At 63.4% G+C, this 57,671-nt stretch carries 49 protein-coding genes (1 of these 49 running past the window's edge); 27 read left to right on the top strand and 22 right to left on the bottom strand.

Annotated elements, in window-relative coordinates:
* Both HMI58_RS11930 and HMI58_RS11925 read left to right on the top strand, forming a co-directional pair.
* Positions 1 to 1,264: the 3' portion of a dynamin family protein gene (locus tag HMI58_RS11930; RefSeq protein WP_205208135.1), read on the top strand. The gene continues 512 nt to the left of window position 1, outside the view; only the last 1,264 of its 1,776 coding nucleotides appear in the window; the start codon falls outside the window, past its left edge; the stop codon is at positions 1,262 to 1,264.
* On the top strand, positions 1,261 to 2,904 hold the full coding sequence (locus tag HMI58_RS11925) for a GTPase (protein WP_171620032.1): 1,644 nt from the start codon (positions 1,261 to 1,263) through the stop codon (positions 2,902 to 2,904). The genes HMI58_RS11930 and HMI58_RS11925 overlap by 4 nt, the downstream gene beginning before the upstream one ends.
* 5 nt (positions 2,905 to 2,909) lie before the next feature.
* On the opposite strand, the gene HMI58_RS11920 is transcribed toward HMI58_RS11925, so the two are convergent.
* Both HMI58_RS11920 and HMI58_RS11915 read right to left on the bottom strand, forming a co-directional pair.
* A complete protein-coding gene (locus tag HMI58_RS11920; RefSeq protein ID WP_171620030.1) occupies positions 2,910 to 3,461 on the bottom strand; it encodes a DUF1697 domain-containing protein in 552 nt (183 codons plus the stop codon).
* Between the two features lie 25 nt (positions 3,462 to 3,486).
* Positions 3,487 to 4,206 carry an IclR family transcriptional regulator gene (locus tag HMI58_RS11915; protein ID WP_171586077.1) on the bottom strand — a complete coding sequence of 240 codons (720 nt, stop codon included), beginning with the start codon at positions 4,204 to 4,206 and terminating at the stop codon, positions 3,487 to 3,489.
* A 77-nt stretch (positions 4,207 to 4,283) separates the two neighbouring features.
* Between HMI58_RS11915 and leuC the strand changes: the two genes are divergently transcribed.
* The 6 genes from leuC (at position 4,284) to HMI58_RS11885 (ending at position 10,912) form a co-directional block, all read left to right on the top strand.
* Complete coding sequence (gene leuC / locus HMI58_RS11910; protein ID WP_171620060.1) at positions 4,284 to 5,765, top strand: 3-isopropylmalate dehydratase large subunit; 1,482 nt, start codon at positions 4,284 to 4,286, stop codon at positions 5,763 to 5,765.
* A 9-nt stretch (positions 5,766 to 5,774) separates the two neighbouring features.
* A complete protein-coding gene (gene leuD / locus HMI58_RS11905; RefSeq protein ID WP_171620028.1) occupies positions 5,775 to 6,374 on the top strand; it encodes a 3-isopropylmalate dehydratase small subunit in 600 nt (199 codons plus the stop codon).
* Between the two features lie 220 nt (positions 6,375 to 6,594).
* The gene (gene murA / locus HMI58_RS11900; RefSeq protein WP_171586075.1) at positions 6,595 to 7,947 is read left to right on the top strand and encodes a UDP-N-acetylglucosamine 1-carboxyvinyltransferase; all 1,353 of its coding nucleotides are present in this window, start codon (positions 6,595 to 6,597) and stop codon (positions 7,945 to 7,947) included.
* 18 nt (positions 7,948 to 7,965) lie between these two features.
* The gene (locus HMI58_RS11895; RefSeq protein WP_171586074.1) at positions 7,966 to 8,724 is read left to right on the top strand and encodes a lysophospholipid acyltransferase family protein; all 759 of its coding nucleotides are present in this window, start codon (positions 7,966 to 7,968) and stop codon (positions 8,722 to 8,724) included.
* Complete coding sequence (locus HMI58_RS11890) at positions 8,721 to 9,752, top strand: NAD(P)H-dependent glycerol-3-phosphate dehydrogenase (RefSeq protein WP_171620025.1); 1,032 nt, start codon at positions 8,721 to 8,723, stop codon at positions 9,750 to 9,752. The genes HMI58_RS11895 and HMI58_RS11890 overlap by 4 nt, the downstream gene beginning before the upstream one ends.
* A gap of 35 nt (positions 9,753 to 9,787) precedes the next feature.
* Positions 9,788 to 10,912 (top strand): D-alanine--D-alanine ligase family protein, encoded by a 1,125-nt coding sequence (locus HMI58_RS11885; RefSeq protein ID WP_171620023.1) that lies wholly within the window; start codon positions 9,788 to 9,790, stop codon positions 10,910 to 10,912.
* Between the two features lie 168 nt (positions 10,913 to 11,080).
* Here the strand turns inward: HMI58_RS11885 and HMI58_RS11880 are convergent, their stop codons facing one another.
* The 5 genes from HMI58_RS11880 to HMI58_RS11860 form a co-directional block, all read right to left on the bottom strand.
* The gene (locus HMI58_RS11880; protein ID WP_171620022.1) at positions 11,081 to 12,097 is read right to left on the bottom strand and encodes a putative sulfate exporter family transporter; all 1,017 of its coding nucleotides are present in this window, start codon (positions 12,095 to 12,097) and stop codon (positions 11,081 to 11,083) included.
* A 98-nt stretch (positions 12,098 to 12,195) separates the two neighbouring features.
* Positions 12,196 to 13,128 (bottom strand): ABC transporter substrate-binding protein, encoded by a 933-nt coding sequence (locus HMI58_RS11875; protein ID WP_171620020.1) that lies wholly within the window; start codon positions 13,126 to 13,128, stop codon positions 12,196 to 12,198.
* Between the two features lie 31 nt (positions 13,129 to 13,159).
* Positions 13,160 to 13,885 (bottom strand): ABC transporter permease, encoded by a 726-nt coding sequence (locus HMI58_RS11870; protein ID WP_171586069.1) that lies wholly within the window; start codon positions 13,883 to 13,885, stop codon positions 13,160 to 13,162.
* A complete protein-coding gene (locus tag HMI58_RS11865) occupies positions 13,885 to 14,532 on the bottom strand; it encodes an ABC transporter permease (RefSeq protein WP_171586068.1) in 648 nt (215 codons plus the stop codon). Before HMI58_RS11865 ends, HMI58_RS11870 begins: the two co-directional genes overlap by 1 nt.
* The gene (locus HMI58_RS11860) at positions 14,529 to 15,590 is read right to left on the bottom strand and encodes an ABC transporter ATP-binding protein (RefSeq protein ID WP_171586067.1); all 1,062 of its coding nucleotides are present in this window, start codon (positions 15,588 to 15,590) and stop codon (positions 14,529 to 14,531) included. Before HMI58_RS11860 ends, HMI58_RS11865 begins: the two co-directional genes overlap by 4 nt.
* 142 nt (positions 15,591 to 15,732) lie before the next feature.
* On the opposite strand from HMI58_RS11860, the gene HMI58_RS11855 reads away from it, so the two are divergent.
* The gene (locus HMI58_RS11855) at positions 15,733 to 17,199 is read left to right on the top strand and encodes an aromatic amino acid lyase (protein ID WP_171586066.1); all 1,467 of its coding nucleotides are present in this window, start codon (positions 15,733 to 15,735) and stop codon (positions 17,197 to 17,199) included.
* A gap of 12 nt (positions 17,200 to 17,211) precedes the next feature.
* On the opposite strand, the gene HMI58_RS11850 is transcribed toward HMI58_RS11855, so the two are convergent.
* Both HMI58_RS11850 and HMI58_RS11845 read right to left on the bottom strand, forming a co-directional pair.
* Positions 17,212 to 17,802: a cysteine dioxygenase family protein gene (locus tag HMI58_RS11850; protein WP_171586065.1), complete on the bottom strand. Its 591-nt coding sequence runs from the start codon at positions 17,800 to 17,802 to the stop codon at positions 17,212 to 17,214.
* Complete coding sequence (locus HMI58_RS11845) at positions 17,799 to 18,692, bottom strand: amidohydrolase (protein WP_171586064.1); 894 nt, start codon at positions 18,690 to 18,692, stop codon at positions 17,799 to 17,801. The genes HMI58_RS11850 and HMI58_RS11845 overlap by 4 nt, the downstream gene beginning before the upstream one ends.
* A gap of 293 nt (positions 18,693 to 18,985) precedes the next feature.
* On the opposite strand from HMI58_RS11845, the gene HMI58_RS11840 reads away from it, so the two are divergent.
* Positions 18,986 to 20,005: a LacI family DNA-binding transcriptional regulator gene (locus tag HMI58_RS11840; protein ID WP_171620018.1), complete on the top strand. Its 1,020-nt coding sequence runs from the start codon at positions 18,986 to 18,988 to the stop codon at positions 20,003 to 20,005.
* On the opposite strand, the gene HMI58_RS11835 is transcribed toward HMI58_RS11840, so the two are convergent.
* Both HMI58_RS11835 and HMI58_RS11830 read right to left on the bottom strand, forming a co-directional pair.
* A complete protein-coding gene (locus tag HMI58_RS11835; protein WP_171620016.1) occupies positions 19,950 to 21,557 on the bottom strand; it encodes an aromatic amino acid lyase in 1,608 nt (535 codons plus the stop codon). The two genes, HMI58_RS11840 and HMI58_RS11835, sit on opposite strands and share 56 nt — an antisense overlap.
* Positions 21,558 to 21,563: 6 nt before the next feature.
* Entirely contained in the window at positions 21,564 to 22,589 is a 1,026-nt protein-coding gene (locus tag HMI58_RS11830; RefSeq protein ID WP_171620014.1) for an ornithine cyclodeaminase family protein, read from the bottom strand.
* A gap of 111 nt (positions 22,590 to 22,700) precedes the next feature.
* Between HMI58_RS11830 and HMI58_RS11825 the strand changes: the two genes are divergently transcribed.
* Genes HMI58_RS11825 through HMI58_RS11815 form a run of 3 tightly spaced genes read left to right on the top strand, consistent with a single transcriptional unit; the run spans position 22,701 to position 24,710 of the window.
* Positions 22,701 to 23,552 (top strand): MurR/RpiR family transcriptional regulator, encoded by an 852-nt coding sequence (locus HMI58_RS11825; protein WP_171586060.1) that lies wholly within the window; start codon positions 22,701 to 22,703, stop codon positions 23,550 to 23,552.
* The gene (locus HMI58_RS11820; protein ID WP_171620012.1) at positions 23,549 to 24,178 is read left to right on the top strand and encodes a HutD family protein; all 630 of its coding nucleotides are present in this window, start codon (positions 23,549 to 23,551) and stop codon (positions 24,176 to 24,178) included. The genes HMI58_RS11825 and HMI58_RS11820 overlap by 4 nt, the downstream gene beginning before the upstream one ends.
* Positions 24,179 to 24,212: 34 nt before the next feature.
* Positions 24,213 to 24,710, top strand: a complete 498-nt coding sequence (locus tag HMI58_RS11815) for a GyrI-like domain-containing protein (RefSeq protein WP_171586058.1) — start codon at positions 24,213 to 24,215, stop codon at positions 24,708 to 24,710.
* A gap of 37 nt (positions 24,711 to 24,747) precedes the next feature.
* On the opposite strand, the gene HMI58_RS11810 is transcribed toward HMI58_RS11815, so the two are convergent.
* Positions 24,748 to 25,137 carry a hypothetical protein gene (locus tag HMI58_RS11810; protein ID WP_171620010.1) on the bottom strand — a complete coding sequence of 130 codons (390 nt, stop codon included), beginning with the start codon at positions 25,135 to 25,137 and terminating at the stop codon, positions 24,748 to 24,750.
* Between the two features lie 298 nt (positions 25,138 to 25,435).
* On the opposite strand from HMI58_RS11810, the gene ribA reads away from it, so the two are divergent.
* Entirely contained in the window at positions 25,436 to 26,824 is a 1,389-nt protein-coding gene (gene ribA / locus HMI58_RS11805) for a GTP cyclohydrolase II (protein WP_171620008.1), read from the top strand.
* Here the strand turns inward: ribA and HMI58_RS11800 are convergent.
* The 5 genes from HMI58_RS11800 to HMI58_RS11780 form a co-directional block, all read right to left on the bottom strand.
* Positions 26,726 to 27,673 (bottom strand): lysylphosphatidylglycerol synthase transmembrane domain-containing protein, encoded by a 948-nt coding sequence (locus HMI58_RS11800; protein WP_171620006.1) that lies wholly within the window; start codon positions 27,671 to 27,673, stop codon positions 26,726 to 26,728. The genes ribA and HMI58_RS11800 overlap by 99 nt on opposite strands.
* Positions 27,670 to 28,557: an SAM-dependent methyltransferase gene (locus HMI58_RS11795; protein ID WP_171620004.1), complete on the bottom strand. Its 888-nt coding sequence runs from the start codon at positions 28,555 to 28,557 to the stop codon at positions 27,670 to 27,672. The genes HMI58_RS11800 and HMI58_RS11795 overlap by 4 nt, the downstream gene beginning before the upstream one ends.
* Positions 28,554 to 29,612, bottom strand: coding sequence for a glycosyltransferase family 4 protein (locus HMI58_RS11790; protein ID WP_171620002.1), 1,059 nt, complete (start codon positions 29,610 to 29,612; stop codon positions 28,554 to 28,556). Before HMI58_RS11790 ends, HMI58_RS11795 begins: the two co-directional genes overlap by 4 nt.
* A 4-nt stretch (positions 29,613 to 29,616) precedes the next feature.
* Positions 29,617 to 30,015, bottom strand: coding sequence for a 6-carboxytetrahydropterin synthase (locus HMI58_RS11785; protein ID WP_171620000.1), 399 nt, complete (start codon positions 30,013 to 30,015; stop codon positions 29,617 to 29,619).
* Between the two features lie 66 nt (positions 30,016 to 30,081).
* The gene (locus HMI58_RS11780; protein ID WP_171619998.1) at positions 30,082 to 31,074 is read right to left on the bottom strand and encodes a zinc-binding alcohol dehydrogenase; all 993 of its coding nucleotides are present in this window, start codon (positions 31,072 to 31,074) and stop codon (positions 30,082 to 30,084) included.
* 83 nt (positions 31,075 to 31,157) lie between these two features.
* Between HMI58_RS11780 and HMI58_RS11775 the strand changes: the two genes are divergently transcribed.
* Positions 31,158 to 31,592, top strand: a complete 435-nt coding sequence (locus HMI58_RS11775) for an SRPBCC family protein (RefSeq protein ID WP_171619996.1) — start codon at positions 31,158 to 31,160, stop codon at positions 31,590 to 31,592.
* A 17-nt stretch (positions 31,593 to 31,609) separates the two neighbouring features.
* A complete protein-coding gene (locus HMI58_RS11770; protein ID WP_171619994.1) occupies positions 31,610 to 32,329 on the top strand; it encodes a CDP-alcohol phosphatidyltransferase family protein in 720 nt (239 codons plus the stop codon).
* A 37-nt stretch (positions 32,330 to 32,366) separates the two neighbouring features.
* On the opposite strand, the gene HMI58_RS11765 is transcribed toward HMI58_RS11770, so the two are convergent.
* From HMI58_RS11765 to HMI58_RS11755, 3 genes are all read right to left on the bottom strand, one after another.
* A complete protein-coding gene (locus HMI58_RS11765) occupies positions 32,367 to 33,230 on the bottom strand; it encodes an SDR family oxidoreductase (protein WP_171619992.1) in 864 nt (287 codons plus the stop codon).
* Between the two features lie 64 nt (positions 33,231 to 33,294).
* A complete protein-coding gene (locus HMI58_RS11760; protein ID WP_171620058.1) occupies positions 33,295 to 34,218 on the bottom strand; it encodes an aldose 1-epimerase family protein in 924 nt (307 codons plus the stop codon).
* Entirely contained in the window at positions 34,218 to 34,697 is a 480-nt protein-coding gene (locus tag HMI58_RS11755) for a DUF3515 family protein (RefSeq protein WP_171619990.1), read from the bottom strand. Before HMI58_RS11755 ends, HMI58_RS11760 begins: the two co-directional genes overlap by 1 nt.
* Positions 34,698 to 34,811: 114 nt before the next feature.
* Between HMI58_RS11755 and HMI58_RS11750 the strand changes: the two genes are divergently transcribed.
* From HMI58_RS11750 to HMI58_RS11700, 11 genes are all read left to right on the top strand, one after another.
* Entirely contained in the window at positions 34,812 to 35,846 is a 1,035-nt protein-coding gene (locus HMI58_RS11750; protein ID WP_171619988.1) for an LCP family protein, read from the top strand.
* Positions 35,847 to 35,900: 54 nt separating this feature from the next.
* The gene (locus HMI58_RS14545; protein ID WP_192476317.1) at positions 35,901 to 36,647 is read left to right on the top strand and encodes a hypothetical protein; all 747 of its coding nucleotides are present in this window, start codon (positions 35,901 to 35,903) and stop codon (positions 36,645 to 36,647) included.
* A gap of 144 nt (positions 36,648 to 36,791) precedes the next feature.
* Positions 36,792 to 37,991: a glycosyltransferase family 4 protein gene (locus tag HMI58_RS11740; RefSeq protein WP_171586046.1), complete on the top strand. Its 1,200-nt coding sequence runs from the start codon at positions 36,792 to 36,794 to the stop codon at positions 37,989 to 37,991.
* On the top strand, positions 37,988 to 39,736 hold the full coding sequence (locus tag HMI58_RS11735) for a glycosyltransferase family 4 protein (protein ID WP_318779206.1): 1,749 nt from the start codon (positions 37,988 to 37,990) through the stop codon (positions 39,734 to 39,736). Before HMI58_RS11740 ends, HMI58_RS11735 begins: the two co-directional genes overlap by 4 nt.
* On the top strand, positions 39,736 to 40,614 hold the full coding sequence (locus HMI58_RS11730) for an ABC transporter permease (RefSeq protein WP_171586044.1): 879 nt from the start codon (positions 39,736 to 39,738) through the stop codon (positions 40,612 to 40,614). The genes HMI58_RS11735 and HMI58_RS11730 overlap by 1 nt, the downstream gene beginning before the upstream one ends.
* Complete coding sequence (locus tag HMI58_RS11725) at positions 40,604 to 41,479, top strand: ABC transporter ATP-binding protein (RefSeq protein ID WP_318779207.1); 876 nt, start codon at positions 40,604 to 40,606, stop codon at positions 41,477 to 41,479. The genes HMI58_RS11730 and HMI58_RS11725 overlap by 11 nt, the downstream gene beginning before the upstream one ends.
* Positions 41,476 to 43,389 (top strand): glycosyltransferase, encoded by a 1,914-nt coding sequence (locus HMI58_RS11720; protein WP_318779208.1) that lies wholly within the window; start codon positions 41,476 to 41,478, stop codon positions 43,387 to 43,389. The genes HMI58_RS11725 and HMI58_RS11720 overlap by 4 nt, the downstream gene beginning before the upstream one ends.
* An 8-nt stretch (positions 43,390 to 43,397) precedes the next feature.
* On the top strand, positions 43,398 to 44,648 hold the full coding sequence (gene wecC, locus HMI58_RS11715; protein WP_171619986.1) for a UDP-N-acetyl-D-mannosamine dehydrogenase: 1,251 nt from the start codon (positions 43,398 to 43,400) through the stop codon (positions 44,646 to 44,648).
* 60 nt (positions 44,649 to 44,708) lie between these two features.
* Positions 44,709 to 49,067: a glycosyltransferase gene (locus HMI58_RS11710; RefSeq protein WP_171619984.1), complete on the top strand. Its 4,359-nt coding sequence runs from the start codon at positions 44,709 to 44,711 to the stop codon at positions 49,065 to 49,067.
* A gap of 43 nt (positions 49,068 to 49,110) precedes the next feature.
* Positions 49,111 to 49,941: a hypothetical protein gene (locus HMI58_RS11705; protein ID WP_171586041.1), complete on the top strand. Its 831-nt coding sequence runs from the start codon at positions 49,111 to 49,113 to the stop codon at positions 49,939 to 49,941.
* Positions 49,942 to 50,006: 65 nt separating this feature from the next.
* On the top strand, positions 50,007 to 51,332 hold the full coding sequence (locus HMI58_RS11700) for a glycosyltransferase family 25 protein (protein ID WP_171619982.1): 1,326 nt from the start codon (positions 50,007 to 50,009) through the stop codon (positions 51,330 to 51,332).
* A 22-nt stretch (positions 51,333 to 51,354) separates the two neighbouring features.
* On the opposite strand, the gene HMI58_RS11695 is transcribed toward HMI58_RS11700, so the two are convergent.
* Positions 51,355 to 53,943: a heparinase II/III family protein gene (locus tag HMI58_RS11695; protein ID WP_171619980.1), complete on the bottom strand. Its 2,589-nt coding sequence runs from the start codon at positions 53,941 to 53,943 to the stop codon at positions 51,355 to 51,357.
* Positions 53,944 to 54,292: 349 nt separating this feature from the next.
* On the bottom strand, positions 54,293 to 57,463 hold the full coding sequence (locus tag HMI58_RS11690) for an S-layer homology domain-containing protein (protein WP_171619978.1): 3,171 nt from the start codon (positions 57,461 to 57,463) through the stop codon (positions 54,293 to 54,295).
* Positions 57,464 to 57,671: the final 208 nt, after the last annotated feature.

Here is a 57,671-nt window from a genome sequence, read left to right as displayed (position 1 = left end):
CAACCAGCTCCTCGCCGCCGCCGACCTGTGGGTCTTCGTCACAACAGCCAACCGGTACGCGGATGCGGTGCCGTGGAAGCTCCTCGCGGACGCTGCCGCGCGGGACATCCTGCTCGCCGTCGTGCTGGACCGGGTCCCGCCGGGCGTCGAGGAGGAGATCCGCGGTGACCTGCACACGCTGCTCGCCGCCGCCGAGCTGGGCCATGCGCCGATCTTTACCGTCCCCGAACTACCGCTGGACCCGGAAGGGATGCTTCCCGCGGAGTCAGTGGACCCCATCCGGCGCTGGCTGCAGGCCTTGGCCGCCGATGCCGCAGGGCGTCGGGACATCGCCCGCCGCACCCTGTACGGGGCGGTGAAGTCCCTGGCAGGACGGGTGCACGCTGCAGCCGACGCACAGGACGACCAGTTGGCAGAGCAGCGGCGCCTCCAGGACGCGGTTACCCGCGCCTACGACAACGCCCTCGCGGGCATCCTCGACGCCACTCAAGACGGGACGCTGCTCCGCGGCGAGGTCCTGGCCCGCTGGCAGGACTTCGTGGGCACGGGGGAGTTCATGAGGGGTCTCGAGTCCCGGGTGGGCCGGGCCCGCGACGCCATTGGCTCCTTCTTCACCGGTCGCCCCACCCGGGCGGTCACGGTGGAGTCAGCCATCGAAACCGGCCTCCATGCCGTGATCGTGGAACAGGCGGCGCAGGCCGCCGAAAAAGCCGAGCGCGCCTGGCGGGACGCTGACGCGGGCCGGGACCTGCTCGCCGGGCTGCCGCCGCGCGAAGGCGACTTCTCCGCCGAGGCGGCCCGGGAGATCCGGGCCTGGCAGAAGGACCTCCTCGACCTGGTGAGTGCCGAAGGAGCCAACAAACGGTTCACCGCCCGGATGCTCTCATTCGGGGTGAACGGCGTGGCGGTGGCCCTGATGGTCGTGGTGTTCGCCTCCACCGCCGGACTGAGTGGATTGGAGATCGGTGTCGCCGGCGGGTCCGCCGTCGTCGGACAGAAACTTCTCGAAGCGGTGTTCGGAGAAGACGCGGTGCGGCGGCTGGCCCGCACTGCCCGCGACAATCTCCGGCACCGGTGCGAGTCCCTCCTCCGTGCCGAACAGCAGCGCTACCTGGTTCTGCTGGAACCGCTCAGTCGGCAACCCGAAGCGGCCGCCCTGCGCACCCTCGCCAACGAACTGGTGTCCCATCAAGCCCGGCAGAACGACGCCCGACAGGGCAGCGTCGACGACGGCGCCCCCGCCGCAGAGGGGCAGGAGCAGTGAGCCGCCACAAGGGCAAGGCGGCGGAATCGGCGGTGCAGAACCAGTTGGTCGCCCTGGCCACCGCCCACGACCTGGCGGTCGGACGCCTCCCCGAGGAGGAGCTTCAGGCTGCCCACGACGTACTCGACCGGGCCAGCACCCGCCGGTCCCTGTCCGCCGCCCACACGGTGGTGGGCATCTTCGGTCCCACCGGCAGCGGCAAATCGTCGCTGTTGAACGCGCTCACCGGCACCGACGTGGCCCGGGTCGCGGCCCGCCGCCCCACCACCTCCGAGCCGCTCGCCGTGCTCTGGAACACCGAGGGCAGCGGACCGCTGCTCGACTGGCTCCAGGTGGACCAGCGCCACGAACTGCCAGCCCACTCGCGGCTGGCTGCCGGGGGACGCACGTCCCGTGACGCCCTGGGCGGGCTGATCCTGCTGGATCTCCCCGACTTCGACTCGACGGCGGCGAGCCACCGCGCCATCGTGGAGCGGCTCGCCGGTCAGGTCGACGTCCTGCTCTGGGTGGTCGACCCGCAGAAGTACGCGGACGCCGCCCTTCACCACGGGTTCCTGCAACGCATGTCAGCCCACGGCGCCGTCACCCTGGTCGCGCTCAACCAGATCGACCGGCTGGTGGGGGACGAACCCGACCAGGTGGCAGCGTCGCTGCGGGACATCCTCGCCGGCGATGGTCTCGGGTCGGTCGCGGTGCATCAGGTGTCGGCTGCGACCGGGGCCGGATTGGACGGGCTGGTCAAGGACATCGGGGCGATCGTCAAACGCCAGAGCGCCGCGACGGCGCGGCTCACTGCCGACGTGAGTGCGGCGGCCGCCCCCCTTGCCGGGCATGCTGGGTCCTCCGATGCCAGCCCACCCGCCAAGGTGGACCGGTCGCGGTTGGTGGACCGCCTGGCCGGGGCCGCAGGCACCGAGACGGTGGTCGCCGCGGTGGTCGGCTCCTATCGGCGGGACGCCCACGCGGCCACCGGCTGGCCCGTGACCCGTTGGCTCGGGAAACTCCGGCCCGATCCGCTGCGTCGCCTGAACCTGCGCCGCCCCGACGTTGACGCTGCGGTCAACCGGACCTCGCTGCCCACCCCCGGGCCAGCGCAACGCGCCGCCATGGACGGCGCCCTCCGGGAGTATGCGGACGCTGCCGCCTCGTCCATGCGTGGCCCGTGGAGGGAGCAGCTCCGCAGCACCGCCCAGGCTACCGGCGGCCCGCTGGCCGACGGCCTGGACCAGGCCATCGCCGGGACTGACCTGCGGTGGGGCCGCCGTTCGTGGTGGTGGCCGCTGGTGGGCGTCCTGCAATGGATCCTGTTCGCCGCAGCCGTGGCTGGCCTGGCCTGGCTGGGTTTGCTTGCGGCGCTGGGCTTCCTGCAGATCCCGGCACCGGCTACCCCGCTCGTCGAGGGGTTTCCGCTCCCTACCCTGCTGGCACTCGGGGGAGCGGTCCTCGGGATTGCCGTGTCGATTCTCGCTGCGGTTGCCGCGCGGATCTCGGCTGGATCACGGGGCCGCCGGGCCCGGAGGCGCCTGCACGCGGCGGTCGCCGAGGTTGTGCTGCGCGACGTCGTCGCACCCGTCGATGCCGAGATTGACCGGTACAACGGCTTCCGGAAAGCCATCCTGGCGGCTCGTGGAGGCAGCTAGGCAGGCTACTTTTCGAGCACCGCCAGCACCTTATGCAGGGTCCGCAGATTCCGGGTGGTGCTTGAGTTCTTGAAGCGGGGCTTGCCGGAGATCTTGCTCAGCGGTGAGTCGAGGGTGCCCCCACGCGGGGCCAACCAGGCGGCGGCGTCGGGACCCAGCACCCGGAAGTCCCCGAGCCCTCCCGTGGCGCCACCGATTGCCCTGTCGATCGCCTCGACCAGGTCGGTGAGTGCTTCGGGATCGGAGAATAGCGTGATGTAGGTGTGGGTGGTGGGATCATCAGCGGGGAAGGGGCAGGCGTCCACCAGTTCGCGAAGCCGTCCAGCATCGAAGATCACCACCCAGGCGTCATAGCCAAAGGTGGAGCGCAGGAGTGTCTCCACCGCGTCCTTCAGCTCCTGGGCAGTGAGGTCCGAGCTGCAGGTGAGGTTTCCGGAGGCCAGCTGGGTGGCCACCCGGGTGACGGGAAGAGTCTCGACCGCTGCCCGCAGTTCAGCCATCAACAGATTGATACCGCCAACGTTGACGCCCCGCAGGAATACCGCATAGTCAGTCAAGGCGTACCTCAGTCATGGCGCCACCCTAGTCCGTGCTCTTGCCGACCGCCAGAGTCAACTGGTGGGCTGCGTTCAACACCACTTCGGCGTGGATGCGCCCCGGCTGGCGGGTCAGCCGCTCCATCGGACCCGAGATCGACACCGCGGCAATCACGCGGCCGGACGGCCCCCGCACGGGAGCCGACACCGAGGCGACCCCCGCCTCCCGCTCGCCCAGGCTCTGGGCCCAGCCCCGGCGTCGTACCCCGGCGAGCACCGTCGGGGTGAAGCGTGCCTCCTGCAGGCCCTTCAGGAGGCGGTCGTGGTCCTCCCACGCCAGCAGGCACTGCGCCGCGGATCCCGCCTTCATGGAGAGCTGGGTTCCCACCGGGATGGTGTCGCGCAACCCGATCGGGCGCTCCGCCGAGGCAACGCAAACCCGCCACTCACCCTGCCGGCGGAACAGTTGCGCGCTCTCCCCGGTGGCGTCCCGCAGATTCAACAGGACCGGTGATGCCGAAGCGATCAGCCGGTCCTCGCCAGCCGCAGCAGCCAGCTCCACCAGCCGGCTGCCCAGCACAAAGCGGCCCTGGATGTCCTTGCTGACCAGGCGGTGGTGGACCAGTGCCTGTGCGAGGCGGTGCACGGTGGGACGGGCCAGCCCGGTGGCAGCCACCAGCTGCGCCAGCGTGGTGGGGCCGGCCTCCAGCGCGTCCAGTACCGTCGCCGCTTTGTCTATGACCCCTACACCGCTAATATTGTCCATAGGATGATATTGCCGTCTCAGCATTTGAGATGCAACTACTTGAGATGTACGACGAACAGCACCGAAGGGAACGGGTCATGGGCAATACGCTCGCGGAGAAGGTCTGGGACGCACACGTTGTGCGCAAAGGCGAGGTCCAGGGTGCTGAATCGCAGCCAGATCTCCTTTACATCGACCTTCACCTGGTCCATGAGGTCACCTCACCGCAGGCCTTCGAGGGGCTTCGGTTGGCTGGCCGGCCGTTGCGCCGACCCGACCTCACTATCGCCACTGAGGATCACAACACCCCCACCTGGGACATCGACAAGCCGATCGCCGATCTCACCAGCCGCACCCAGATTGAGACCCTCCGCGCGAACTGCAAGGAGTTCGGCGTGCGGTTGCACTCACTGGGTGACGCGGAACAGGGAATCGTCCACATCATCGGCCCGCAGCTTGGTCTGACCCAGCCCGGCCTGACAGTGGTGTGTGGCGACTCGCACACCTCGACCCACGGGGCGTTCGGCGCCCTCGCCCTCGGCATCGGAACGTCGGAGGTGGAGCACGTCATGGCCACCCAGACCCTTTCCCTGAAGCCCTTCAAGACCATGGCGATCACCGTTGAGGGCACCCTGAAGCCCGGCGTGACGTCGAAGGACATAATTTTGGCCGTCATCGCCAAGATCGGCACCGGCGGTGGCCAGGGATACGTGCTGGAATACCGTGGTTCGGCGATCCGGGCCCTGTCGATGGAAGCGCGGATGACCATCTGCAACATGTCCATCGAGGCCGGTGCCCGCGCCGGCATGGTGGCACCCGACGAGACAACCTTTGAATACCTCAAGGACAAGCCCCACGCACCCCAGGGCGAGGACTGGGACGCCGCCGTCGAGAACTGGAAGACCCTGGTCACCGACGACGACGCCGTCTTCGACGCCGAGGTGTTCCTTGACGCCAACGAGCTCGAGCCCTTCGTCACCTGGGGTACCAACCCCGGCCAGGGCGTGTCCCTGTCCCAGGCGGTGCCGTCTCCCGATGACTTCGCCGACGAGAACGACAAGGCGGCCTGCGAGCGTGCCCTTGAGTACATGGCCCTCGACGCCGGGACCCCGATGAAGGACATCCGGGTGGACACCGTGTTCCTGGGTTCCTGCACCAACAGCCGGATCGAGGATCTGCGCATCGCCGCCGATATCATCCGCGGCCGGGCCAAGGATCCTGACATCCGCATGATGGTGGTACCCGGCTCGGCGAGGGTCCGCCTTGAGGCCGAGGCGGAGGGCCTGGACCAGGTGTTCAAGGACTTCGGCGCTGAGTGGCGCTTCGCCGGCTGCTCCATGTGCCTGGGCATGAACCCGGACCAGTTGGCACCGGGGGAGCGCTGCGCCTCCACCTCGAACCGCAACTTCGAGGGTCGCCAGGGCAAGGGCGGCCGCACCCACCTGGTGTCCCCGGTAGTCGCTGCGGCGACCGCCGTCCGCGGGACGCTCAGTTCGCCGTCGGACCTCGACCCCCTGCCACCCGCTACGACCGGCCAGCACGACGACGTCGTCGTCCCCTCCGCTTCGAACGCCGCCTAGGAGAACCCCATGGAGAAGATCACCACGCACACCGGCATTGGAGTGCCGCTGCGCCAGAGCAACATCGACACCGACCAGATCATCCCGGCAGTGTTCCTGAAGCGCATCACCCGGACCGGCTTCGAGGACGCCCTGTTTTCCGAGTGGCGCAAGGACCCAAACTTCATCCTGAACCAGGAGCCGTTCAACGCCGGCTCCGTCCTGGTGGCGGGACCCGACTTCGGCACCGGATCATCCCGTGAGCACGCGGTCTGGGCGCTGAAGGACTACGGTTTCAAGGCAGTGCTCGCATCGCGGTTCGCCGACATCTTCCGCGGCAACTCGGGCAAGCAGGGGCTGGTCGCGGCGCAGGTGGCGCAGGACGACATCGAGCTGATCTGGAAAGTACTCGAGAACCACCCGGGCACCGACGTAACTGTTGACCTGGTGGAACGCACTGTGGTCTGCGGGAGCGTCACAGCTCCTTTCCAGATCGACGACTACACCCGCTGGCGGCTGCTGGAGGGACTGGACGACATCGCCCTGACCCTCACCCACGAGGAGTCGATCACCGAGTACGAGCGATCCCGCCCCACTTTCAAGCCGAAGACGCTACCCGCCCGGACCTGAGGCTGCCGCCCCGGGGTGGAACCCCTGGGGTGGGGAAACTCATTCAGCCGGCGGGGTTCCGCGGTCCGGCGGGGAATGAATCGGGATTCACGGCAGTTTTCGCCAGTACCCCCGGGGAGCCTATTTCAGTCTTGTTGGACATGCTCCTATGCTTAGCGGGAGGCAAAAGCTGCTCTGGGGGCAATCTCTGTTGTGTGCAAATCGTAGAAAATAGGTGTTCATGGGAAGCGTGCTGACCATTCGTGGTGGAGTCCCTCTGACCGGCAAGGTCTTCGTTCGCGGAGCCAAAAACTTGGTGCCCAAAGCGATGGTCGCCACCCTGTTGGGCAATGCCCCCTCAATCCTGCGGAACGTCCCCGAGATCAAGGACGTCGAGGTTGTCACCAGCCTCCTGAAGCTCCACGGCGTGGAAGTCACCAAGGACCCGGTCACCGGGGACCTGAGCATGGACCCCAAGGGCGCGAAGATGGCCCAGTCCAAGGACATCGACGCTCACGCCGGCGATTCGCGGATCCCCATCCTCTTCTGCGGCCCCCTGATGCACAGCATCGGCGAAGCCTTCATCCCCGACCTTGGTGGCTGCAAGATCGGTGACCGGCCGATCGATTACCACATGCAGGTGCTCCGCAACTTCGGAGCCGTCGTCGACAAGCGTCCCGGCGGAATCTCCATTTCCGCACCCAAGGGACTGCACGGCGCGAAGCTGGAGCTGCCCTACCCGAGCGTCGGAGCCACCGAGCAGGTACTCCTGACCGCCACCCGGGCCGAGGGCATCACCGAGCTCAAGGGTGCCGCCGTCGAACCCGAGATCATGGACCTGATCGCCGTCCTGCAGAAAATGGGCGCGATCATCACCGTGCAGACCGACCGGACCATCCGGATCGAGGGCGTGAAGGAGCTTACCGGCTTTAACCACAAGGCCATCTCGGACCGCAACGAGACGGCATCCTGGGCATCGGCCGCGCTGGTCACCCAGGGCGACATCTATGTCGAGGGCGCCCGTCAGCTGGACCTGACCGCCTTCCTGAACACCTACCGCAAGATCGGTGGCGCTTTCGACGTCGACGACGACGGCATCCGCTTCTACCACCCGGGCGGCAAGCTGTCCCCGCTGGTGCTTGAGACCGATGTGCACCCCGGCTTCATGACCGACTGGCAGCAGCCCCTCGTCGTCGCCCTGACGCAGGCCGGGGGAGTGTCGATCGTGCACGAGACCGTCTACGAGAACCGGTTCGGCTTCACCGACGCCCTCATCCGGATGGGCGCCAACATCCAGGTCCACCGCGAGTGCCTGGGCAGTGTCCCCTGCCGTTTCGGCCAGCGGAACTTCCTCCACTCGGCGGTCATTTCGGGACCGGTGCAGCTGCACGGCGCCGATATCGACATCCCGGATCTGCGGGGCGGCTTCAGCCACCTGATCGCGGCCCTCGCCGCGAAGGGCACCTCCCGGGTGACCGGCATCGAGCTGATCAACCGCGGCTATGAGCGGTTCCAGGACAAGCTCGAGGGGCTCGGGGCTGACTTCGACGTCACACCCGATACCGAGGCGACGCCCGAGGGGGTCAGCCGCTAGGCTCAGCGGCACTCATTTATGGCTGAATCGAGGAAATCCCGGGTGACGTTCGGCGTGCTCGCCGTCACCGTGCGTCCGATCATGAACGCGCTGATGGCGAAGCGGTGGTCGGGGGCAGAGAAACTGCCGAAGGACACCGGCTTTATCGTCTGCCCCAACCACATCACCGAGATCGACCCGGTGGTGATCGGCCATTTCCTGTTCAACCACCAGGTGACACCGCATTTCCTCGCGAAGGCCTCACTGTTCAACGTGCCCATCATGGGGTGGATCCTCAAGGCCACCGGCCAGGTGCCGGTGGACCGGACCACCGCGGGTGCCAACCGGTCCCTCGAGGCCGCCCGGGACGCGATCAGCGCTGGCGGTGGCATCGTGGTGTACCCGGAGGGCACCCTGACCCGGGACCCCGACCTGTGGCCGATGAAGGGCCGCACGGGTGCGGCACGCCTGGCCCTTCAGACCGGGGCGCCGGTGGTTCCCATCGCGCACTGGGGCGCCCACGAGGTATTTCCGCGCTACGCCAAGCGGCTCTACCTGTTCCCACGGAAAACCTCGCGGGTAGTGGTCGGTGACCCGATCGATTTCGCCGACCTGGCCGGGAAACCCATCACCAAGACCGTCCTGGACACGGCCACCGACCGGATCCTCGATGCGCTGACCGAGCTCGTGGCCGAGTTGCGCCAGGAGACCCCGCCTACAGAACGCTGGAACCCGGCGGACAAGCACCAGAAAAGTACCGGCAGGGACTACGACAGTCCTCCAGAGGGGACCCCGTGACGCGCACCCCTCCCGCCGTGGTCGCCGTCCTGGGCGCCGGCAGTTGGGGGACCACGTTCGCGAAGATCCTCGCCGACGCCGGTGCCGCCCACGGCACCCAGGTGAAACTGTGGGCACGCCGCGACGACGTGGCCACCGAGATCAACACCACCCGGCGCAACAGCAGGTATCTTCCGGACACAGTCCTGCCCGCGAACATCACCAGTTCCAGCGACATTGCCGAGGTGCTCGACGGTGCCGAACTGGTTGCTGTCGCCGTCCCCGCGCAGTCGCTCAGGCCCCAGCTGGCCAGCTGGAAGCAGTTCCTCAGCGCCGACGCAGTGGTGGTCTCCCTCATGAAGGGGCTCGAGGTCGGCTCCGACGCGAGGATGAGCCAGGTGATCGCTGCCGAACTGGACCTCCCCGAGGACCGCATCGCAGTGGTGTCCGGCCCCAACCTGGCGCTCGAGATCGCCCGGCAGGAGCCCACCGCCTCGGTGGTCGCCTGCCCGGACGAGGAGGTGGCTGCCTGGATCGCTGCCGCGTGTACCGCCAGGTATTTCAGGCCCTACACGAACCCCGATGTGGTGGGCGTCGAAATTGGCGGGATCGTCAAGAACGTCATCGCCCTCGCCGTCGGAATCTGCGAGGGAAAGCAGATGGGCGACAACACCAAGGCCTCGGTCATCACCCGCGGGCTCGCGGAGACCACGCGGCTGGCCGTCGCGCTGGGTGGGGAAGCCGAAACGATGGCCGGCCTCGCGGGGATGGGCGACCTGATCGCCACCTGCTCGTCCGCGCTGTCCCGCAACCACACAGCTGGCAGGTTACTGGGGCAGGGGCTGACCCTGGACGAGGTCACCGAGAAGATGAACCAGACCGCCGAGGGCATCAAGTCCGCCCAGGCCGTGCTGGACCTGGCCGGTAAATTGGGTGTTGATATGCCCATTACCGAGAACGTGGTGGCAGTGCTCCAGGGCACCGTCTCCGTCCATGACCTGGGGCCGCGACTGTTGTCCCGCGACCTGAAATCCGAAGGCAAACTGTGACTGTAGTTCCACCCGCGACGCCCGATCCTGACCACATGCCCAAGCCACGGGTACTGGTTCTCTTCGGCGGACGATCCAGCGAGCATGCCGTCAGCTGCATCACTGCGGCCGGCGTGCTCGAAGCGATCGACCGGGACAAGTACGAGGTCATCCCGGTCGGGATCGCGAAGAACGGCCAGTGGGTGCAGGTCTCCGGTGATCCGTCGCAGTGGTCGCTGCGCTCCGCGACTCTTCCCGAGGTCCAGGCATCGGACGAATCGCTGGTCCTCGCCGCGGCTGGCGTCGGCATGGATCTCGCCTCCACCGAGCTCATGGTGACCGCCGCTGAACAAATGCCGCGCAGCCTGGGCGGGGTCGACGTCGTCGTGCCGCTGCTGCACGGACCGTTCGGTGAGGACGGCACCCTCCAGGGATTGCTGGAGATGGCCGACATCCGGTACGTCGGTGCAGGGGTGCTGGCGTCCGCCGTCGGCATGGACAAGCACTACATGAAGGTGGTCTTCGCCGCCGCCGGTCTGACGGTGGGACCGTACGAGGTCATCACCGACCGCCAGTGGGTCAACGACCGCGACGGGTGCCTTGCCCGTGCGGCGGCCCTGGGATTCCCCTCCTTCGTGAAGCCCGCCCGCGCCGGCTCGTCGATGGGGATCACCCGGGTGGCGTCGGAGGAGGACCTGGCCGCCGCCGTCGAGGTGGCCCGTGACTTCGATCCAAAGGTGCTGGTCGAGGCTGGCATCATCGGCCGGGAGATCGAGGTGGCCGTCCTGGAGGGTCGCGGCACCAGCGAACCGCGGACCTCATTGCCCGGTGAGATTGCCGTCCAGCCCGGCGACCACGACTGGTACGACTTTGAGGCGAAGTACGTCGACGGTGCCGCCGCCGAGCTGAGCTGCCCGGCTGACCTGCCGCCCACCGTCAGTGACCGGGTTCGCACCCTCGCGGCCGAGGCGTTCGACGCTGTCGGCGCCGAGGGACTGTCCCGGGTCGATTTCTTCTACACCCCGGCGGGTGGACTGATCATCAACGAGATCAACACCATGCCGGGCTTCACCCCGATCAGCATGTACCCGCAGATGTGGGCCAAATCCGGCCTCACCTACACGGAACTCATCGACGAGTTGATCACCCTGGCCCTGAACCGGAAGACCGGCCTCCGCTAACCCGGCTGACCGGCGCGGAAGATGCCAGACGGGTCGTGCCGTCGTCGTTTTGGTGAGCAACCCGGACAGGCAGGGTCAACCTGGACATCGGTGAGTGAGATCTTGCCCTCCAAGGTCCAGGTTCCTCACCAAAACCGAGGTGGGTCCCAAGAGCCGTCAGGTGAGACCCTAGGCGGTGACCAGCACCGCCCCGGCGAGCGTGATCCCGCCGAGGAACACCGTCGAGATGCCTCCAAGCACCAGGTTCTTCCCTCCGGTGCGTGCCAGATGCGGGATGTCGATCCCGGTGCCCAGGCCGAACATCGCTGCAGCCAGCAACAGCGTGGCGGTCAGGGAAGCGGCGTCGAGGACGGGTTCGGGGACCACCCCTGTGGAGCGGAGCAGCACCAGGGCCAGGAACCCGACAACGAACAGTGGCACAATCGGGGCCACCCGCCCCGTCGCGGACGGCTGTGCACCCTCCGTGCGCCGGATACCGACCGACACGAAGGCCGCGACGGGCGCCAGGAGCACCACGCGGCCCAGCTTCACCACCGTCGCCACCGCGAGGGCGACGGCGCCAGCGGTGCTCGCGGTGGCCACCACCTGGGCCACCTCGTGGACGGCGAGTCCGGACCAGATACCGAAGGTTTCGGGAGAGAGCCCGAGCAGGTTCCCGATCAGCGGCAGCCCGACAATCACTGCCGAACCGTAGAGGGTCACCATGGCGATGGCGCTGGCCACCTCGTCGTCGTCGGCGTTGACGATGCTCTGCATGCCAGCGATGGCTGAGGCGCCGCAGATCGAGAACCCGGCAGCCATCAGGGTTGATGCCGCGCGGCTGAGGCCGAGCCTCTCACCCACGTAGCGGGTGAACAGGAAGCTAATGAAAACCGAGACGATGATTAAGGCGAGGACTGGATAGCCGAGGCTGAGGATCTCGGGGAGGGACAGCTGCAGGCCCAGGACGACGACGCCGAGGCGCAGGAAGCGCTTGGTGGCCCGCTGGATGCCGGGCCGGATGCGGGGGTGGAACAACCCGGTGTTGCGTACCAGCAGGCCGAGGGCGAGCGCCACGACGAGGGCGCCGATGAATCCCTGAAGACTGGCGACGAAGAGTGAGACGGCGACGGCGGCTGCCATGACCAGTACTCCGGGGAGCAGGTTGATGACTGCCGCGGTGGCGGCCGAGCGCTGTGTGGTCACTGGGTTTCTTTCAGGGCGCTCGGGTGAAGCGGGTGCCGGGATGGGGGAAAGGGCGCTGCCCATCCCGACGGCGTACCGTCGGGATGGGCAGGGTGCGCTTAGAGGAGGTCGTATTCCTCAAGGAACGCGGTGGCCACGGTGGCGCTGGCTTCGCGGTCCACCTGAACCCGTGCGAGGTATTCGGTGAGGTTCTCGGTGGTGAGGGCAGCCGAAACCGCGTTCAGCGATTCGGTCACCGCATCGGTCACCTTGGACTCGCGAATGATCGGAACGATGTTCTCCGAGAGGTAGAGGTTCTTGGTGTCCTCAAGGATCACCAGTCCCTCGGTCTCGATGACCGAATCGGTGGAGAAGATGTTTGCCACATCAACCTGGCCACTGATCAGGGCTTCGCGGGTGAGCGGGCCACCCGCGTCGAGGGCCTGGAACTCGCCGAAGGTGATTCCGTAGAGTTCCTCAAGGCCCAGCAGGCCCTGGAAACGCTCGGCCCATTCTGGGCCCGCTGCGACGCTGAGTTCACCGGCGACAGGAGCGAGGTCGTCGATGGTTTCGAGGTCGTACTCCTCGGCGGTTTCGGGAAGGACGGCAAGCGTGTCCTTGTCCTCTGCCTCGGACTGTTCGAGGGCAACAATTCCCTCGGGGAGGACCTCGACCATTGCCTCGTACACCTCGTCGGGAGCGGTGATCCCTTCGGGGGCGCCACCCTCTACGAGCGCCGAGTACAGCGCGCCGTTGTACTCGGGGAGCAAGTCGATCGACCCGTCCTCAAGTGCCGCAAGGTACAGGTCGCGTGCACCGATGTTGAAGCTGCGCTCCACCTCGATGCCTTCGGCTTCGAGGACCTGCGCGTACATCTCGGCAAGCAGTTCGCTCTCCGGGAAGTTGGCCGAACCAATGGCGATGGTTTCGGCGTCGACCGATTCGCCGCCGTCGGAGGCGAGTGGATCGCCACCGCACGCGGTGAGGGCCAGGGCCGCTGCGCCGAAGAGCGCAACGCTACTCATCAGTTTCGTGGAGCGTTTTCTTATCATGGGTCGTGCCTTTCGGTCAGGTAAATAAAGCTTATCCCGCAGTAGCCGTTGCCGGCCCGACGGAAGATGATGGGGCTTTGTTGGACGTCCGGGTGAGGGCCCGGCCGGAAACGCCGGGCGAGACCACCAAACGTTGCACACTCGAGGCGATCAGGTCGAGCACGATCGCCAGGGCGGCGACGACGACGGCGCCGGCGATCACCCGGTCGTACTGGTTCAGGGCCAGCCCATCGACGAGCAACCGGCCCAGCCCGCCGAGCCCCACGTAGGAGGCGACGGTGGCGGTGGAGACGACCTGCAGGGTGGCGCTTCGCAGGCCGCTGAGGATCAGGGGCAACGCCATCGGGATTTCGACCCGGAAGAGGATCTGGATGGGGCGCATGCCCATCCCCTTCGCGGCGTCCACCGAGGCCGGGTTGATGGCCCGGAGCCCCGCATACGTGGACGTCAGGATGGGAGGGATGGCCAGGATCACCAGCGCGATGATGACAGGGAGCAGGCCGAACCCGATCACCGTCACCAGCAGGATGATCAGGCCCAGGGTCGGCAATGACCGCCCGGCGTTCCCCGCGTTGATTGCCACAAACGAGAACCTGCCGGTGTGGCCGATGTACAGCCCCACCGGGATGGCGATCAGTGAGGCGATCACCAGGGTGATCACCGTGTAGTACAGGTGGTCGACGACGAGCGAGGGGATGTTGCCGGTCACGGCCAGATCCCAGTGCTCGGGGTCCAAAAGATACTCGAGATAGTCCATCAGGCCCGTCCTCCCGCACGCACCCAGGGCGTGAATCGTCGTTGAACAAGCACAATGATGATGTCGCAGGTCGCTGCCAGCAGCACCGACAGGATGATTCCGACGAAGATTGGCGCCAGGTAGTCAAGCTGCAGGCCGCGCAGGAACAGGGCCCCCAGTCCGCCGACGCCGATCAGCGCACCCACGCTTACGATGCTCACGTTGGCCACCGTTGCCACGCGCAGTCCAGCGAGCATCACCGGCAGGGCGATGGGCAGCTCCACCGCGAAGAGCCGCCGGACCCGCCGGTAGCCCATCGCGGTGGCGGCCTGGGTGATCGCCGGGTCAACCGAGTTCAGCCCATCGGCCACCACCCGGACCATCAGCGCGATGCTGTACACGGTCAGCGCGATGATGATGTTCAGCGGAGACAGGACGCCCGTCCCGATGATCGGCGGCAGCAGGAGGAACAGTGCCAGGGATGGGATGGCGTAAAGAATGCTGCTGATATTGACCAACGGGTAGTACAGCTTTTTGTAGCGGACGGCGATGTACCCCAGCGGCAGCGAGATGATGATCGCAAGGATGACCGGGATCAGGGCCAGGTACAGATGCTGCTGGAAGGCCTCCCAGATCAGCTGGTAGTTGATTCTGATGTAGTCGATCATGAGGCGGTCCCCGCGCGTTGCCGGCGTCGCTCATCCAGTTGGCGGACCAGGCTCGGGTGCCTGATGATGCCGTCCGCTACGCCCGAGTCGTTGACCCGGACGGCGATTCCGACGGGGGAGCTGATCGCCAGGTCGGTGACGACCCGCAGCGAATCAGCAGCCGTGAACGTGCCAGCCACTGACAGTGGCGAGCGTTCGTCGGCGATTCCTGGACCGGCCCAGCCCAGTGGCCGGCCGGCGTCGTCGAGCACCAGGATCTCGCTGCCGGAGCGGACCGAGTCAACGGAGTCCAGAACCAGGACCCCGGAGGAGTCGAAGGAGAGACTGCGGAAGCCGCGGTCGCGGCCCACGAAGTCGGCGACGAAGTCGTTGGCGGGGTTTTCCAGAAGTTCCTGCGGCGAGGCGTACTGGGCCAGGTGGCCGCCTTCACGGAAGACCGCCACCTTGTCACCGAGTTTGATGGCCTCGTCGATGTCGTGGGTGACGAAGGCGATGGTCTTGCCCAGTTCGCCCTGTAGGCGGAGGAACTCGGTCTGCAGTCCCGCACGGACGATGGGGTCGACGGCGCTGAACGGTTCGTCCATGAGCATGACCGGAGGATCGGCGGCCAGTGCCCTGGCCACGCCCACGCGCTGTTCCTGGCCGCCCGAGAGTTGGACCGGGTACTTGTTGGCCATGCTCTCCGTCAGCCCCACCCGGAGCAGCAGCTCCATGGCGGTTGCCCGTGACTTCTTCTTGTCGGTGCCGATGAGGTTGGGAACGGTCATCACATTCTCAATCACCGTGCGGTGGGGGAATAGCCCGGCATGCTGGATGACGTATCCGATGGAGCGGCGCAGCAGGGCGGCGTCCTGGCTCATGACGTCCTTGCCGTCGATCAGGATCCGTCCGCCGGTGGGTTCGATCATCCGGTTGATCATCCGCAGTGAGGTGGTCTTGCCGCAGCCCGATGGACCCACGAAGACGGTGATCTTGCCGGTCGGCAATTCAAAGTCGAGGTTTTCGACGGCGAGGGTGCCATCCGGAAAAGTCTTGCTTACCTTGTCAAACGTAATCACGGTGGCTCTCCAGGTTCCTTGGCACCAGCCCTAATAACCGGCAGTGAATAAGTTGATTCATAGTTTCAGCGAATGAATAGACAGTCAACCTAATTTGTGAGATTACTTACATAGCCGACATACAAAGGACAACGGTGCATCCATGACTTCCGAGCACAACATCAACCGGGTGGTGCTCGACGGCGCCTCGCTGACACTTGACGATCTTATTACTATTTCCACGGGGTCCGCCGGTATTCACGTGCCCGACGGCGTGCTGGCCGCCCTGACGACCTCGAATGAGGTGCTCATTCGGGCCCGCGAATCCGGTCGCGTCTATGGTGCAAATACCGGCGTCGGGGCCAATCGGGCCATGAATGTGGAGCCCGGTGGGTCGCCGGAGGAAATCCGGGCGGCGCACGCACGCCGTCTGCTCCTGAGCCACTGCGCGGGGGCCGGACGGGTGGACGAGGACAGCACTGTCCGCGCCACGATGGCCGTCCGGCTCAACCAGTTCCTCGCGGGCGGCTCCGGGATCAGTACCGGAGTGGTGAGGGGGCTGCTGGAGGCCCTCGACAGTGGGTCGGTCGCCACGATCCACAGCCTCGGCGGGTTGGGGACCGGCGACCTGGCGGCGATGGCCGAACTGGCGCTCACCCTCAGTGGAGACCGGCCGTGGCAGGTGGGCGGCATTGCTCCGGTCCACTTCGAGGACACCGACTCGCTGCCGTTCATGAGCTCCAGCGCGCTGACTCTGGCCACCGCCGCGCAGGGCGCCGTCGCGACGGAGCAGCTGATGAAGAGTGCCCTAGTGGTGGCGTCGCTGACCATGCTCGCGCTGGAAGGCTCGCCCGAGCCGTACGCCGAGGCAGTTCACCGTGCCCGGGTCTATCCGCATCAGGCGTCGGTCGCCGCTCAGATGCGTCGGCTGACGGGGCCGGACACGCCGGTTGCTCCAGCCCGCTTGCAGGATCCCTTTGCCCTCAGGGCGCTGCCTCAGGTGCATGCCCCGGCGCTCGATGCCCTGTTGCGGCTGCGGGCCATTCTGGAAACTGAAATCAACGGAGCTGCTGAAAACCCACTGATGATCGAGGGGGGCCCCTTCCACCACGGCCAATTCCACCAGGCCATGCTCTCGGCGGTCCTGGATGCCACGCGAAACGCCGTCTACCCGGTGATCTCCCTCTCGGCGGCCCGGCTGTCGCACCTGTTCCGCCCCGAGCTGAGTGGCCTGCCGTCGTTCCTGGCCGCCGGACCGCGCGGCAGCTCGGGACTCATGATCGCCGAGTACGTGGCGCAGGACATGCTGTCCATCCTGCGCACCTATTCGACTCCAGCCAACGGCCCCGGCATCAGCGTTTCCCTGGGCCTGGAGGAACACGCCGGGTTTGCCACCCAGGGTGCCCGGCAGCTGCGCCACCTCGCGAAGGAGGCGCCCGTCGTCGTCGCGCTCGAAGCGGTCGCCGCGGTGCGGGCGTTGCGGATGGCACCCCACCGGTTGGGTACGGCTCCGGCGCGGGCCGCCTTCGAGTACCTGGCGGCCGGGCTGGACCCCGATATTGATGACCGTCCGCTGGGGGACGACCTGGCGGCAGCACTCGCGCTGCTGCCAGGCCTCGCCGGGTTCTAGAATTGCCCGGTTTTAGCGTCCGGCCAGTTCGTCAGTGACTGACTGGAGCTGCTTGTATTTCTCGATGACACTTTCGTCATCCATGGGCCGGAGCTCATCGGCGTAGCTGACCGACATGCGGCGGATCACGCCGTTGCGGCCGATCGCATACTGTCCCATACGCCACAGCGGTGGGGAGTACGCGTGGATCGAGACCGATCCGTCGACTGAGCCTCCCATCCGGTGCACGTGGTCCGGTCCGAAGGAGAAGGACCTGCCGGCCTCCACAACGCGGCGGACAGGTTCGCCGTTCATCCGCGGATTGGCTTCGGTGACCGCACCGTGGGTGACGACGACGGCGCCCGAGGAAATGTCGTGGTCGTGCCAGCCGGTGTCGTCCTGGGTGTTCCAGCAGAGCAGCCACACGTCGATGTTGGAGTCCCGGTAGACGGAGGCATAGTGGCGCTCGCCGCCGTCGTGATTGATGTGGTGTTCCCACAGGTCGGGCCGGGCCGCGAGGGTGGTCACCCAGTCCTGCAGTTCCTTTTGGCTGAGGGTGCGCCCGGGTAGGGCAGGAACGTCTGATTCTGTGAGGGCGTGGCCCTGGGGAGGTGCTGTGGTCATCGTGGTGTTCCTTTCAGGAGATGTTGGGGATTCGCAGAGAAGAGTGCGTGGGTGAAGGCATGTCCCAGTCCCGGGTCACGGGGTTCGGCGTAGGGCCGGTCGGAGCCGTGGATGATCGGGTCGACGCCGACTACCCGGATGGTCGCGTCGATCGCCCGGGTGTCGTAGGAGGAGGTCTCGTAGTACACCAGCGGGTCGACGGCCCCGAAAGTGCCGCCGCGGGCTGCCAGCCGTTCGTGGTGGAGCGGGGCTAGTCCGGCGAGGGCCACGAATGCCACCCGCAGGGTGGGGTGCTGGGTGCGTCCCACCGCGTGCCAGGCCAGCCAGGAGGCGTGCAACTGGGAGACGTACGGGACCAGTGCCGGCCACCAGGCGGGTGTTCCGGCCGTGACGGGCGCCGGTCCCGGGTGGATCAGCACCGGTTTGTTGGAGGCCTGCACCACGTCCAGGACGGGCCGCAGGCGGCGGAGTGAGTCCGGGTCCGCCAGTGCCGTGGCGGGCAGCTGCAGCCCCACGACGCGGTCGTGCTCCAGGATGTTGGTCAGCCCGTCGAGATCGAACTCGCTCACCGGCGTCGCCGCCCACACCAGGAACGGATCGCCCAGCTCCAGCGCCGAGGTGTGCCACACCTCAATCAGTGCGCGGGATTCCTCGAACGGCAAATGCTCGATCCCCAGGGGGCTGGACAGGGAGAGCAGCACCTGGTCCTTGCCTTCACGGGCTTCGCGGCCTCGCCGGATCTCGGTGTCATGGGCCAGCGGGTCGACGGCGTAGGGCGCCTCGCCGTCGATAAGCAGCTCCCAGCCGTTCAGGCGTGGAGTCTGGGACCGGTTGCGGAGCGCATCGACGAACGCGGCTGGCCACAGGTGCTGATGGCAATCCGTGCGCATGATGCCCTTTCGCGGAGGTGGAGAGGTTTTGGGGCGGTGAACCAGACGGAAGATACTAAGTAGGCTGCCGGTGTGAACCGGTTCACTCGTAACTAATTGAACCGGTTCACAACGGGGTTGTCAACTGCTTCCCGTGCGCCGAACCGTGAGATCAGGCGGGTCGGGAGGTCAACAGGTCGCCAGCTCTCACTCTTCGGCGGGCGGTCTCGGTGGAGGGGGCCCGTGGACGGGGTTGGCGGACGGAGGACGGCGTCGGGGATGGGCGGTCACGGGGGCGGACGTATGCTGGTCTGATGACCGGGGCCCAACGCAAGACACTCCAGGACATCGCCGACGCTGCGGGATTGTCGAAGGCCGCAACTTCCTATGCGCTGCGTGGCCTGCGGGGTTCAGAGGCCACCCAGGCCCGGGTGCGGGCGATCGCCGACGAGCTGGGGTACTCTGCCGACCCCATCGCCCGGGCGCTCGCCAATGGGCGCAGCGGCAACGTCGCGATTGTCGGCTCCCTCCGTGATCTGTGGCGGCAGGGTCTGGCAGTGATGTTGTCCGAGGCGCTCCGGGCACAGGAGCTTTCCTCCATCATCGCCGACGTCGACGGCTCCCCCCAGCGCGAGGCGGCAGTCCTTCGCTCCCTAGCCGCCCAGCGGGTGGACGGCATCATCGCTCTGCCTGTCGACCCCTCCGCTGAGTACTGGACCGAGGTGCCGGAGCAGACGCGCATTGTCTCCATCGGGGATGCGCTGACGGCGCGCCCCGAATCGGAGAGCGTCCTGTTCGACAATGAGTACGGGGTCGGTACCGCCCTGCAGCATCTCGCCGACCTGGGCCACCGCACCGTCGGGTTGCTCGCACCCACGCTGCCCACTACCCCTGGGCGGCCAGCGGAACTGCTGGCCCAGAGCCTGGGGGATTCGATGGGACTGAGCGTCACGGTGTCGTCGTCGCCGTCGTCAGTGCACGGGGCTGCGCACGCTGCATCCCAGTTGCTCGCCGGCCGCGAGCGGCCCACCGCGCTGTTCTGCCTGGGCGATTCGATTGCGTTCGGCGCCTACCGTGCCGCGCGGGACCTGGGCCTTCAGGTCCCGGCGGACCTGTCGATTCTCGGCTTCGACGACAGTGAGCTTGCCTCACTGGTCAGTCCCGAACTGACCACCTTCGGCTGGGACGAACAGGCAATCGTTGATGCGGCAGTCAGCGCCCTCACCATGCCCGAGGGTACTGGGACAGCCAGCGGCCGGGTGATGTTCCGCCCGATCTTTATTGACCGGGAATCGACAGCTCCTCCGTCGACACCCAGCGGCCCCAGCCACTAGCCAGCAGCTCGTTGAGCAAAGAAATATCCTTGCCGAATGCGCGGTCGTCGGTGCCCGGGGGCAACAGGTCCGATGCGTCGTCCACCAGCGTCCCGAGCCGTCGGTCCACGTGTTCCAGCGGGTCCTGGGCCAACCTGACTCCCTGGATCACCGTGAGCAGTTCGCACGCAAGGATGTCACGCAGGCCCATGACCGCGTGATCGCACGCCTCGGCGGCCTCAGCGGAGAAGCTCTGCACATCCTCCTGTCCGAACGACGTTTCGATCGCCCCGACGCTGGATGCCCGTGCGGCAGCCACCAGTTCATGCACGACGCCGACGGTCCGCTTGTGCACGGCGACCATCCCCGCGTACAGGCCGGGCTGGCCGGAGAGCTGGCGGGGGAGCCCGGTGAACCGTTCGTCCAGCAACCGGTGCACGCGTGCCGCCGACGTCTCCGCAACGTGGATCAGGGACAGCCGCAGCCCGTCGAGTGAGGCGGACAGATCGAACCCGTCGAACCCTGCGGTGCCGATGAACCGCCCGTTCAGGTACGCCGGCGAATCGGTGACACCGTTGAGGGCGCGCCCGACGGCGGCCTCCACCCCAGCGATGGAGCGCAACAGATGGGCGACGGCCGGGCCCAGTACCCGGAAGGAGAGGGGCGACTGGAGAGTGCGGGGCGCGGAGTCCTCGCCGGCGAGCCGGCGGATCGCGCCGAGCACCGTGCCCAGCTCCGCATCGGCACGGGCCAGCGCGGGATCGAACGGGTCCCGGCTCGCTCCCACCAGGCAGACCTCGGCGGAGAGGAGGGCAATGGCCTGGGCGGCGAGCAGTCGGGCATCATTAGCGAGCAGGATGGCAAGTGCCGTGGTGACCGGTACCCCCTCGATGAGGGCAACGCCCTCCTTGATGCCAAACGAGTACGGTGCCATCCCCGCCGCTTCGAACACGCCAGCGGCGTTGACAGCACCATCGCCCGCACCGGGGACAACACCGTGGCCAGCCATGGGACGTGAGGTGGTGCCGGCAGTCTGTCCAGCGCCTGCGTCAGCCAGGAAGGCGCCGGAACCGGTGAGGGCTCCACCGAGGTGGGCGAGGGGGATAATTTCGCCGGCAGCGCCAATACGGGTGCGGGGGATGGCTGGCAGCAGGTCCATGCTGAGCAGCTCCGCCAACCTGACGCACAGTTCAGCGGAAACGCCCGCGTCACCGGTGAGGAAGGTCCTCAGCCGGACCGCGATGACCGCACGGGTCTCCGGCCGGGTCAGCCAGGGCGCGGATCCTACCGCCCGGGCGAGCATGAGGTTGTTCTGGTGCCGGGACTGCGCGACGGCGTCCAGCGGCACCTCGCTGGCGGCGCCCATCCCGGTGTTCACACCGTAGACGGGGGAGCCGTCGGTGAGCAGTTCCAGCACCTCCTGGCGCTGTCCCGAGATGGTGTCGAGGAGGCTCTTTTCCAGCCGCAGCGGCCGGCCCCCGGCAATCTCGGCGATTGCGGTGGCGTCCAGCTGCTGGGGGTCGGAGATGCGCAGCACGGTGAGATGGTCAACGGGGGCGTGGGTGTGATGCATGCGCCGTTACCGGTACCTGAGCATGGTTCCGGTGTCGGTCTGCTCCGCCTTGGTAAGGATCAGGTGCGCCACCGCGACATCGAGGATCGACAGTCCGCGGTGCCAGAGCAGGATCCGCTCGTCGTCGTTCTCCCGGCCCGGCTTCTTCCCGCTGACAATTTCGCCGAGCTGCGCGTACAGGGTCTCGGGGGACAGCCGTCCGGTGTCGACGTGCGGGCGGAGTGCACCGAACCGGCCCGACTGTGCCTCACGCCAGTCGTCCACCACCACCTTGTCCATCACGTCGAGGAGATCCAGTTCCACGGCGCTGACCGTGCCGTAGGGCACCACGAACGCGCCGGGCTTGACCACGCCGGTCCGCAGCAGTGGGGCTGGCTCGTTCAGGCGGGACGCCTCCACCAGGATGTCGGCGTTGTCGAACGCTTCCTCGGCGGTGTCCACCACGCGGACCGGGGTGCTGATTTCGGCGCGCAGCTGCTCGGCGAAGGCCTCACGGGATTCCGGGCGCTTGCTGGTGACCCGGATTTCATCGAAGTCGAACATGCTGTCGAGCATGGTGACGTTGGAGAAGGCTGTGCCCCGGGCTCCCACGTGGCCCAGGATCTTCGAGTCCTTGCGTGCCAGGTGCTTGGCGCCGACGGCAGTCATGGCGCCGGTGCGTACCTCGGTGACCAGGGTGGCGTCCATGACGCAGAGCGGGACGCCCGTGGTCGGGTCGTACAGGGTGGCCATGGCGAGTTCGCTGGGCAGACCCTGCAGGTAGTTGGGGACAAAGTCGCCCACCACCTTGACGCCGCTGATGCCGTTGGCGCCGAGGTTCGACACATGGCCGCGCAGCACGTTGAAGTGCCCTACTCCGCCATTGTTGGGCATCAGGTGCATGCGGGGTTCGAAGACCGTCTCACCGCGGCCGTGGGAGGCGACGACGTCGTCCACTGCCTTGATGATCTCGGGACGGGTGAGTTCCAGCGAGTCAATATCCGGACCGCTGAGGAATCGAAGCCAAATTTCGCGCTGACCCTGCTCTGACAAAAGAACCTCCGAAGGTGAATTGTTTCATGCACGTGTCGTAGCTGTGTATCATGCTATTCATAGTGAGCGGGATCACCAAACGATGACGTTACCGAAACCGGGGGACTGACTGTGCTGAGCGACCAATCATCAGCTGACCGCGCGCACGACTGGTTGGTGGACCTGGCGCATCGCCATCGGGTCTCGCCCACCCAGCGTCGCGTGATCCAATACATGCTTGCCTCCCTCCCGGACGTGGCCTTCGCCTCGACCATCGACGTCGCCGAGGCCGCAGGGGTCAGCCAGCCCACCGTCACCCGACTGGCGACCGCGTTGGGGTATCCCGGCTATCCCGAGTTCCGTAGCGCCATCCGCGACGTGGTGCGCGGCAAGACCGCTCCGCTCAACGGTGCAGGCGCCGAACGGCCCACCATCCTTGAGTTTGAACAGCAGAACATCGGCGCCCTGGAACGCACTGTCGCCAGCGAGCAGATGCAGCGAGCGATCGACCTGCTCGCCGGTACCCAGCCGCTCGGCATTATCGGTCTCAGGGTCTCAGCCGCGCTCGCCGAGTACCTTGGCTACTTCGCCCGCCGGGTGCTGCCGGACGTGCACGTCCTCTCCGATGCCGCCTCGATGGACGACGCGATCCTGCAGCTGCACCGCAATGGCGCCACGGCCGTCCTGGCCTTCGTGATGCCCCGATACCCGGCGGTCACGGTCCGCGCCCTGGCGCAGGCCCGGTCGCTGGGCATGGCCACCGTGGCCATCGTCGACAGCCCACTGGTTCCCTTCGCGAACGACGTCGACGCCCTCCTGGTCGCGCCCGTCGGCACCGACCTGGTGTTCGACTCCCACGCCGCCGCCGTCGTCCTGGCTATCTCTCTGCTGGATGCGCTCGCAGCCCGGGACCCGCACCGCACCCAGGAACTGCTGGAAGCGCACGAGGAATTGGTGGAGCGCTGGGCCCACACCCAGCGATGAGCGCCACCCTGCTGCCAGCGTCGTCACACCGGCGGGTGCCGTGGAAGAACGGCGGCGGCTACACCACCGAGCTGGTGGTGCGGCCCGACGGCGATGCCACCGGGAGTGCGCAGGGGCCTTTCACCTGGCGGCTAAGCATCGCCACCGTGGATCGGGACGGCGGGTTTTCGGCGTTCCCCGGCGTTGACCGGTCCCTGATGGCCCTTTCGCCCGGGGGGCTGGGCCTCGTGGACGGTGGACACCCGGTTGCGCTCGGCCGGTACGGGGTGCACCGGTTCGCCGGGGAGAATGACGTTGCCGCGATCGGGGTGACCGTCCCGACGCTCGACCTGAACCTGATGACCCGGCGGGACGCCTGCACCGGAGTGCTTGAGCACCTGCGGCTCGACGCACCCGCTGGCACCCCCCGGGAGCTCGCTGCCCCGCCGGGTGGGGCTGTCGTCGTCGTGCTGCTGGCCGGAACCCTGCACGTCGATGACCAGTTGCTGAAACCCCACGACGCTGTGCTGATTGAGCGCACGTGCCAGGCTGACGACGGTGCGCTGCGGCTTTCCGGCGACGCGGACGTGGCAGTGGCTTCGGTTTACCCGCTTCCGGGTGAGGGATTTACACGTACTGTCAGCTGATGCAAGATGGCAGGCACACACACGAGGAGGTCTGATGAATAGCGCAGAATTCGAGTCGGAGGAAGCCACCGAGGCCCAGCCCGAGCTGGTTACTGTTGAACCAGCGGTGACCGCTGTGATTCCCGGAGTGATCGCGATGGAGGAGCTCACCGGCTTTTTCGACCGGTCGTTCTCCCAGGTTCCGGCGGTGGTTGGCGCCCAGGACGTGTCAATCGCTGGTCCGGCCATGGCCTTCTATAACGGGGTTCCCTCCGAAACGGTGGATCTTGAGGTGGGTTTCGTCACCGATCGCGAGGTGGAGCAGGACGGCGAGGTGGTGGCCAGTGCACTCCCCGGCGGCCGGGTGGCCAGGCTGATGCACCACGGATCCTTTGACACCCTCGGAGCGTCGTGGGAACGCCTGCAGGGGTGGATCACCGGACAGGGTCTGACCCCCAGCGACGCCCTGTGGGAGGTCTACGTGACGGAGCCGACGCCCGACATGGATCCGGCCGACCTGCGGACCGAGCTCAACTGGCTGGTCACCGAGTAGGCGTCCTCTGGTGCCGGAGCCGCTGGTCCCGGAGCCGCTAGTGGTGGAGCCGGGCCTGGTAGAGCCGGTCGTCGAGTTCCTCGAGGTCCTTCACAGCGGCGCAGAGGAGCAGCTGCCCGAAGGTGGGGGTGGTCAGGACTGGCGCGGTGCCCACGGCGATGGCGATGGCATCCGACTCGTCGTCGAGCGGGTGGGGAGCGGTCCGTTCACAAAGCTCGCGGGCGTCCAGGACAGCCTGTACCAGCGGGCGGCGCAGGGCTTCCAGTCCGGACAGGCGCTGTTCGGCGCCTTCGGAGCGGCGGCGGCGTAGAGGGGAAGCGCTGGGAAATTCGGGGGCGTCAATCCTGACTGCCAGGTTGCCGTCCTGCACTGCATAGGAGCGCGCCAGGCGGCGTCCGGTGTCGGATGATGGCCGTTTCGATTCCATGCTGCCCTATGCTCGGATGTCGGCAGCACCCCAGCGGGCTGCCCGTACTGCACTGCCGGCTCACGTGGTGTCTGCCGGATGGCTCAGCTATTTGGGTCAACGTCCCGAACGCCCAGCCAGTTCCTGCTTCCGACGATAGTGAGTCGTTGAACGCCCCGGCTATAGTCAGCATGCTTTCTTTATCCGACTGTAACTGATGCCTGAGCAACTGTGACGACATTGTGATCGGCTCGCCGGGACGGAATGCCCGGCGGAGGCTGGGGGTCACGGAGCGCGGCCGGTCGCCTATTGTGGTTTTATGTCGATCAATTCGGCTCCCGGCTGGGGTGCCTCACAGGTAGAACGTGTTGTCGAGACGGTATTGCCTACGCGCTACGGCGTGTTCCGGATGGTGGGGTACCGCGATTCCCGAAACAACGAGCACGTGGCGCTGGTGCGGGGCGACACCAACAACGGGGCGATCCCGCTGGTACGCGTGCACTCCGAATGCCTTACGGGGGACGCCCTCGGGTCCTACCGGTGTGACTGCGGCGAGCAACTCGCGGCCTCCCTGCAACGGATCAGCGAGGAGGGCACCGGCGTCGTTATCTACGTCCGTGGGCACGAAGGGCGGGGGATCGGCCTGCTGGAGAAGCTGCGTGCCTACGCGCTGCAGGATCAGGGCGCTGACACCGTGGACGCCAACACCTCGCTGGGGTTGCCTGTCGATGCACGCGACTACGTGCAGAGCACCGAGATCCTGCGCGACCTCGGAATTACCCGCATCCGGTTGCTCTCCTCCAACCCCGCAAAACAGGAAGCCCTGGAAAGCGGCGGTATCACCGTCGCTGGACGCAGCGGACTGAACATTGCCCAGCGGCCCGAGAACGCCGGCTACATCGCCACGAAGCGGGCCAGGATGAGGCACGACGGCGAACCGGTCCAGGACGTCTGGCGCCAGCTCACCGAGGGCACCGTCCCCCAGGGGTCGGTGCACGGTCTCGCCGCCGAGCTCATCACCCGCTACGGACCCCTGGTACAGGCCATCCGCCCCGACGGCCGCCTGGTCATTGGCCAGCTCGGCCAGAGTCTCGACGGCTTCATCGCGTCGCGTACTGGCGATGCACGGTTTGTCACGGGCAGCGAGGACCGTGAACACCTGCACCGGTTGCGCGCGCTGGTGGACGCGGTGGTGATTGGTGCGTCGACCGTGACTGCGGACGATTGCCAGCTCACGGTACGGGCCGTCGAGGGGGCCAACCCGCTCCGGGTGGTGCTGGATCCGCACGCCCGGATCCCCGATTCCTCACTGCTCCTGACCGACGGCGCCGCTCCCACCCTCTGGCTGGTGGGGACCGACGCTGTGGTTCCGGCTAAGCTCGCCGACCACGTCAGTGTCCGACGGCTCGCGGCCGACGACTTCGCGCCGCGCCGTCTGCTGGACCTGTTGGCTGACCTGGGACACCGGCGGGTGCTCGTGGAGGGCGGCGGGCACACGGTGTCACGCTTCCTCGAGGCCGGCGCGCTGGACCGGCTGTACCTGACGTGCGCGCCGATCCTGGTGGGCGACGGCGTTCCGGGGATCAGGTTCGCGGGCAGCGATGCGCTGTCAGGTGCCCTCTCGGCGCCCGTGCGGCGTTTCGAGTTCGGTAGGGACGTCTGCACCGAGTTCGACTTTTCGGCGGCCCTCTCCGTACCCGTTCCCTAGCAGGCCGCTTACGAAGAGGGCGAGCAGGAGCAGAGCGCCGGGCAGGACCGAGACCAGGGCCAGCAACCCATAGCCCACCGACACCTCGATACCCAGCGACCCCTGGTATCCGAACATCATGAACGCGACGGCGGTGACGCCCTCGCGAGGCCCCCACCCACCCAGGCTCAGGGGGATCGACATACCTGCCAGGCAGATGGCGGCCAGGCCGACGACGTCGACCGGGTCCAGCTCGGGTGCCGTCAGAGCCGCAGAGACCGCAAACAGTGCCGCATAGGAGGACCACCCCAGGACCGACAGCCCCCACACGGCCGCCACCGTCCAGTTGGGGAGCCGCCGCAGCGAGGGACGGGCGGCCAGCAGGACCAGCATGGCGCCGGCGGCGACCGCTGCGGAGGCCCGCCAGTCCACTGCCAGGAGGGCTGCCGCTGCCGCGAGGAGCACGATCACCGTCCCGGCCAGCCGCTCGCCCAGCACCGAGCCGATACTGCTGAGCCAGCTCGATCGGTAGGCAGAGCGCTGCCGGGCGGTACGGATGGCGTCGCCCGCCAGACCACCCGGGAGCACTGCATTCAGGAAGGACGCTTCGTAGCACTGGGCCAGGGCACCGCCCGGGGGAAGGTGCATCTGGAACCCTGCGGAAACCAGCCGCCAGCGCTGGGCCTGTGCGGCAGTACCGAGGAGCCCGAGCAGGAGGGCTGCGGCGATCGAAGGGAAGGTCAGTGCCTCCAGGCCGGCAGCGAACGGTCCGGTGCCGAATACCCGGACCAGCAGGTAGATCAGAGCGGCTGCGCACGCAGCCTGAAGGAGCCCCAGCCAGCGGCGGCGGGCCTGTGCGGTGAGGGTCACCGTCGTGGCGGGAGGGCGAGCAGGTCGCGGTGACCAATCGTCACCCGGAGGGACCGGGCTGCCGCCTGCTCTGATCGCCGGGCCAGCCAGCGGTCGACCTCCCCGGCGAGGGTGGGGTCTTCCTCCAGGACGGCGTCCGCCCGGTCGCTGAGGAACCGGTGGATCAGCTGGGCATGGTCTCCGGTGAGTTCCCACGGCGTGTCGACGGTGGTGACAGTGAAGTTGGCGTCCGCCAGATACCCCGCCGTCAGGTCCACGGCCTGGGCGCCCGCCCGGTCGCCACGGTTCTGGTGCCGGTTGAAGGCGTCGTTGAGGCGTTCGTCCAGGGGGTCCGCCGGTTCGATGTCCATCACGCCGGTGACGCTGAGGCTGAACAGGGCAGCGGTCCCCGTCGCGGCCAGGGTGGCGCAGAGCTCGCGGAGCTGGTCGGGGGTGAGGAGATCAAGAAGGGCTGAGCAGGTGACGAACCGGTGCCGGTCCGGGGCAGGACCGTCAACTGCAGAATCAGCTGTATCAGCGTCGGCGTCGAGGATCTGCCCAAGGTCTTCGATCCCGGCCACCACTGCTTCAGTGCCGGCGACGCCATCGACCGGTGGAGCACTCAAGGTGTGGTCCAGCAGATCAGCGTCATGGTCAATAAGGGTCCACCGCTGGGACAGGGCCAGTTGTGGGGCGAGCCACGCCTGGTTGGCCCCCGTGCCGGCGCCGAGGTCGAAGATCCGCACCGGACCGGTGTGGTCGGTACCTCGGATCTCGGCGAGGAAGTCCTGTAGGTCAGCGAGGAGGGGCTGGCTTGCCTGCCGGGCGGCTTCGTCGGCGGGCCGGCGGAGGGAGAGCCAGTCGCTGCTGATGGGTCGGGGTGCATCCGGGTCAGCGTCGGTCACGGGTCGATGATCTTCAGCAGCGTGGTCGCGGTAGTGGCCCATGTCGGCAGTGTATCGCGGCGGCGCAGCGCGGCGGTCCGCCACGACTGGCGGAGGGCCGCGTCGGTGAGCCAGGTCCGCAGCAGTTCGCTGAGCCGGTCCGGGTCGGAAGGATCGACGACGGCGCCGGGGAGGTTACCGTCGTCGTTCGCTGCGGTGCCGCCGGTCAACGCTTCGACCGCGCCGGTGCCACGGCCCACCACGCCGGGGATGCCCCGGGCCAGTCCCTCGGTTACCACCATCCCAAACGTCTCAGCCACCGACGGCAGGAGCAGCAGATCGGTGCGTGCCCAGTCGGCGTCGAGCGCTGGACCCCGGAGCACACCGGGGAAGGCGACCCGTCCCGGCGGGAGTTTCCCTGCCAGCTCCCTCAGGCCGGTCGCGTGGGCGCCGTCGAGCGGACCACCCACCAGTGAGGCGGTCCAGGGCAGGTCGACGACGTCGGCGAGTGCGGCAAGCACCACCGAATGGTTCTTCCGGGGCGTCAGCGACCCGAGCATCAACAGGTGCGGACTGCCCTCCTGGCTACTCCCCGGAGCGATCTCGGCCGGTTCAGTGCCGGGCGGCACGGAGTGCACGCGGTCCAGCCGGTAGCGGCGTTGCAGGTCCTCGCGGGCCCAGTTGCTGGTGCAGATCACCCCGGTGGCGTGCCGCAACGAGGCCTCCTCCGACGCCGCGAAGGCCGCCTGCTCCGCTCCGCTGAGGCCGGTCTCTGCGGGAAGCGGCAGGTGCAGCAATACCCAGACGATGACGCCGGCGTCGACCGCTGCCCGAACTGCCTCCGGGGCGGCTGAGGCCATGAGCCCATCGACCAGCACCACCGAACCGGCCGGGCTATCCCGGAGCGCAGCGGCGAGCACCCGGTGGTGGTGCGCAGAGGCGTCCGGCCAGTCGCCGCGCACCGGGATCATCGTCACGCGGTGCCCTGCGTCGCCCAGCGCCGCAGCCAGCCGGTCGTTGTAGATGGTGCCGCCGCTGGGTCCGGGTGCGCCGGGATCCACCAGGGTCAGGTCCACCGGGCTAGCCCGGTACGTCAGCCGGATCGAACTCCACGGAGTAACCGGCCCAGGCATCCGGGTGCTCCCGGAGCACCACGTCGAGTCCGGCAAACACCGAGGTGTCGAACCGGTCCTGCAAGCGGTCGGCGATGTACCGGGCCACCGCCTCGGTGGTGGAGAGGACGCCCGCGAAGTCGGGATGCTCGTCGAGGTTCCGGTACCGCAACCCGTCCAGCACCTCGCCGAGCATAGCTGTGGCCTCGCCAATGTCGATCACCACCGCATGTTTGGTCAGTTCACGACGCCGCCAGGTCACCTCCACCACCAGCGTGGCGCCGTGCAGGCCCTGGGCCGGGCCGAAGAACGGGTCGGGAAGGCTGTGGGCGATCATCACGTGGTCGCGGACGGTCAGGCGGTACATGGGTCTCCTGTGGTCGTTGGATACAGCGGTGCGTGGGGGCGTGACGATGAGGGCCGGGCGCCGGGATTACGGGGTGTGGTCGGAGCCCGGGTAGGCGATCACGTGGCAGAGGGCGGAGAGGGTGCCGCTGGACAGGTCGCGCATCACGTTCGGCAGGTCTTCGAAGGGTGAGGACCCGCTGAGCAGGGCATCGAACGCCGGATCCTTCAGCGCGTCGAGGGCGGTGGTGAGGCGGTCCTGGTGGGTGCGGCGGGCCCGGCGCGGAGCGGCGATGGTGCCCACCTGGCTTGCCCTGATGGTGAGCCGGCGGGCATGGAAGTCTGCCCCCAGCGGCACCTCGGGCGAGTTGGTGCCGTACCAGGACAGCTCGATCACCTCGCCCTCATCGCCGAGCAGGCCCAGGCCCAGCGACAGGCCGGCGGCTGTGGAGGAGCAGTGGTAGACCAGGTCGCAGTCGCCCGCCGCGTCGTCCGGGTGCACCCAGTCCACTCCCAGCTGCTCGGCGAGCGCGGCACGGGCGGGATCCGGATCCATCAGTTGGAGGCGCGCCAGGGGGAAGCGGCGGAGCAGTGTTGCGATGGCGGCTCCGATCATGCCACCGCCGACGACGGCGATCCGGTCACCGATGCACGGCCGGGAATCCCACAGGGCGTTCACTGCCGTTTCGACGGCGCCGGCCAGGACTGCGCGTTCGCTGGGGACGTCGTCGGGAATCAGGGTCAGTGCCTCCGTCGGAACCACGTAGCGGTCCTGATGGGGGTAGAGGCAGAAGACCCGCTTGCCCACCAGGGAAGCGGGGCCGTCCTCCACCAGCCCCACGGAGAGGTACCCGTATTTCACCGGCCCACCGAAAGAGCCCTCCTGGAAGGGTGCCTCCATCAGGGTTGCGATCTCAGGAGGAATACGGCCGTCGTGGACCAGTGTCTCGGTTCCCCTGCTGATGCCCGAGTACAGGGTGCGGACCTCTGCCTGGCCGGGCTCCAGCGGTGGCAGGGGAGCGGTGCGGAGTTCGCCGTGCCCGGGACTGGTGGTCCAGTACGACTGGCTGTGGGAAGACATAACTCGATTATGCCCTGCAGCGCCTGCAAGGCCGCAGGGGATGCCGCCAGCCTTCTAGCCGATGTAATCAGTAGACTGGCTAGATGATTACTGTCAAGGGAACCATCAGCACGCCGCTTTCACCCTCGAAGGCCTTCGCGTACCTCTCCGAGTTCGAGCACACCAGCGAATGGGATCCGGGCACACCAGTTGTCGAGAAGCGTTCCATCGGCCCGGTCGCCGTCGGTCACAAATACCACGCAGAGGCGGAATTCCGCGGGAAGCGTCAGCCGATCGAATACGAAGTGACCGAGCTGCGGCAGGGTCACATCAAGCTGCGGGGGGCCAACAAGACTCTCGTTTCGTTCGACTCGATCGACGTCGTCCCGTCGGCGACAGGCAGCGACGTCACCTACACGGCCGAGTTCCAGCTCAACGGGTTCCGGCGGATTGTCCAGCCGTTCCTGAAGCCGGCGTTCAACTCGCTGCGTGACCCCGCGCTGAATGGTCTCCGGGACAAACTGAACTCACTCGTCTAGCCCGGAAAGCGACGCCGGTGGCGCGGGTCAGCAAACGGGCACTGTTCGATGCGTCGGGTGCGGTGCTGGGGTCGGCGGGGATCGGCATCACCCTGCTGGCGTTGAACGATTCCCACAACGTCACCAACCTGGCTGCCGTCGTGGCCGGGCTGACCCTGGTGACCGTCGCGGCGTTGAGTGTGGTGCGTCGTCGGCCGTCCTACTCCGGACCTGCCGATCGGGTCACCCTGCTGCGGGCCGTGCTGGCCGGAGGCTGCGCCACCATTGTGGTCCTGTCCCTCTGGGGAGACGTGCCCACCCGGTCATGGTGGCTGGTCCTGCTGGCCGCCCCGGCTGTGCTGCTGGACGCGGTCGACGGCGCCGTGGCCCGGCGGACGGGCACCGCGTCCACCGCGGGTGCCCGCCTCGACATGGAAACCGACGCCATTTTGCTGCTGGTGCTCTCCATACCGGTGGCCCTGACCGTCGGCTGGTGGGCGCTGCTGATCGGGCTGATGCGCTACCTGTACGTGGCGGCCTCGTGGTTCCGCCCGGCGCTGCGGGGAGACCTGGAGTTGAGCCAGTTCCGGCGGGTGGTCGCCGCCACCCAGGGAGTGGTGCTGGTGGTCGTCCTGGTCCCCGCGACACCGATAGCGCTCGCCGTCCCCGTGGCCGCTGCTGCCCTGGTATTGCTGGGGGCGTCGTTTGGCCGGGATGTGGTGCGGTTGGAGCGCTCCACCCGCACCCCCAGTTCCTAGCCGGTTATTGATTCCGCGGGGGCGGATTCGGGCCGGGCTACCCGGTGGGCATGGTCAGCTCGCCCACGTACTGCCTGAGCGTCGTCGTCGGGCGTCCGATCAGCCGGGAGAGGGTTCCGTCGCTCTCCGCGAGGAGGCCGGCAGCGATGTTGGCGTCGAGTGCGGCGACAAATCCGGCGGTCCCGTCGTCCAGGCCGAAGCCCTTCAATGCGGCGCGGTGCTCGTCGGTGGTGAGGTGGTTGACCGTCACGTGGTTACCGGAGATCGCGGAGATGGTGGCAGCCAGCTCCTCGAAGTCCCACGGCTCGTCGCCACCCAGTTCCAGGATTTCGCCGTCGTACGCGTCCGAGAGGAGGACGACGGCGGCAGCCTCGGCGTAGTCGGCGCGGGTGGCGCTGGCGACCTTGCCGCTGCCGGCGCTGGTCATGATGGTCCCGGTGGAAACCGCCTGACGGATCGTGTCGGCGTAGTTCTCCGTGTACCAGTTGTTGCGCAGCACCGTGTAGGTCAGGCCGGATTGTTCGAGGAGCTCCTCTGTCGCCTTGTGGTCGGGTGCGAGGACGAGGGCAGAGGTCGAGGCCTTCGGTGCGCTGGTGTAGACAAGGGACGCGCCAGCCCGTCCGGCCGCCTCGATCACTGCCTGGTGCTGGGCGACGCGCTGGCCCACCTCGGTTCCGGAGATGAGGAGCACCTTCTCCGCCCCGGCGAACGCGGCATCCAGCGACGCGGGATCCGCATAGTCGAGGCGTGCCGTCCCGACTCCCTGTGATGCCAGCGCGGTGAGTGCGGCCTCGTTGCGTCCGCCGGCCACGATCGTTGACGGGTCAACGTCGCGGGCCAGCAGATACTCGACGACCTTGCGGCCCAGGTGGCCTGTGGCTCCGGTGATGACGATTGACATGTGGTTCCTCCCGTTGGGCACTGAAAGTAGTGCGTCTACTGGAGGTAACCCTGGAGTGTCCGTTTCACTTCCCGACGGCGTGGATCCGCCAGTTTACCGAGTGGGTGGCGTCTGGCTGGAGGACCAGGAGGTTGGTCCCGGAGTTGAAGGCGTCCGGCGGGCAGGTCATGGGCTCGACCGCAAGGCTTCCGCGGCTTTCCGGCGGATTACCCGGCAGATCGCCGGTGTGGACCTGGACCCACGGGCAGTCCCGGCCAAAGGAGACGGCCGCGCCGTTGCCATCGGGGCCGGTGACGCTGACCGTCGCTACGCCGTCGGCGTAGCCGAGGTCCGTGAACGCGTGGTCGAGGAATGCCGCCCCGATTCGGGTGGGCGAGCGGAAGTCGAAGTCCCCGGTGACAGCGGCCCGCGTGGTGGGAATCAGCCGGTCCTCGGTCACTTCGAGCACCGTGTCCGCTGGCAGGGTGAGGGTCCACTCATCCACCGGGCCGTTCCCGGCCACGAGGTAGGGGTGGGGTCCCACGCCGTAGGGGGCGGCGTCGGGCCCGGTGTTGACGGTGGTCACGGTGGTGGTGAGGCCGTCGTCGTCGAGCGCGTACTGCACCTCAACGGCTAGCCGGAACGGGTAGCCCTTCTGTGGGACGACTGTCGCCCGGAGGGTGACCGATGCGTCGCTGTGTTCCACCGTCTCCCACTCGTCCCAGGCGAGCAGCCCGTGCAGGGCATGGCCGCGCTCGGGTTCGGTCAGGCTGAGCTGGTGGGTGGTTCCCTCAAAGTCATACGAGCCGTCCACTACCCGGTTGGGCCACGGAACCAGGAGTGCGCCCCGGTACTGGGGACGGATCTCGTTGGCGCTGTAGTGCCGGGTGAGGTGGCGTTCGGCATACCGGAGTTCTCGCAGCGAGGCTCCTACGCCGGCGACGACGGCACTGTAGTCGCCGTGCCGCAGGAGGTGCTGGTGTCCGGACAGGGGAGTGGTGTGGTCCATCATGACCCTTCGCTGGGGAGTTCGAGTTCGTCGTTGAGGCTCAGGCATTCGGAATCCTGCGCTATCACCGATACCGCGGTGCCCAGGTCCACCAGGATGGTGCTCGACGCCACTTCGTTCGGGTCAAACAGGATTTCCACGGCCGGGTCGCGTCCGTAGGTGGTGGCGCGCCAGACCTCCTCCTCTTCCTGGATGATCCAGTCGACGCCGTTCACCGAGGCGCAGGCGTCGGTGGTGGGGCCGGGAACGGCGACGCCACAGCGCAGCACCACCTGCGACGGGTCACCCCACGCGGCCGTCGCCTGGCTGTCGGTTTCCCGCAACTCGTTCTCGGCGACAACGTCGGGCAGGGAGACCATCACCGAGGCGCATTCGGGGTTCGCGGCATCCTGCGCGGCCTCCACTCCAACGATCGGCGTGCAGGCGGTCAGGCCCAGAACGACGACGGCAAGCGGGGGGAGGAGTCGGGAGGCACGCATGGTGCCAGCTTAGTAGCCGCAGACGGGGCGAGGAGCGACCGGCGCTGGTTCCCAGCTTCCTCCCACAGTTGAAGGTTAGGATGGGGAGCTGTCTTATGTCAGGGAGAATCCGTCGTGTCAAATTATCTCGAAGAGCCCGTCCAGCCGAGGGCCCGAAAGAAGCGCCCGGTGCGCCTTGTCCTCTTCTCGGCGCTTGCGTTGGTGCTGGTCGCCTGCCTCGTCACGGGTGGCTACCTGTTCAATTTAGCCAGCACCTACAACGCGCAGACGCAGACCATCGAAGAGGTGTTTCCAGAAGGCACCGACCGTCCCACCCGGGCCGCCGAGGCCGAGGGGGCACTGAACATCCTCCTGCTGGGCAGTGACGAAAACGGCGGCAGCGGCGAGACCGAGAACCTGCCGGGGGTACCCAACGAGGGACGCTCCGACACCATGATGCTGATGCACATTCCCGCTGACCGGGAGGGCGTGTACGTCATGTCGATCATGCGGGACACCTGGACCGACATTCCCGGATATGGCGAGCACAAGATCAATGCCGCCACCGCGTTCGGCGGGGTGCCGCTTCTAGTGGAGACGGTCGAAGGGTTGTTTGATGCGCCGATCGACCACGTCGCCATCATCGACTTCGAAGGCTTCACCGGCCTCACGGACGCGTTGGGGGGAGTGGAAGTGAATAACGAGATTGCGTTCCAGTCCCGCGGAGCCGACGGCGAGTTCTTTGCCGAGGGACCCATCACCCTGCAAGGGGAATCCGCGTTGAAGTTTGTCCGTGAACGGTATGCCTTCACCGACGGCGATTACCAGCGGGTAAAAAACCAGCAGCTCTTCATCCAGGCGGTCATGGGCAAGTTCCTCACCGCTGACACCCTGTCTAATCCGTTGAAGATCAACGAGATCGTCGGTCAGGTGTCTCCCTACCTCAGCGTCGACGAAGGTCTCGACGCCTCGGCTGCGGGCAGCCTGGCGCTGTCACTACGGAATGTCCGCAGCAATGATGTGGAGTTCTTCACCCTGCCAAACCTCGGTATCGGGACGTCAGCGGATGGACAATCCATCATTGTGAAGGACGACGCCGCCATCGCCGAGATCGCCGCGGCACTCGACACCGACACCCTCGGCGATTACGTCGAAACCGCCTCCCAGTAGGATGGGCGGCTCGTCGGAGTCTGCCCGGACATCTGCCCCGTAGAATGAGGACCCATGGAATTATTGATGCGCCGCTCTCTCGCCGGCCTGACCGTCGCTGCGCTCTGCGTTGGCCTCGGCGCGGGCGTGGCTTCGGCCACCGAAACCCCAACGCCCGGCCCGACGACGAGTCCGGCGCCGTCTCCTACGCCGGCACCCGAACCAGCACCTGCACCGCAGCCGGCACCGGCCCCAGCGCCCGCTCCAGCCCCCGCACCTGCGCCTGCCCCTGAACCGGAACCTGCACCGGCCCAGCAGGGGCCAGCCATTGACCCGGCGACCGGATTCGAGGTCGACCCGGTGACGGGGTACCCCATCCACCCGCCCACGGGATTCCTGATCGAACCCGGTACCGGCAACCTGATTGACCGGGCGACCTTTTTCTACACCGACTTCCGGTGGATCGCCGTCACGGGGGGAGTAGTCGACCTGACGGACACCTTCGAGGCCGAGGAAACACCGGAGCCGGAGGAGACCGAGACCCCCGAGGCGGAAGCGACCGAGTCCTCTGAGCCCGAAGAGACCGAAACTCCCGAGCCCACCCCCACTGAAACCCGCTCGGCCACCCCTACCCCTTCGGCCACGCCGGAGCCTACGCAAACCGCAACGGATGTCAGCGAGGCGAGCTCAACCGAGGAAGCCTCGGCCGGCTCAAGCCCGCTGACGCGGGTGCTGGTCATCCTGGGTCTGGTTGGTCTGGGAGTGCTCTACTATGCGAAGCTCCGGGGCGGCAATACGCCGAGGCCCGAGCCCGAGAAATAGGATGTGCTTTTAGTGGGATAATTCCTGGGGTTCCGCGCTGCGAATGACCTAGTCAGCGCTAGAACGACCGTTCAGCTACCTTCGGTCTACACTTGAACCTGATCCGCTCGACACGAAGCAACTAAGACACTTTGGGGGTGTGCGTTGCGCATTTTATTATTGACGCATTCTTATGCCCCGGAGCATAGCCCTCCGCAGCGACGTTGGACGCAATTTATCCGGTCGTTCCGCGCTGCTGGCTGGGATGTTGATGTCGTCGCTCCGATCGCCCACGCTCCCTTCGGCAAGCGGACCCTGCCGCGCAGTCAGGCAGGTCGGCCGTTCCTGTGCTCGCCTGGGGAATACGGTGAACAGATTCGGCGGGTGCCCTTTCTCTGGCATCGGAATACCCGACTGGGCCGACTGAGCAATCATCTTTTCTCGGCGGCCTGCAGCGTCCCCGCTGCCTTCCTGTCGAAACGCCCCGACGTCGTCATTGTCACAGTCCCCAGCCTGCCCATCCTGGGTGCGGGATTTGTTGTCTCGCGGCTCATGCGACGGCCGCTCGTCGTTGACATGCGCGATGCGTGGCCGGATCTCGCCCGGGACGCAAAACTGGTGAAGAGCAGTGCTAAGGGCGTCGTCGAGCGGATCATCATGGCCATCCAGGACCGCGCCGAGCTGGTGGTGACTGTGACCCATGGGTTCGCGCGGACACTGCGCCAACGGGGCCTGAAAAACGTCGCAACGGTCACCAATGGAGTGGACCTGCGCGGGCTGGACCAGCTGGCGCCGCCACCGCTCGAAGCGGACCGGCTCGAGGTGCTGTATCTCGGCAATCATGGTGAAAGCCAACGGCTGGATGTGGCAATCCGGGCAGCGGCACTCGTAGGCGGGCGGATGCGCCTCACCATGGTCGGTAACGGGGTTCAACGGCTCGAGCTGGTACAGCTCGCTCACGAGCTCCAGGCGCCGGTGGAATTCCACCCCTCCGTCTACGGCCCAGCCGTGAGAGGGTTTTACGACCGCACGGATAGCTGCATTGTTTCGCTCCGCGACGACTGGAAGTCCTTCGAGACCACCATTCCCTCCAAGACCTACGAAGTGCTGTCCCTGGGACGGCATGTCACCGGAATCGTGCTGGGCGAGGCGCAGAAGATTCTTCAGGACGCAGAATCTGGCCATGTTGTCGCTTCATCGCCGGAAGACGTTGCGGAGCTCTGGAGGAAGCTCGCCGCAGATCGTTCGCTGCTGCAGGTCAACGGTGCAGGACGCACCTGGGTGAAGAACAACGCCGACGTCGAGGCGCTGGCGCAAAGCTATATCGACCTGCTGGCCGAAGTAGCTGGGGGTCCGCACCGGTGACAGATGGGGCAGTGCTGCGCAATGCGCGGTTGTTGGGCACCACCGCCTTACGTCATCTGCGCGACGACCCGCTTCTGCTGGTGCTGCAAGTGTCGCGCAGGTTGCCCAGCGGCGCGGTGTACCGGGCGGCCGGAGCGGCTGCCTTTCTCAGCCGGACTCCACTGACCCAAGCGGTCGCCGCGTACCTTCGCGGGGACAGTAGCCGCACCCGCGAAGTATTGCGGTCGGCATTGGGCGCCGACGTGCGAGCCTCGACTGCCCTTCGATTGGCGGAGGTTGCTTTGGCCGCAGGGTATCCAACGATGGCGGATGAGTTCATCGTTCGGGCCCAGACATCCGGCGCGCCGGATGCCAGTCGGACTATTGCGCGACGGCGCTGGTACGACGGCGACATGAGCGGCGCCGTGGAGGTACTCAGAGCGGCCGGTCGGAACCGAACGGCGGAGAGGCTTGAGTCGGAACGTCGGGTCTTCGCTGGCTGGACACCCACGGTGCCGCCCGTCAAGGGGTATGTGCCCCGGCAGCATACAGTGCTGCACGTCCTGACCAACTCGCTGCCCCATACCGGGAGCGGCTATGCGCAGCGCTCCCATTCGATCCTCAAAGCCCAGCATGACGCGGGATGGACGGTTCATGCGGCAACCCGCGTGGGCTACCCGGTGCAGGTGGGTAAACTTTTCGCTGCTGACATTGATGTGCTGGATGGGGTTTCCTACCATCGGTTGCTGCCTTCGACCCTCGCCGAAGGGTTTGATGGCAGGCTGCAGCAGCAAGCTGAGGAACTCCTGGCCCTGGCACTCCAGGTCCGGCCCACTGTCCTGCATACCACCACCCATTTTGTGAATGGTCTGGTGGTGCGCGAAGTTGCGCGGGCCCTGGGCATCCCTTGGGTGTATGAGGTTCGTGGCCAATTGGCTGACACCTGGGCCTCAAGTCGTAGTGATGCGGCAAAGAAGAGCGAACGCTATAGGCTCTTCACTGAAAGTGAAGCTCAGGTTATGCAGAGTGCCAACCTGGTGGTGACGTTGGGTGAGGCTATGAAGCAGGACATGGTGAGCAAGGGAGTAGACCCGCGTAAGGTCCTGTTGTGCCCGAACGCCGTGGGGGATGAGTACCTCGACGAGCCGATGGACTCAGGCAGTGCGCGTCAGTCGCTCGGTCTCCCCAGCGACGGCGTGTACATCGGAACGGTCAGCAGCATTGTCGATTATGAGGGCCTCGATGATCTGTTGCGGGCGTTCGCAGTGCTAGTGCCTGACCACCCTGGTTTGCGCTGTCTGATCGTGGGGGATGGCGTGGCACTGCCATCGTTGAAGACTTTGGCTGGGCAGCTCGGTGTAAGCGCACTTGTGACGTTTACCGGCCGGGTTCCGCGCGAGAGAGCCCGGCTTCATCATCAAGCAATCGACATCTTTGTGGTGCCGCGGAAGGACCTGGAAGTGACCCGAGCGGTAACGCCGTTGAAGCCAGTCGAGGCGATGGCGTCTGCCCGGGTTGTGGTGGCGAGCGATCTCCCCGCTCTCCGTGAGATCGTCTCGGCTGATACAGGGGTGCTGGTCTCCGCCGGTGATGTCGCGTCTTTGACGTCGGGGATTCGTGGACTCCTTGACGACGGCGGTGCCTTGAGCAGTGAAGCAATAGAACTCGGAGTGTTCGGTCGTCGAGACGTCCTTACCAACCGGACATGGACCGGAACTTCATTCAGTTTGCTTCACTCGTACTCAGGGCTGGAGCGCGCTGCCTAATGGCTGTTCCTGATGAAAAAGATGGTGCCGTACCAACCTCGGTAGACTTGCGAACCCTAATAAAAGTTGGGGTCAGGCCGCACTTCCTCGACTACCTAGTTGCCCTGTGGGACTACCGCCATTTCGTCTTCTTTGACGCGAAAGCGAGTGTTCAATCAGGAAATAGTCGTGACCGTCTGGGTAGTATCTGGCTCATTCTCAATCCGGTACTGAACGGATTGACCTTTTACCTTATTTTTGGTGTCTTGCTGCAAGTAGACCGCGGTATCGAAAACTTCATTGGATTCCTGATCATCGGGGTCTTCCTCTTCCAGATGAGCAGCCGATCAATTTCGAACGGCGCGCGAGCAATTCAGTCTAATTTGAAGGTAGTGCAGGCCTTCAACTTTCCCAGGGCAACTCTATTGCTTTCAGTCAATATTCGTGAGCTGCTGGCAAGTGTCCCGGTGATCATCACCATGCTGGTCCTGATCTTGTTACTTGAGCCAGCTGAGGAAATCACCTGGCTATGGTTCCTCGTCGTTCCCGCGCTTCTCCTCCAGACCGTGTTTAACCTTGGAATTGGTTTGATTCTGGCTCGCGTAGTTTCGAGGGTGAATGACGTCGCCAACGTCATCAGCTTTGTTATGCGGATCTTGATGTATGCCTCCTGTGTAATGTTCCCGATATCCCTGTTCGATCCATATCCGACAGTTCAGGAAGCGATTGAAGTTAATCCTCTGTACCAGGTGCTCACAATCGTGAGGGAGTCAGTTCTATATAGCGAAGTGCCGTCCTGGGAGTCTTGGGCGATCTTAGGGGCGTGGGCGCTCGGAGCGTTGGCGGTCGGCATGGTCTTCTTTTGGCTCGCGGAGGAGACTTACGGCCGTGACGAATAAAATAGAGTTCCTCTCCGAACCGCCAGCCGTCGTAGTGAATAACGTCAGCATGGCCTACCGTGTGCCAACTTCGGACAACGCTGCGAGCACAGGGCTTCTGCGATCGATCCGGCGAGCTATTGGCAACCGGCCGATGGTAGACGTCCACGCCTTGCAGAACATCTCGCTCGTCGTTGGACGTGGTGAATCAGTCGGGATAATTGGCCGCAACGGATCCGGTAAGAGCACGTTAATGAAACTTATTAACGGGAGGGTTCCGCCCACTTCCGGAGCCATCTACGCGTCGTCCCGCCCAACTTTACTCGGGGTGAGTGCAGCACTGGTTCCGGACATTTCCGGTGAGCAGAACATAATCCTGGGATGTCTCGCCATGGGAATGTCGAAGAAGGATATCTCAACCAAGTACCAGGGCATAGTCGAACTATCTGGCCTCGAGAATTCAATTCATCTACCCATGCGGACCTATTCGTCGGGGATGGCCTCGAGGCTCCAGTTCGCAATCGCGACAGCTGTGGACCCCGAGATTCTGTTGATCGATGAGGCGTTGAACACCGGGGATGATCAGTTCAAGGGCAGGACCAAGCAAAGGATGGACGAACTACTCGGCAAAGCGGGTTGCGTTTTTCTTGTCAGTCACAGTGTTGGAACCATCAAGGAAATGTGTACCCGGGTGGTTTGGCTCGATGAGGGTGAGCTAGTGATGGACGGGCCGGCCGATGATGTCATCAAGTGGTACACCACATTCATCAAGCATTTGACCTCTCGAGACCGGGTAGCGGCTATGAAGACCAAAAGACGAGTGATGAACGATCTCGTGGTCCCGCATCTTATGGCCCGTGAAACCGGGCGAAGGAGCACCGAGTGATCGCCTTGGACGCCCGCCGGATAAGAACGGCGGCGTGGCATTTTCGTCATGGGGGATTCGCGGCCCTCAGAACCTGGCATAGAAGAAACCAAGCGGAACAAGGCGTTTTCACGGTAGATAGTGCCCGTGGGGCTGAAGGCGCTTGGACCGGACGTCGTAAATCCAGGCGGCTAGGCTTTGCGGAAGCGCAGTTGACGGGATCGGCGGTGCCGAGACGGTCATTACGCGCAGCGGTGATACTTGATGAATTCTCGGCGTTGGCATTCGGCTACGAATGGGAATCAATCCACCTGACACCGAACAACTGGCGTGCCGTAGTTGCCGGTCAAAGTGTTGACCTGCTCTTTGTTGAGTCAGCCTGGAACGGGAACGGGGGTGCCTGGCAATACAACCTGACCGGTCCTTCAGGGCCCTCGGAGGCGTTCCGGGAACTGCTTCAGGCGTGCAGCGACAAAGGTATCCCCACCGTGTTCTGGAATAAAGAAGATCCTCCGCATTATGACGACTTCCTACCAGCGGCAAAGCTGTTCGATCATGTATTCACGAGTGATTCGAACATGGTGGAGCGGTACAGAGCGGACCTGGGACATGATCGAGTCGAATCATTGTCCTTCGCGGCACAGCCCGCCATTCACAATCCCGTACGACCAAGACATGGATGGCACCAAAGAGACATTGCCTTTGCGGGGATGTATTTCCGGCACAAGTTTCCTGAACGTCGTGCTCAGATGGACCTGCTGCTCGGAGCGGCGGTGGAAGCGTCCGCGTCAATGAAGACGGGTTTAGAGATATTCTCGCGCAAGTTAGGTGATCGAGAGGACTATCAGTTCCCTTCGCGCCTTGCGCCCTATGTTGTAGGATCGCTGTCTTATCCTCAGATGTTGACCGCGTACAAGGCATACAAAGTCTTCCTGAACGTGAATTCCGTGACTGAATCCCCGAGCATGTGTGCACGTCGGGTCTTTGAAATTACAGCTTCTGGAACTCCGGTGGTTTCGACGAGAAGTGCAGCCATCGAGCGATATTTTGCTCCCTCTGAAGTTCCAATTATCGACACTCCTGAGGATGCAGTCAGTCTGCTCTCTGCCCTCGTTCGACAGCCCTCGATGGGCGAGCGGCAAGTACACCTCGCACAACGTGTGATCTGGCGTGAGCACACCTACGCTCAACGAGTGGAACAAATTCTTCGTGCCGCAGTTCCAGCATTGTCCCGGCCGATGGTTCTGCCGACCGTGAGCGTGATGGTTTCGACTTATCGCCCTCATCAGCTGGAGCATGTGTTTCGAACAGTGGGTGCTCAGCTCGACGTGAACCCAGAGTTGGTATTGCTTACTCATGGATTCACACCAGATGCATCGACGCTCGAGAAGCTGAGGAAGAACCACGGCATAGAATCCCTGACCCTGCTGACTGCACCAGCAAGCCGGAGTTTAGGGCAGTGCCTCAATGACTGTGTCGAGGCCTCATCTGGCTCTGTACTGACGAAGATGGATGACGACGACTTTTATGGGCCGCACTACCTCGTGGATCAGCTCAGTGCCTTGAGCTATTCCGGGGCGCAGATAGTTGGTAAACAGGCCCACTACATGTACCTGCAGTCTCATGACGCGACAGTGCTCCGTTTCGCGCACAAAGAGCACCGGTTCACTAGCATGGTGATGGGGCCAACCATCATGGGTTCGGCGGGCACTCTTCGGGATTTTCCCTTTGAGAATCGAAGCAAGGGAGAGGACACTGCGTTCCTCAAAGCTGTTTCGGTGGCATCCGGGGCAATTTACTCATCCGACAAATACAACTTTTACCAGCAACGCAACGGATCCGGTCATACCTGGCAGGTGTCCGATAACGAAATACTTGCCACCGCGGATCTCTCGTTCTTCGGTAGACCAGACCACCATGTATCAATCTAGGGGAGCGCATGAATAGCATCCGTAAAGTTGCAGTTATCGGGCTAGGCTACATAGGACTACCTACAGCTGCCATCCTCGCCACCAACGGGCTCCAAGTTGTCGGAGTAGACATCAAGCGCGAAAACGTGGATGCAATCAACCGCGGAGAAGTGCCATTTGTCGAGCCTGATCTCAATATTCACGTAGCTGGCGCGGTCAGTGTCGGCGCACTTACTGCGACCACGGAAACGCCCTCGGCCGACGCTTTCATCCTTGCGGTTCCAACCCCGTTCAATGCCGATAGGACGGCTGACCTCTCCTACATTGAGGCCGCGGCACGGGGTCTCGCACCCAAGTTGGAGGGCGGCGAGCTCATAATCCTCGAATCGACCTCGCCCCCTGGAACCACCCAGCATCTTGCTGACTACCTTATCGGATTACGGCCCGATCTCAGCCTCGATGGTGCCAACGACAAGCCAATTATCCATGTAGCCCACTGTCCGGAACGTGTGCTGCCCGGGCGAGTGATGATTGAGCTGGTCACCAACGACCGCATTGTCGGTGGTATTACCAATGAAGCTACTGAGCTAGCCCGCCAGCTATACCACGTGTTCTGCCAAGGCGACATTCATCTCACCGATGCTGCAACAGCTGAGATGGCCAAGCTCGTTGAGAACGCCTACCGGGACGTGAACATCGCGTTCGCAAACGAGCTGTCCGTCATCAGCGACAAGGTTGGGATCGACGTCTGGGAACTCATTGAACTTGCCAATCATCACCCCCGCGTGAACATCCTGCAGCCAGGCCCCGGGGTAGGCGGACACTGCATTGCCGTTGACCCGTGGTTCATCGTTTCGGCTGCACCCCACGAGTCGAAGCTGATTCGTCAAGCGCGCGAAACAAACGACGCCAAGCCAGCCTGGGTCATCGATCAGGTGAAGATTGCCGTCAAGAGTGCGGGCAAGGACGCGAAGGTCGCTGCGCTTGGCCTTGCCTTCAAAGCCAACATCGACGATCTTCGCGAATCTCCGGCCGTCGAAATAGTCCGGCAACTCAGCCAGGATCTGGATGAATGCTCGGTACTCGTCGCCGAGCCACACGTCACGGTGCTTCCCCGATCGCTCAGTTCGCTGACCAACGTCCAGCTCATGGCGACTGAGAGTGCGGTCCGGAGTGCCGACGTTGTGCTGTTACTCGTCGACCACGACGAGTTCAAGGAGATGGATCGGGCCATGCTCGAAGGTAAAGCAGTTGTGGATACCCGCGGGATCTGGCGCTAATGATTAACCAGTGCCAAGATACTCGGTCGGGGCCAGTTGGATTCGAGTCCGGGATGAGCCATGCAGTTCGATGACGAAAGACGGACCCGCTCGTCGATTGATGCAGCGAGAAGGTCTAAATACCTAGCGGATATTGATAAATTCATCGACGAACACGAAGTGCTGCAGCGTAGCCATAAGCGGGATGCTAACAGCATCCGTTCCCTTCGAACCCAGCTCACCGGCGTGGAACGAACAAATACCGAGCTCACAACAAGGATAAAATCCCTCGAAGGCGAGAATAAGGCTCTTCGCACTTCCCTTTCTGCCCTTCGCAAGTCGTCCAGGCTTCGGATTGGAACGGCGGTGACCGCTCCTGCTCGCGCGCTGACTCGCCTCAAAGCTCCCGTCGAAAGCATACTTAAACGTCAGACTCCAGTAGCCCCGTCGGCAGTCGAGACGACACTATCCCGACCTCTAAACCCCATCGAACGTGCCAACGAGCTACGCGAACTACTATCAAGAGCGCCGTCCAAAGGGAACGCACATAACCTGATAGCCCACCTGTACTTCGTCCTAGGAGCGGTAAGCGAACCGGCCGCCGTCATCGAACGGTACGAGGAGGTCCTGACCGATCTGACGCCGAAGGAACGCCAGTTGATTGAGGCAGTGCGAGGCCTCAATAGGCTTCAGAAGCGGCCAATCGTCCTGCCACCGGAGCAAGGGAGCCCCGGTTATCAGCCCGAACGCGGCCGAATGTTGTATTGTGCGCACAGCGTATCTCCCTATAACTCCAACGGGTACTCGACTCGGACAGCGGGCATAGTTAATGGACTTGCCGCAGCGGGTGCAGATGTCGTCATTGCGGCCCGTCCGGGCTACCCGTGGGACGTCAAGACTGATAAGGCTCCGTCCTCGGACGTCAGTTACACAGAGACCATCGCAGGGATAACGCATTTCTTCAGTCATGGACCAACCTGGACACAAAGCCCCCTCGACCATTTCATCCAGCAGGCTGCAGACAGCTATGTCCAGATAGCGATCCGAAATCGCGTGGAGCGCATCCAGGCAGCGTCTAATCATGTAACCGCTTTACCCGCGCTTATCGCAGCTCGCCGCCTAGGGCTGCCCTTCATTTACGAGGTGCGGGGACTGTGGGAGATTACCGAATCCTCCACTAAGCCAAACTGGGGTCAATCGGACAGGTACAACTTCTCCAAAGACATGGAGACACTTGTAGCTGCTAGCGCAGACTCCGTGTTTGCGATTACCCCACAGGTAATGGACGAGCTTATCCAGCGGGGGGTCCCAGCCGAAAAGATCTCTGTCCTTCCCAACGCCGTCGACACCGACGACTTCAGTGACATGCCGCAGCACCGGCCCACGCGGACCCGACTTGGGCTGGAAGACGATGCGCCAGTGATCGGCTACGCCGGAAGCCTAGTGGAGTACGAGGGCCTTGGCACTCTACTAGAGGCTTTCAGAACACTCATACTGAAGGACATCCGCGTCCACCTGGTGATCGTCGGCGACGGAGCGGCCCTTCCGAAGCTGAAACACCAGGCGAAACAGCTTGGGATAGCAGATTACGTCAAGTTCACCGGGAGGATCGCTGCTGAGGAAATCCCTGCGCTTATTAGCGTGTTCGATATCATGCCATGCCCTCGGATGCCGCTGCCGATCACGGAGATGGTGTCACCGCTTAAACCGTTAGAGGGCATGGCCGCTGGCAAAGCAGTGGTCCTCTCTGATCTCGCGCCGATGCGCGATCTGGCAGGCGAGGACGGAGAGCGTGCACGACTGTTCCAGGCTGGAGACCCCGGCGCTCTGGCAAGGGTCCTTGAGGACCTTCTCAACGACCCCACTCAACGACAGGAAATGGGTCGCCGCGCGCGGCTCTGGGCAGTAGCGGAGCGGACCTGGAAGAAAGTGGGCGAGGTAGCCTGGAGCTCTCGCGAGTCTACTCAGACGACTGCGTCGGAGTCGGCGCGAAATCTGTCCAGCCTCACCCTTGGGATCATCGCCGACGAGTTCACAACCGCAGGACTCCGACCTGAAATCAATCTGGTCGAAGTGCATCCCGATCGATGGCAAGCCGAACTCGATTCCAACCCTATCGACGCGATGTTCGTCGAATCGGCGTGGGACGGAAACGAGGGCTCTTGGAGAGGGAAGGTGGGCTATTACGACGACGAATCATTTGCCGACCTACTCGCCCTGCTAACCTATTGCCGCGAACGTTCTATACCAACCATCTTCTGGAACAAAGAGGATCCGGTCCACTTCAACCGTTTCAGACAGACCGCTAGGCACTTCGACCACGTCTTCACAAGCGACGACGGTTCTATACCCGGCTATCTTCAGTCCGCCGGCCCATCATTGGTGTCGGTCGCATCATTGCCGTTCTATGCTCAGCCCAAGCTTCACAACCCCCTGCCAAGCCTCCGGCCCTATTCACATACCGTCAGTTACGCAGGCTCCTACTACGGCGATCGATACAAGAAACGTTCTGACCAGCTCCACGCACTGTTGGCCGCTGCACTGCCCTCAGGGCTGACCATCTACGATCGTCAACACCTAAACCCGGACAGCCCCTATAAGTTTCCTCCCGATCTGGCACCCCACGTCAGTGGAGGCCTTCCTTACGCGGAAATGCTTGAGGCCTACAAAGCACACCCAGTCCATGTGAACGTGAACTCAGTCGAACAGTCGGGCACCATGTTCTCCCGTCGAGTCTTCGAGGTGGCCGCTTGCGGGGGAGCGGTGATCAGTGGTCCGGGTCTAGGTATTGAACGGGTTTTCGGAAGCGTTATCCCGATAGCTCAGGATCAACGGAGTGCACACGCTCTCATCAATTATTGGATGGAGAATGAGGACGCCCGGAACGAGGACGCTTGGCTGGGAATGCGCTCAGTCTTTCGTAGTCATACTGCAGCCCATCGCCTCACCTACGTATTGAGGACAGCAGGCCTAGAGATAGTGGCGCCTGCCCTGGAAAAGTACGCGCTACGAGTGTCAAACCCTACCCAAGAGACCATTGAGCAACTCGAAGCCCAGAGCGTCCGCCCTGCCCTCATACTGATGGATTCCGAGGCCAATCCGAATCGCGTAGTGAACGGTATGGCCGGTGAAGGGGCGATGAACCTCAGCTTAGAGGCTCTCCTGACCGCCGGAATCACCCTCATTGGGGACGTGCCCAGTGGGCCGATTGACCGAACGTTTTACGAAGACCTGCTTACCTCCAGGAAGTATTTGGCTTGGGACTCGGCACGAATCGAATCCTCACACACTAACGAACCCGGGTGGGGGCTCGCGCGACCGGCGCCACACGAGGATGTTGCGGGAAGACACCTTGAAGCTCTGGTGGCCAAGGGGACAGGATCGCTGATCCTTAATCGGCGAGTTACCGCATCTTCATCAGCTGCTGCTCAGCAGAGGGTCAAGCCGGCTGCAAAACGGATACTCGTCGCTGGGCATGACCTGAAATTCGCTCGCGGGCTTATCTCATACCTTGAGGACGCAGGGCACACTATCGAAATCGATCAGTGGTTGGGCCATTCGCAGCACGATGAGACAGGCAGTCGTGCCAAACTTGCAACCGCTGACATCATCTTCTGCGAATGGGCTCTGGGGAATGCGGTGTGGTATGCCAACAACAAACGCCAAGACCAAAGGCTGGTATGCAGATTGCACCTCCAGGAGCTGACCACCCCTTACCTTTCACAGCTGAACACCCATAACGTGGACCAGTTCATTTTTGTCGGCAGGCATATAGCGGACGTCGCTGAACGAGATTTCGATATTCCTGCGAAGAAATCGCAGGTTATTCCGAACTATGTTGACACGAAGCGTCTTCATCGGGACAAGAAGCCCGGGGCCAATTGGAATATCGGCCTAGTTGGCATTGTCCCGCAGCGAAAGCGCTTGGACCTTGCCCTGGATGTGCTTCGAGGGCTAAGACGATCAGATAGGCGTTACCACCTGTTCATTAAGGGCAAGCGTCCTGAGGACTTCCCCTGGATGGCTGATCGTCCTGAAGAATTGGCCTATTATCTGGAGCAATATCAGCGTATCGAAAACGATCCGCTGCTTTCAGGTGCGGTAACGTTCGATCCGCAAGGTGATGACATGGCCGAATGGTATCGGAAAATTGGGACGGTTCTTTCCATGAGTGATTTCGAATCATTTCATCTGACGCTCGCTGACGGTGCGGCGTCGGGCGCACTTCCCGCCACCCTCGCCTGGTCAGGAGCCGACCAGATTTACCCGGTATCGTGGATCTCAGCGTCCGTTGAATCTCTGACGAAACGCGTGGCGAGCATGGCAGCCGATGAGCCAATGCGGACCGCTGCGGTGATCAACGCGAGGAAGTTCGTCGAGGAACACTTTGACCAGTCGCAGGTCCTGCAGAATCTGCTTGAATCGATCTTGAAAGAATAGAACCACGGATGCGTGAGTTTCAAAAAGTTAATAGGAGGTACCCATGAAGGTGTTCTTTACCTTCAGCGACGCCGCACGGCATAGTCGAAAAGGGGGGTTCTTTATATCTTATCGAAATGTGTTGTTCCCTTTTTGGTGGAACCTCACAGGATCTAGCGAATGGACTCTTTTTACTCCTGGTCGATTTGACCGCGCCAAGCCCGTTCCAGCATTTCAGAGGTCTTCGTACGCCGAATCCATAGATCAGAATGTCGTGTCCATGTTCGATCCTATGCTCTTCATGAATCGCGACATCAGTTTGGGTTGGTACGTGGGAAACCGGTCTCACCACTATGCCGACTGGTTAGCGATCCTCGTGGAAAGGATGATCTCACAGATGAAAATTGATGTGAACAAGGTCGTCATCTATGCGTCGTCGGGCGGCGGTATACCGGCGATAAAGATCGGAACTAGGAACGCAGGAACTAAGATCTATTGCTCGAATATTCAGGTAGATGTGCGTTCGTACTACAAGAAAACGTTCAGCAAAATGATCGCGGTGGCATACCCCGGGATGGACGAGCTAGAGGTTACAGAGAAGTTCTCATCTCATCTAACTTGCATCGACTGGGACGGAGACTTCTCCCTCACCTATGCCCAAAACTTGTTTGATGATTTTCACCTACAGAATCACTTCAAACCGTACAGGGATGAATATGAAAGAGTGAGCGGCCGCCGAAAGGTCGATTTCCTTGTCTATCGGGATGAGGAAAGTGGGCACGGAGTGCTGGACAAGAGCATCGAGCTGGAGATCATCCGAGCGATGCACTCTGGAGCTGATGTTGCGGCAATACTACCCTCGGGGAGGCACCTTGCGGCATCAGAACCGATCTAATCGAGCCCTTGATATGGGTTTGAACATGTCAACCGAACCTGATTTCCCGAGGTCAGGCTGCATCATTGGACGCTAAAGACTTCGGAAGAAGACTCATGTATCAATGGGCCTTGGACGGTCCATCGCAGCGGGAGTTCGACCAGCATGCGAAAGTGCTAGTTGATAGGTTCTCGGGATCGGGGGCGGGGGTTACCAAAGGGGCTCGCGTCGACTTTCGGAACTACATCGATTTCTTGAGGGTTTCCGAGGGGCTCGATGTTGCCTTCTCTCGATTGGACGAGCTCCGAAAGAGCGGGTTGTCGTCCGACCTGTATGCCACAGCAGGCATGACAGCTGCCCGCCGTGCAGGCGAATATGGCAGAGCAGCAGACTTCCTTTTGGCTGCCCATGAAGAGTGGCCCAAGAATATGGGCATTTTCGTCTTTCTGATTGAGACTTTGATCTCCGCAGACCGAGTGACTCATGCCGCCGAGTTGCTTAGGGAAGCTAACCGTTCTGGCAGTATGGGCATTCGGTCCTCTGCGGTAGGCCTGAAGCTTGGTGAAATGGCCGCTGTTTGTGGTGTTTGGGACGAAGTCGAGCAGTTCGTTCATTCGAGCGTCGCAGAACCAGACGCTCCTGCCGTGAAAGTTCTTATGAAACGGGCAGAGCTGGGTTTGTCGTTTAGGGACCAAGCTGCCGAATTTCCAACCTATGTCCTGAATATGCTGGAAGACAGACGAAAGCTCAGTTTGCTCCGGGGCCTCTATAGACAGTTCGGCGTCGTACCCAACCGTCACGAGGCGGTGGATGGTCGGAGAATTGACCCCTCCGAACTGCCAGACATTGCCGCTCATCGTGGATTGAGAATGGGTAAAGGTGCGCTCGGGTGCGCGCTTGGCCATATCTCCATGTGGCAGACGTTCCTCTTGAGCAACCGTAGCTATGGATTTTTCCTCGAAGACGACGGATTGCCATACACCTGGATGAACTTATCCGAAGTGGTTGCCGAAGCGGGGCAGTTTGACGTCCTGTACGTCAATGAGCGAATGTCGTCGGTCAAGGCCGGAATTGTCTCGACTTCCATCAGTCCACTTTGGGAGACTCTCGCCACGAGGCCTGATTCTGTGCATGGTTGGGGGGCGGACGGCTATATCCTGTCGCGGCTCGGCGCGGAACGCCTGCTCGAAGCAGCGTCGGAAGATAAGGTGCTAAGCCACATCGATGGACAGATTGCGTCATATGGCATTCCGCCGGACGCGACGCCAACCAATGTTGCACAACAGATTGGGCTTTCTGTGCGCCAGACCAGCCGATACCTCCCGACTCTTAACATCAAATGCCTCGAGTTTCCACTGGTGGCGAGCATGGACTTCGGAGACTCAACCATTGGCCGGGTGGGTGGGCACTAGAGCGTTATATCTTGATCTCGATTCAAGTGAGGTTTATCCACCGGGTTGTGAAAGCCGTCGCCTGACTAGGATCCCCGTCCGTTCGAAATATTCTGACTCGATACTTGCCAGGGGAAAGATCATCGAATATAACGACTTGGCGAGCTGAATAACTCCGCCGGCGAATAATGTCAGAGGCTTTGAATAGTCGATACGCGAGCTGGGCACCGTCAGGGGCGTAAACCTTAATCCGGATGCTTCCTTTGCTCTGATCCGCGGTCAGAATATAGGGAAGTGCTTCCTCAGGGGATTCCGCAACCCACTGCTCGAGGTTAGCTCGAAGGAAGAACCTAAATACAGAACCGATGTCAGCGTGCGACAGGTCCGCCAGAACCGTGACGCTGGGAGGCACGGCCCTTTCTATAGACATTCCATCTACAAGCGGCTGGACATGACGAGGGAGGTGATGATCGTTAGCCCCTACCAGGATTGAAACCCGGGTGGCATCCTCCGCATGACGAGCGTATCTATCGACAATCCCGTCCAGGTGAGCAATGTCTTCTTCACCTTCCCCACCGGCCATAAATAGCAGCATATTGGGATGTGGGCCGGCTACGAAAGTTCCTATTCGTGTCTGGGGCGCCCCTACAACTACTCTGCCGGCCGGGAGAGCGAAACCATGGATAAGGGCGGCAGTTCCCCCTTTAGAGGACCCAGCGGTTACGACATCGGCCGTATCGAGACCGTTGTCGCGTACAACCTGCTTTATCAACGACTGGACGGCATCGAAAATGTCGGTCGAGCGGTGGTCGGAATGATAGTAGGCACCCTGGTCACCGAAGTCGTCCAGAATATAGAGAGCGCTGATGTCGACGTCGTCCACTGTTGATTTGTAGTTATAGGTGAAATCGCCAGGATTGTGGATTGCCGTAAAAATGACCACCAATCGCTTCCTGCCTGCTTGGGACGATCCTTGTGAGAATAGGTAATTCAAGGGTATCGGGCCGTCGTGGCGAGACCAGCCGGATGCTGGGAGCGAAAGATTTCTATCAGTGTAGTTGAAATCCGAGAGTCGGATCTTCGTTGCTATCTTCACGTTCGTTCCCGAGAATTTAACTACAACAACTTTCGCGGGTACAGCTTCACCGAACTTTGGAAATCTCCAACCAAGTGGTTTTGGTTTCTCGACGCCTTCGTGAAGGGAAATCGAGGTGGGAACGGTGGCTGAAAACATTAAGTCCATTACCTTCTTGTTTTCATGGAACAGTTCAAAACCCTGACCGTGCAGCGTCACCTGAACTTCAGTGCCAAGATTCCATAGTAGTTCGTACTGATGTTCCGTCGAACTGGACACAGAGTCTTCGAGATCGAAGGATGGCACTTCTGATCCATCTGTCACCGATACCGTGCGTTGGTGAACGACATCCTCGTATCTGGCGTTCTTTCCGACAACGACAAATCCGTCCGAACGCTCCTCAACTAATTCTAGTGTTACCTGATCTTTTTTATCATCAGTTCGAGGAAGACTCGCCCCGTCTACTACAAGACTATTATGGGCGTATTGCGAGTAAGCGTAACGAGAGAAAGGGTCCTTGTAATCGTAGCTAAATGGTCCGGACTCGCTCAATAGATCGATTTCTTTGCTGCGAAGGAAGAAGCTGAGGTCATCTGAATGTTTGTGATAGTCGGCGTTGTATGCTGCGGAAAAGAACGCATAAGTTGCTCCGACATGTCCCCACTGATCCCGGTAGACGGCGTAACCAGACTCTGGCAAAACAAGCCACCGCTCCTGGGGAGGGCGTCCATGCGCCCCGGCACTGCTGGCGTAGGCGAATTCGGGGCTTGTGAAGACTCGGTGCATACCGGCCCGATTGACCGGTATCTGCTGTGTATCGCTGACGGGAGGGTATATTCCGTCCGGCATGAGAGCGTGGGTGGCGTAACGCTCCGCACGGCTTATCAGCTGAGCGTAAAAAGCAGCGTCCGCGTGGTTTGCGATCGAAGCGATGCGCTGCACATTCGCGACTTGTCGGGAAACCATCAGGTGGTAGGTCGGCGTGTTTTCGACATGCACGCCGTCCTCGGTGAAGCATTCGCTGAAATAGGCCCGAAGCCGAAGCATTGCGATGTTGAAGTAGGTTTCGGGTCGGTCTCCTCCGTCGGAAGCCGACAAAATGCTCCAGTAAAGGAGTGCGAGATCCTGGAACATGCCGTGGTTGTTCCCAGCGGAGTGAAAGTCGTCTCTTGCCAGCAGGTCCGCTGTCGAACTAATGAGGGGCTCAAGAACTTGTTTATCTAGATCCGGGTCGATTATCCGCACCCGTATTTGTAAAGACATAAGGTTTAGGAGACGCTGGGCGGTCGTCTCATCGTGATATGCCATCGGTTCCACGTCCGATGGTTTGGGATGCAGCTCCTCCCAATCCCTGACCAGATCCACCGCCATCGTCGCGGCTTGGTGTGCCGTCTCCTTGGCCGTGAGGACTGTTTCAAACCAGTCGACAAAGAAAATGAAGCCGTGAAGGTAACGTTGCTGGCTGCGGGGAAAAGGTTTAGACCAAATTCCTCCGTTATCGTATTTCACATCGGCAAAACTAGGGGAGGAAATTGTGTGATTCTCGACAAAGTTCATCGCCCTCGCGGTACTTGCGTCCCCTTTAGCTTGAGGTAATAGGGAAAGAACAACCTCTCGGAGCTTCGTCGTTTCTAGTTCTGTAAGCATTTTCCCTGAATCTCATTCGTATGACCTGCGGACTGACATCGAACTCGGCACCTAGGGGGAAGCCCGCTGTTCAATTCATCAAGCTTAGCCTCCGTCAGTGCCGTACCCGGCCGGTCGGCAACCTTGCGTGGACCGGCCGGTCGCAGAGGAACGTGAACCGTGCTGGTCCGTCTCGTTTATTTTGCGCTGGTTATCGAGGGGGCCACTGTGACAGGGGACACAGGTGCGCGGGTGGGGCCTAGCGGAAGACCTAGACCTCCTATTTGGCAGTCGCGGTCAGGTTGAGGTTGGATACGTTGGTCATCGTCATTTTAATGATGGTGAGCGCTTGCCCGCTTGGGCCCTTGCCTGGGGCCGCGACGGCCCCCAACTTGGATCCTGACGGTACTCCGCCGAAATTGATAGTGATCTGCTGCCCATTCTTCTTCAGGGTGGCCCGGTTCAGACTTGCATCGATTGTGACCGCTGCGTCAGTTACCCATTGCCAGGTCATTGCCTTACCTGAACTTGCCTTCGCCACGTCGTTGATGACCATACTCGTCGGAGTGTGGGTGACGGTACGGGTTGCCGATGAGGTGCCCGGCAACGCCTGGGCCATATCAACGGATGCGGAGGACGATGAAAGGAGCTTGGTTGCGCCCTTCGCGCCGATCGGTTGATTCGACTGGCCCATGAGCAATGTGGAGTGCGCAGAGGTACCAGGCTTCCAGAAGTTCCAGCGGGTGGCCGCACTGTAGTAGCCAGTGGGGTTGTTCAACTCGGTTCCAGGATCGATCGACCATTGAACACCCTTCCGGAAGAAGGACACTGTCCCTAGATCGAGGTGGGAATGAGCCGTGGTGTTTTCCCCACCCTTCAATGTTGCAGTCCCGGCTGTCGATCCGCTTGGCAGGTGTAGCGCGGCGAATCCTGTGAAGGGGTATACCGAAGATTTCTTAGCGGGAAGTTGACCCGGCTGCGCCCACCACCACATCAACTGAGAGTCAGGCTTGGCTTGATTCTCTTTCCAAACCCAAGCGGCAACTCCAGCGTCCTTGGTGGTGTAGGAAATCCAGGCTGGCATCAGAGGACTAAGCGCATTTGGCTCAGCATCCGCAAAGGGTGTCGGTAGACCATCGGGACCGGTGCTGTTCATCGCGTAGTCCGCTGTTTTGGCAAGTGAAGGAATTGCTATTGGGTTGGAAGCGTACACGTTGGGAAGGGTTGAATACAGGGTCGCGAAGGCCCGGCTTTCGTAGGTCCAATATCCGGGGCCTTCCTGAGATCCTCCGTCAGCGGTGACCATAGCAAGGGCAGGCTGAATGGATACTAGGGATTCTTTAGCCAGAGCGGCGGCTTGAACGGGTGACTTCTCCAGGTAGACAGCCGATGCGACGAACGTTGCTGCGTTGTGAATAGCTGCAATATTTGTGGCTGCATCGACGAAGTTTTCCCTGTCTGCGTGGAGGCAGGTTTGCGGGCCGAGCCACCGCACCAGAACTGTCTCTTCCATTCCAGCGACTGGTGCCCAGTCATTTGCGGTGCCGGCTGCCAGAAGGAGGTGGGACGCAGTAAGTGTGCTCATGGTCTCGGGTCCGCTTTCGAGAATCCGTCGTGTATCCGAACGCATGGCGTCCCGTGACTTGGTGTCTCCTGCCTGGAGCCAGCCATATCCGAGCCGCGAAACCCGAGTCGAGAAGCTACCTCGCAGCTGGTCGATTGTGAGTACGTCCGCGGCTTGGTTGGCGGCTCCTCGGATCATTTGTCCGTGAACCTTTTCGATCGCGGGGTTGGTTGCTGCGCGGGAGTTCGCGTCAGCAATCATCTTGTTGGTTGTGATGATGCCTGGCCCATTTGTTGGCAACTTCGGAGCGAACTTCGACTCCGCGACTGGAAGCGCGCAACCGCCTAGGAATCCGACCCAGCCCGAGGACGCGGGAATGGTGCCGGTACGACCCTCAAGCTCATCCCGCCAAGCTGGAGCCTGAAGCTTTGCGGCAGCGACCACTTTTCCGATGGCGTTTCGCTGTGCAACTCGGTCGGCGGCGAGAACTGTAGTGAAGGCCTCTGCGCGAACCTTAGTTGCTTGATACGCAGATGCCGAGATCCGTGCAGCATTCAGGTCAGATAGCGCCGTTTTAGCCACGTTCTGCTGAACCACCCTCAGATCTTTCAAAGCCTTCATCTGGGTGGCACTGGTCTTCACCGTGGCTGCTCGGAGGCTTTCGGAATCGACAGCTTTGGCCGCTGCCGTCATAGCGGTCTGGGTTGTCGCTGCGGTAACCAACGCCCCGGCCTTATCCAGGCTCACCGTCCCGTTTGCTACGGCATCCTTGACAATTAATCCGTCTGCACGAGCCAAGGCCGAAATGAACGGTCGGGAATCCACATATAGATTTTTCGCCGCGGTGATCCTGTTCCGAAGGGTTGCCCGCTGGTCGTTCAGGCTCGGCCCACCTGCCGTTGCTTCCCCGGGAGTTGTGACTGTTGCCTTTGCAGGGGCCGAAAATCTCCCATCCTTATCGTGTGCAAAGTAGGAGTAGGAATAGGTCGTCAATGGCTGTAGACCAGTGTTCGTCACCGTGGTCTTCGGAACCGGGACATCGCTAACTGCGGTGCCATCGGTTGGGGAGGTGGGCGCGATGGTACCGGCGGCACGTCGAACGAGGACGCCGGTGTATGCGCTAGATGTTGGGTTCGTCCACCTGAGGGTCACTGTGGTTGGGGTGCCAGCATAGGCAGTCACTGCAGAAACCGGAGGCGGCGGTGGCGCGGCAACGGCTGGGCTACCCGCGTAGCGGTACATGAATGCCGCCATCGCATCCCGATTGACAGGCAAGAGTGGACGATAGGTCCTATCGGGCCAGCCCTCGGAAATTTTCTTGGACGCCAGCCAACTAATTTCCTTATAGAACTGGACCCCTTTGCCTACATCTGTGAATCGTGCCGTTGCCGGGGCGGTGTAGGAAGGGCTCTTTGCCAGTCGATACATGAACGCGGCCATAGCGTCTCGGTTCACCGGCTCTAGCGGACGGAAGGTTCCGTCGGAATAGCCGGTCGAGATCTTCATGGACGCTAGCCAGCTAATCTCCTTGTAAAACTGGGTCGTCGTGGTGACGTCTCGGAACGGCGATTTAGCGGGCGGTGTGTACGCTGGGCTACCCGCGAGCCGGTACATAAATGCCGCCATCGCATCCCGATTGACCGGCTCTAGCGGTCGGAAGGACCCGTCCGAGTAACCGGTAGAGATTCTCTCGGCGGCTAGCCAGCTGATCTCGTCAAAAAATTGATTATCGCTGCGCACGTCGAAGAAGGATCCTGCCGCAGCCGACACTTTAGCGTTCTCTACGGTTTCAACGGCGTTGGCCGACCCCATCACGAGGAACGGAACAACCAAAAGGAATGCTATTGCCGAAGCAATCAACCGACGTGCACGAGTGAAGAAAGACATGAAGCTGACCTCCGCATAAGCCAGCCCCAACGACCGACGACACCCTGGATAAATTCCAGGTTATGGCGAACCTACAGCAGCGCTGAAGCGTAAAATCGATTCTTGCTCAATCATGATCCAACACTGATTCAATCCTGTGGTAAACGCGCGGCTTGAACCGCCCTGGGTTTGTTGGAGGCTTCTGACCTTGGAATCGAGAATAGAGTCA

Source organism: Arthrobacter sp. 147(2020), from assembly GCF_013116715.1.
In the GTDB taxonomy this organism is placed as follows: domain Bacteria; phylum Actinomycetota; class Actinomycetes; order Actinomycetales; family Micrococcaceae; genus Arthrobacter_D.
Note: the sequence above shows the minus strand (reverse complement) of the source record. Positions and strands in the feature narration are given on the sequence as shown.

What these genes read in the sequence shown, in the direction of transcription:
- HMI58_RS11915 (WP_171586077.1), bottom strand. Translation starts at nt 4,206, where the DNA reads ATGGACAATATTAGCGGTGTAGGGGTCATAGACAAAGCGGCGACGGTA.
- leuC (WP_171620060.1), top strand. Translation starts at nt 4,284, where the DNA reads ATGGGCAATACGCTCGCGGAGAAGGTCTGGGACGCACACGTTGTGCGC.
- leuD (WP_171620028.1), top strand. Translation starts at nt 5,775, where the DNA reads ATGGAGAAGATCACCACGCACACCGGCATTGGAGTGCCGCTGCGCCAG.
- murA (WP_171586075.1), top strand. Translation starts at nt 6,595, where the DNA reads ATGGGAAGCGTGCTGACCATTCGTGGTGGAGTCCCTCTGACCGGCAAG.
- HMI58_RS11895 (WP_171586074.1), top strand. Translation starts at nt 7,966, where the DNA reads ATGGCTGAATCGAGGAAATCCCGGGTGACGTTCGGCGTGCTCGCCGTC.
- HMI58_RS11885 (WP_171620023.1), top strand. Translation starts at nt 9,788, where the DNA reads ATGCCCAAGCCACGGGTACTGGTTCTCTTCGGCGGACGATCCAGCGAG.
- HMI58_RS11875 (WP_171620020.1), bottom strand. Translation starts at nt 13,128, where the DNA reads ATGATAAGAAAACGCTCCACGAAACTGATGAGTAGCGTTGCGCTCTTC.
- HMI58_RS11870 (WP_171586069.1), bottom strand. Translation starts at nt 13,885, where the DNA reads ATGGACTATCTCGAGTATCTTTTGGACCCCGAGCACTGGGATCTGGCC.
- HMI58_RS11865 (WP_171586068.1), bottom strand. Translation starts at nt 14,532, where the DNA reads ATGATCGACTACATCAGAATCAACTACCAGCTGATCTGGGAGGCCTTC.
- HMI58_RS11855 (WP_171586066.1), top strand. Translation starts at nt 15,733, where the DNA reads ATGACTTCCGAGCACAACATCAACCGGGTGGTGCTCGACGGCGCCTCG.
- HMI58_RS11850 (WP_171586065.1), bottom strand. Translation starts at nt 17,802, where the DNA reads ATGACCACAGCACCTCCCCAGGGCCACGCCCTCACAGAATCAGACGTT.
- HMI58_RS11845 (WP_171586064.1), bottom strand. Translation starts at nt 18,692, where the DNA reads ATGCGCACGGATTGCCATCAGCACCTGTGGCCAGCCGCGTTCGTCGAT.
- HMI58_RS11840 (WP_171620018.1), top strand. Translation starts at nt 18,986, where the DNA reads ATGACCGGGGCCCAACGCAAGACACTCCAGGACATCGCCGACGCTGCG.
- HMI58_RS11835 (WP_171620016.1), bottom strand. Translation starts at nt 21,557, where the DNA reads ATGCATCACACCCACGCCCCCGTTGACCATCTCACCGTGCTGCGCATC.
- HMI58_RS11820 (WP_171620012.1), top strand. Translation starts at nt 23,549, where the DNA reads ATGAGCGCCACCCTGCTGCCAGCGTCGTCACACCGGCGGGTGCCGTGG.
- HMI58_RS11815 (WP_171586058.1), top strand. Translation starts at nt 24,213, where the DNA reads ATGAATAGCGCAGAATTCGAGTCGGAGGAAGCCACCGAGGCCCAGCCC.
- HMI58_RS11810 (WP_171620010.1), bottom strand. Translation starts at nt 25,137, where the DNA reads ATGGAATCGAAACGGCCATCATCCGACACCGGACGCCGCCTGGCGCGC.
- ribA (WP_171620008.1), top strand. Translation starts at nt 25,436, where the DNA reads ATGTCGATCAATTCGGCTCCCGGCTGGGGTGCCTCACAGGTAGAACGT.
- HMI58_RS11785 (WP_171620000.1), bottom strand. Translation starts at nt 30,015, where the DNA reads ATGTACCGCCTGACCGTCCGCGACCACGTGATGATCGCCCACAGCCTT.
- HMI58_RS11780 (WP_171619998.1), bottom strand. Translation starts at nt 31,074, where the DNA reads ATGTCTTCCCACAGCCAGTCGTACTGGACCACCAGTCCCGGGCACGGC.
- HMI58_RS11775 (WP_171619996.1), top strand. Translation starts at nt 31,158, where the DNA reads ATGATTACTGTCAAGGGAACCATCAGCACGCCGCTTTCACCCTCGAAG.
- HMI58_RS11765 (WP_171619992.1), bottom strand. Translation starts at nt 33,230, where the DNA reads ATGTCAATCGTCATCACCGGAGCCACAGGCCACCTGGGCCGCAAGGTC.
- HMI58_RS11760 (WP_171620058.1), bottom strand. Translation starts at nt 34,218, where the DNA reads ATGGACCACACCACTCCCCTGTCCGGACACCAGCACCTCCTGCGGCAC.
- HMI58_RS11755 (WP_171619990.1), bottom strand. Translation starts at nt 34,697, where the DNA reads ATGCGTGCCTCCCGACTCCTCCCCCCGCTTGCCGTCGTCGTTCTGGGC.
- HMI58_RS14545 (WP_192476317.1), top strand. Translation starts at nt 35,901, where the DNA reads ATGGAATTATTGATGCGCCGCTCTCTCGCCGGCCTGACCGTCGCTGCG.
- HMI58_RS11730 (WP_171586044.1), top strand. Translation starts at nt 39,736, where the DNA reads ATGGCTGTTCCTGATGAAAAAGATGGTGCCGTACCAACCTCGGTAGAC.
- wecC (WP_171619986.1), top strand. Translation starts at nt 43,398, where the DNA reads ATGAATAGCATCCGTAAAGTTGCAGTTATCGGGCTAGGCTACATAGGA.
- HMI58_RS11710 (WP_171619984.1), top strand. Translation starts at nt 44,709, where the DNA reads ATGCAGTTCGATGACGAAAGACGGACCCGCTCGTCGATTGATGCAGCG.
- HMI58_RS11705 (WP_171586041.1), top strand. Translation starts at nt 49,111, where the DNA reads ATGAAGGTGTTCTTTACCTTCAGCGACGCCGCACGGCATAGTCGAAAA.
- HMI58_RS11695 (WP_171619980.1), bottom strand. Translation starts at nt 53,943, where the DNA reads ATGAACTTTGTCGAGAATCACACAATTTCCTCCCCTAGTTTTGCCGAT.
- HMI58_RS11690 (WP_171619978.1), bottom strand. Translation starts at nt 57,463, where the DNA reads ATGTCTTTCTTCACTCGTGCACGTCGGTTGATTGCTTCGGCAATAGCA.